Source organism: Halorubrum sp. GN12_10-3_MGM, from assembly GCF_005435235.1.
In the GTDB taxonomy this organism is placed as follows: domain Archaea; phylum Halobacteriota; class Halobacteria; order Halobacteriales; family Haloferacaceae; genus Halorubrum; species Halorubrum ezzemoulense.
The window spans coordinates 110,239-154,924 of record NZ_SGUB01000006.1 but is presented as its reverse complement, the minus strand read 5'-3'; the positions used below and the strand labels follow the sequence as shown (position 1 = coordinate 154,924).

General features: G+C 70.8%; 47 protein-coding genes, 2 tRNA genes and 1 pseudogene (1 of these 50 cut by a window edge). 31 read left to right on the top strand and 19 right to left on the bottom strand.

Annotated elements, in window-relative coordinates; genetic code table 11:
• Positions 1–168: 168 nt before the first annotated feature.
• From EXE47_RS06950 to EXE47_RS06940, 3 genes are all read right to left on the bottom strand, one after another.
• Complete coding sequence (locus tag EXE47_RS06950) at positions 169–924, bottom strand: hypothetical protein (protein ID WP_199237864.1); 756 nt, start codon at positions 922–924, stop codon at positions 169–171.
• Between the two features lie 33 nt (positions 925–957).
• A complete protein-coding gene (locus EXE47_RS06945) occupies positions 958–1,623 on the bottom strand; it encodes a thermonuclease family protein (protein WP_049932535.1) in 666 nt (221 codons plus the stop codon).
• Positions 1,624–1,761: 138 nt separating this feature from the next.
• Positions 1,762–1,835 (bottom strand) — tRNA-Tyr (locus tag EXE47_RS06940).
• A 153-nt stretch (positions 1,836–1,988) separates the two neighbouring features.
• On the opposite strand from EXE47_RS06940, the gene EXE47_RS06935 reads away from it, so the two are divergent.
• Together EXE47_RS06935 and EXE47_RS06930 are read left to right on the top strand one after the other, a co-directional pair.
• The gene (locus EXE47_RS06935; RefSeq protein WP_089308770.1) at positions 1,989–2,879 is read left to right on the top strand and encodes a hypothetical protein; all 891 of its coding nucleotides are present in this window, start codon (positions 1,989–1,991) and stop codon (positions 2,877–2,879) included.
• A 95-nt stretch (positions 2,880–2,974) separates the two neighbouring features.
• A complete protein-coding gene (locus EXE47_RS06930; protein ID WP_137703729.1) occupies positions 2,975–3,565 on the top strand; it encodes an NAD(P)/FAD-dependent oxidoreductase in 591 nt (196 codons plus the stop codon).
• A 50-nt stretch (positions 3,566–3,615) separates the two neighbouring features.
• Here EXE47_RS06930 and EXE47_RS06925 read toward each other — a convergent pair whose 3' ends face one another.
• Together EXE47_RS06925 and EXE47_RS06920 are read right to left on the bottom strand one after the other, a co-directional pair.
• Positions 3,616–5,250, bottom strand: a complete 1,635-nt coding sequence (locus EXE47_RS06925; RefSeq protein WP_086219765.1) for a succinic semialdehyde dehydrogenase — start codon at positions 5,248–5,250, stop codon at positions 3,616–3,618.
• 87 nt (positions 5,251–5,337) lie between these two features.
• On the bottom strand, positions 5,338–6,357 hold the full coding sequence (locus EXE47_RS06920) for an AI-2E family transporter (protein ID WP_049932528.1): 1,020 nt from the start codon (positions 6,355–6,357) through the stop codon (positions 5,338–5,340).
• Positions 6,358–6,495: 138 nt separating this feature from the next.
• Here EXE47_RS06920 and EXE47_RS06915 point away from each other — a divergent pair, with 138 nt between their 5' ends.
• From EXE47_RS06915 to speB, 5 genes are all read left to right on the top strand, one after another.
• Positions 6,496–7,665 (top strand): aminotransferase class I/II-fold pyridoxal phosphate-dependent enzyme, encoded by a 1,170-nt coding sequence (locus tag EXE47_RS06915; protein ID WP_089308767.1) that lies wholly within the window; start codon positions 6,496–6,498, stop codon positions 7,663–7,665.
• A complete protein-coding gene (locus EXE47_RS06910) occupies positions 7,665–7,949 on the top strand; it encodes a hypothetical protein (RefSeq protein WP_049932525.1) in 285 nt (94 codons plus the stop codon). Before EXE47_RS06915 ends, EXE47_RS06910 begins: the two co-directional genes overlap by 1 nt.
• Positions 7,950–8,120: 171 nt before the next feature.
• A complete protein-coding gene (locus tag EXE47_RS06905; RefSeq protein WP_094495395.1) occupies positions 8,121–8,315 on the top strand; it encodes a hypothetical protein in 195 nt (64 codons plus the stop codon).
• A 48-nt stretch (positions 8,316–8,363) separates the two neighbouring features.
• Positions 8,364–8,741 (top strand): translation initiation factor IF-5A, encoded by a 378-nt coding sequence (locus EXE47_RS06900; RefSeq protein ID WP_049932521.1) that lies wholly within the window; start codon positions 8,364–8,366, stop codon positions 8,739–8,741.
• A gap of 6 nt (positions 8,742–8,747) precedes the next feature.
• Positions 8,748–9,578 (top strand): agmatinase, encoded by an 831-nt coding sequence (gene speB, locus EXE47_RS06895; RefSeq protein WP_049932519.1) that lies wholly within the window; start codon positions 8,748–8,750, stop codon positions 9,576–9,578.
• An 18-nt stretch (positions 9,579–9,596) separates the two neighbouring features.
• Here the strand turns inward: speB and EXE47_RS06890 are convergent, their stop codons facing one another.
• Both EXE47_RS06890 and EXE47_RS06885 read right to left on the bottom strand, forming a co-directional pair.
• Positions 9,597–9,848 carry a hypothetical protein gene (locus EXE47_RS06890; protein ID WP_049932517.1) on the bottom strand — a complete coding sequence of 84 codons (252 nt, stop codon included), beginning with the start codon at positions 9,846–9,848 and terminating at the stop codon, positions 9,597–9,599.
• Positions 9,849–9,945: 97 nt separating this feature from the next.
• Entirely contained in the window at positions 9,946–11,544 is a 1,599-nt protein-coding gene (locus EXE47_RS06885; RefSeq protein WP_089308766.1) for an amidohydrolase, read from the bottom strand.
• Between the two features lie 81 nt (positions 11,545–11,625).
• On the opposite strand from EXE47_RS06885, the gene EXE47_RS06880 reads away from it, so the two are divergent.
• Entirely contained in the window at positions 11,626–12,075 is a 450-nt protein-coding gene (locus EXE47_RS06880) for a universal stress protein (RefSeq protein ID WP_086216017.1), read from the top strand.
• Positions 12,076–12,132: 57 nt separating this feature from the next.
• On the opposite strand, the gene EXE47_RS06875 is transcribed toward EXE47_RS06880, so the two are convergent.
• Together EXE47_RS06875 and EXE47_RS06870 are read right to left on the bottom strand one after the other, a co-directional pair.
• Positions 12,133–12,588, bottom strand: coding sequence for a cupin domain-containing protein (locus EXE47_RS06875; RefSeq protein ID WP_089308765.1), 456 nt, complete (start codon positions 12,586–12,588; stop codon positions 12,133–12,135).
• Positions 12,589–12,694: 106 nt separating this feature from the next.
• The gene (locus tag EXE47_RS06870) at positions 12,695–13,657 is read right to left on the bottom strand and encodes an alpha/beta hydrolase (RefSeq protein ID WP_089308764.1); all 963 of its coding nucleotides are present in this window, start codon (positions 13,655–13,657) and stop codon (positions 12,695–12,697) included.
• Positions 13,658–13,706: 49 nt separating this feature from the next.
• Between EXE47_RS06870 and EXE47_RS06865 the strand changes: the two genes are divergently transcribed.
• A complete protein-coding gene (locus EXE47_RS06865; RefSeq protein WP_089308763.1) occupies positions 13,707–15,089 on the top strand; it encodes a DEAD/DEAH box helicase family protein in 1,383 nt (460 codons plus the stop codon).
• Positions 15,090–15,510: 421 nt separating this feature from the next.
• Here the strand turns inward: EXE47_RS06865 and udk are convergent, their stop codons facing one another.
• Positions 15,511–16,209: a uridine kinase gene (udk, locus tag EXE47_RS06860; protein ID WP_086216020.1), complete on the bottom strand. Its 699-nt coding sequence runs from the start codon at positions 16,207–16,209 to the stop codon at positions 15,511–15,513.
• A 177-nt stretch (positions 16,210–16,386) separates the two neighbouring features.
• Between udk and EXE47_RS06855 the strand changes: the two genes are divergently transcribed.
• The 7 genes from EXE47_RS06855 to EXE47_RS06825 all read left to right on the top strand — a co-directional run bounded on the left by EXE47_RS06855 (position 16,387) and on the right by EXE47_RS06825 (position 21,745).
• Complete coding sequence (locus EXE47_RS06855) at positions 16,387–17,109, top strand: CBS domain-containing protein (RefSeq protein ID WP_086219773.1); 723 nt, start codon at positions 16,387–16,389, stop codon at positions 17,107–17,109.
• Positions 17,110–17,195: 86 nt separating this feature from the next.
• A complete protein-coding gene (locus EXE47_RS06850; protein ID WP_089308762.1) occupies positions 17,196–17,738 on the top strand; it encodes a GNAT family N-acetyltransferase in 543 nt (180 codons plus the stop codon).
• A gap of 61 nt (positions 17,739–17,799) precedes the next feature.
• Positions 17,800–17,873, top strand: a tRNA-Thr gene (locus tag EXE47_RS06845).
• A 141-nt stretch (positions 17,874–18,014) separates the two neighbouring features.
• The gene (locus EXE47_RS06840; RefSeq protein WP_049933101.1) at positions 18,015–18,782 is read left to right on the top strand and encodes a metallophosphoesterase; all 768 of its coding nucleotides are present in this window, start codon (positions 18,015–18,017) and stop codon (positions 18,780–18,782) included.
• 72 nt (positions 18,783–18,854) lie between these two features.
• The gene (locus EXE47_RS06835) at positions 18,855–21,011 is read left to right on the top strand and encodes a pentapeptide repeat-containing protein (RefSeq protein WP_049933102.1); all 2,157 of its coding nucleotides are present in this window, start codon (positions 18,855–18,857) and stop codon (positions 21,009–21,011) included.
• 31 nt (positions 21,012–21,042) lie between these two features.
• On the top strand, positions 21,043–21,432 hold the full coding sequence (locus EXE47_RS06830) for a hypothetical protein (protein ID WP_049933103.1): 390 nt from the start codon (positions 21,043–21,045) through the stop codon (positions 21,430–21,432).
• Positions 21,433–21,541: 109 nt separating this feature from the next.
• A complete protein-coding gene (locus tag EXE47_RS06825) occupies positions 21,542–21,745 on the top strand; it encodes a hypothetical protein (protein ID WP_086216023.1) in 204 nt (67 codons plus the stop codon).
• A gap of 115 nt (positions 21,746–21,860) precedes the next feature.
• Here the strand turns inward: EXE47_RS06825 and EXE47_RS06820 are convergent, their stop codons facing one another.
• Complete coding sequence (locus tag EXE47_RS06820) at positions 21,861–22,373, bottom strand: CinA family protein (RefSeq protein ID WP_049933106.1); 513 nt, start codon at positions 22,371–22,373, stop codon at positions 21,861–21,863.
• A 59-nt stretch (positions 22,374–22,432) separates the two neighbouring features.
• Here EXE47_RS06820 and EXE47_RS06815 point away from each other — a divergent pair, with 59 nt between their 5' ends.
• The 4 genes from EXE47_RS06815 to EXE47_RS06800 all read left to right on the top strand — a co-directional run bounded on the left by EXE47_RS06815 (position 22,433) and on the right by EXE47_RS06800 (position 25,329).
• Positions 22,433–23,104, top strand: coding sequence for a bifunctional 2-polyprenyl-6-hydroxyphenol methylase/3-demethylubiquinol 3-O-methyltransferase UbiG (locus EXE47_RS06815; protein ID WP_049933107.1), 672 nt, complete (start codon positions 22,433–22,435; stop codon positions 23,102–23,104).
• The gene (locus EXE47_RS06810; protein ID WP_049933123.1) at positions 23,101–23,700 is read left to right on the top strand and encodes a hypothetical protein; all 600 of its coding nucleotides are present in this window, start codon (positions 23,101–23,103) and stop codon (positions 23,698–23,700) included. The genes EXE47_RS06815 and EXE47_RS06810 overlap by 4 nt, the downstream gene beginning before the upstream one ends.
• 66 nt (positions 23,701–23,766) lie before the next feature.
• Positions 23,767–24,075 carry a hypothetical protein gene (locus EXE47_RS06805; RefSeq protein WP_089308759.1) on the top strand — a complete coding sequence of 103 codons (309 nt, stop codon included), beginning with the start codon at positions 23,767–23,769 and terminating at the stop codon, positions 24,073–24,075.
• A 72-nt stretch (positions 24,076–24,147) separates the two neighbouring features.
• The gene (locus EXE47_RS06800; protein WP_089308758.1) at positions 24,148–25,329 is read left to right on the top strand and encodes a PAS domain S-box protein; all 1,182 of its coding nucleotides are present in this window, start codon (positions 24,148–24,150) and stop codon (positions 25,327–25,329) included.
• Between the two features lie 46 nt (positions 25,330–25,375).
• On the opposite strand, the gene EXE47_RS06795 is transcribed toward EXE47_RS06800, so the two are convergent.
• The 5 genes from EXE47_RS06795 to EXE47_RS06775 form a co-directional block, all read right to left on the bottom strand.
• Positions 25,376–26,017 (bottom strand): thymidine kinase, encoded by a 642-nt coding sequence (locus EXE47_RS06795; protein WP_089308757.1) that lies wholly within the window; start codon positions 26,015–26,017, stop codon positions 25,376–25,378.
• 79 nt (positions 26,018–26,096) lie between these two features.
• Positions 26,097–26,552, bottom strand: a complete 456-nt coding sequence (locus EXE47_RS06790; RefSeq protein WP_086216028.1) for a hypothetical protein — start codon at positions 26,550–26,552, stop codon at positions 26,097–26,099.
• Positions 26,553–26,656: 104 nt separating this feature from the next.
• Positions 26,657–27,721: an amidohydrolase family protein gene (locus EXE47_RS06785; protein ID WP_089308756.1), complete on the bottom strand. Its 1,065-nt coding sequence runs from the start codon at positions 27,719–27,721 to the stop codon at positions 26,657–26,659.
• A gap of 74 nt (positions 27,722–27,795) precedes the next feature.
• Positions 27,796–28,575, bottom strand: a complete 780-nt coding sequence (locus EXE47_RS06780; RefSeq protein ID WP_049933116.1) for a class I SAM-dependent methyltransferase — start codon at positions 28,573–28,575, stop codon at positions 27,796–27,798.
• Between the two features lie 31 nt (positions 28,576–28,606).
• Positions 28,607–29,893: an HD domain-containing protein gene (locus tag EXE47_RS06775; protein ID WP_089308755.1), complete on the bottom strand. Its 1,287-nt coding sequence runs from the start codon at positions 29,891–29,893 to the stop codon at positions 28,607–28,609.
• A gap of 137 nt (positions 29,894–30,030) precedes the next feature.
• Between EXE47_RS06775 and EXE47_RS06770 the strand changes: the two genes are divergently transcribed.
• Positions 30,031–30,435, top strand: coding sequence for a universal stress protein (locus EXE47_RS06770; RefSeq protein WP_049933119.1), 405 nt, complete (start codon positions 30,031–30,033; stop codon positions 30,433–30,435).
• 105 nt (positions 30,436–30,540) lie between these two features.
• Here EXE47_RS06770 and EXE47_RS06765 read toward each other — a convergent pair whose 3' ends face one another.
• The 3 genes and pseudogenes from EXE47_RS06765 to EXE47_RS18905 form a co-directional block, all read right to left on the bottom strand.
• On the bottom strand, positions 30,541–31,773 hold the full coding sequence (locus EXE47_RS06765) for an HD domain-containing protein (protein WP_049933120.1): 1,233 nt from the start codon (positions 31,771–31,773) through the stop codon (positions 30,541–30,543).
• 19 nt (positions 31,774–31,792) lie between these two features.
• On the bottom strand, positions 31,793–32,347 hold the full coding sequence (locus EXE47_RS06760; RefSeq protein WP_049933122.1) for a transcriptional regulator: 555 nt from the start codon (positions 32,345–32,347) through the stop codon (positions 31,793–31,795).
• An 83-nt stretch (positions 32,348–32,430) separates the two neighbouring features.
• A pseudogene (locus EXE47_RS18905) lies at positions 32,431–33,740 on the bottom strand (phosphoribosylamine--glycine ligase).
• Positions 33,741–33,859: 119 nt separating this feature from the next.
• Between EXE47_RS18905 and EXE47_RS06750 the strand changes: the two are divergent.
• The 10 genes from EXE47_RS06750 to EXE47_RS06705 all read left to right on the top strand — a co-directional run.
• On the top strand, positions 33,860–34,666 hold the full coding sequence (locus EXE47_RS06750; RefSeq protein ID WP_049932954.1) for an alpha/beta fold hydrolase: 807 nt from the start codon (positions 33,860–33,862) through the stop codon (positions 34,664–34,666).
• Between the two features lies 1 nt (position 34,667).
• Positions 34,668–36,272, top strand: coding sequence for a class I adenylate-forming enzyme family protein (locus EXE47_RS06745; RefSeq protein WP_089308754.1), 1,605 nt, complete (start codon positions 34,668–34,670; stop codon positions 36,270–36,272).
• A 106-nt stretch (positions 36,273–36,378) separates the two neighbouring features.
• Positions 36,379–37,353, top strand: coding sequence for a hypothetical protein (locus EXE47_RS06740; RefSeq protein ID WP_089308753.1), 975 nt, complete (start codon positions 36,379–36,381; stop codon positions 37,351–37,353).
• Positions 37,354–37,794: 441 nt separating this feature from the next.
• Positions 37,795–38,496, top strand: a complete 702-nt coding sequence (locus EXE47_RS06735) for a helix-turn-helix domain-containing protein (protein ID WP_049932952.1) — start codon at positions 37,795–37,797, stop codon at positions 38,494–38,496.
• A gap of 167 nt (positions 38,497–38,663) precedes the next feature.
• Positions 38,664–40,088: an ABC transporter substrate-binding protein gene (locus EXE47_RS06730; RefSeq protein WP_089308752.1), complete on the top strand. Its 1,425-nt coding sequence runs from the start codon at positions 38,664–38,666 to the stop codon at positions 40,086–40,088.
• Entirely contained in the window at positions 40,088–40,999 is a 912-nt protein-coding gene (locus EXE47_RS06725) for an ABC transporter ATP-binding protein (RefSeq protein WP_049932950.1), read from the top strand. Before EXE47_RS06730 ends, EXE47_RS06725 begins: the two co-directional genes overlap by 1 nt.
• A complete protein-coding gene (locus tag EXE47_RS06720; RefSeq protein WP_049932949.1) occupies positions 40,996–41,694 on the top strand; it encodes an ABC transporter ATP-binding protein in 699 nt (232 codons plus the stop codon). The genes EXE47_RS06725 and EXE47_RS06720 overlap by 4 nt, the downstream gene beginning before the upstream one ends.
• Complete coding sequence (locus EXE47_RS06715) at positions 41,691–42,743, top strand: branched-chain amino acid ABC transporter permease (protein ID WP_137708100.1); 1,053 nt, start codon at positions 41,691–41,693, stop codon at positions 42,741–42,743. The genes EXE47_RS06720 and EXE47_RS06715 overlap by 4 nt, the downstream gene beginning before the upstream one ends.
• Before the next feature lie 199 nt (positions 42,744–42,942).
• Positions 42,943–44,127, top strand: coding sequence for a branched-chain amino acid ABC transporter permease (locus tag EXE47_RS06710; protein WP_089308751.1), 1,185 nt, complete (start codon positions 42,943–42,945; stop codon positions 44,125–44,127).
• A 151-nt stretch (positions 44,128–44,278) separates the two neighbouring features.
• Positions 44,279–44,686: the 5' end (the start) of a 3-oxoacyl-ACP synthase gene (locus tag EXE47_RS06705; protein WP_089308750.1), read on the top strand. The gene runs 645 nt beyond the window's last position; only the first 408 of its 1,053 coding nucleotides appear in the window; it begins with the start codon at positions 44,279–44,281; its stop codon lies beyond the right edge, outside the window.

The following is a 44,686-nucleotide window of genomic DNA, read 5'->3' as shown; positions in this document are numbered from 1 at the left end:
GCCCCGCGGCCTCACGCCTCCCCGGCCTCGTCGCTCCCGACGGTTGCGACTCCCTCGCACGGACTCCTCGCGCCCCGCGGGCGCTCGGAGGCGCGCGCCAGCGCAGCGACTTGGCCACTCGTGAACCGAGCGAACAGAATGGAGTTGAGTAGAAATGAGTATCGCCGACTAGCGGCCCGGCGACCGCTGCCCACACCGCCGCGAGGTGATCCCCTCCTTCGAGCGGAACCGGCAGCCGCAGTCGGTACAGCGCACGAATGGCTCGCCCGGCTCGGTTTCGAGGCGGTGTTCGCCCACCTCGAACGGGCGGGTCACGGTCCGGGGGCGGATCCGGTCCGGGATCGGCGTCGACGCCGACTCGCTCAGCGCGGCCCGCACGGCGATGGTGTCGACGTCGACCCCGTCCCACCGCGAGGCCTCCAGCGCATCTTCGCGGTCCGCGACCTCGGTCCAGCCGGTGACGACGACCGGGGAGTTCGTCTCCGTGTCGCTCACGACCACGACGAACCGGACGCCGCCCTCCACGAGGGCGAACCGCCACCCGTCGGTGCTGTTCCACCGGAGCTGCCCCTCGCGGATCGCGTCGCTCACGGTGCGCGTCGAGACGTACCGACCGGGCTGTTCGAGCCGCTCACGGAAGTGATCGGTCAGCGCGTAGCGGCCCGGGTCGCGCACGGGAGGATCCTCCGGCGTCCGGGCGGCGGCCTCGCCGCCGTGCGGGGGGTCGATCGACCGATACTCGCCGGTTCGGCCGGTCGAGCCGGATCGGCCGGCCCGAGCGCGGCGGCGCGCGGGCGACTCCGGCGGCGACCGAGGCCGGGCGTCTGCCTGCCGGCCGGCGGCGGTCGTGGAAACGGTCCGACGCTCCGTCGATCCGGGCCCGAGGGGCTCCGCGTCCCCCGACCCGCCCTGTCGGGATGCCACTACGACATCGTACCGAGCGCGCTCTTAAGTGTGTTACGCCGGCACAGGGGCGTCGACCGCGCCCGCATCGGCGGGGGAGTCGGACTCGTCGAACGCCCAGAGTCCGACCCCGCGTTCCCTCGCGTCGGCTTCGGCCGCCGCGTACGCGTCGCGTAGCGCGAACTCGGTGTCGTACAGCCGCGCATACCCCTCGGTCAGCAGGCGCTCGTTGAAATCTTCACCGTCGACGTACAGCACCGCCAGCAGCCGCCCGTAGCCGCCGCGTCGGTCCCCGCCGGCGACGACCGTGACCTCCTCGCCGGCGAGTTCGGACTCGGCGAATGCGGCCGCCTCACCGCCCCACGCTCGGAGGTGCGCGCGGCCGGCGTCGGTGTTGGGGATCCCCTCGAACTCACCCGGCGAAGTCACGTCGGCGCTCGTCTCGGGCGTGTCGACGCCGAGGAGCCTGACGGTGTCGACCTCGCCGTTCGGGAACTCGACCTCCACCGTGTCGCCGTCGACGACGCGCACGACGGTGCCGGTCCAGGCCGTGTCGTCCGGGTCGCCGGGGTCGACTCCCGCCGGATCGGTCGGCGGCGAGTTGAGGTCGCCGGTCGGTGAATCCCCGTCGGTGGCGGGGCCCGGACCCCCGGCGCAGCCGGACAGTGCGACGACCGCGACGACTCCGATGACCGCGACCAGCCTCGGTCGAACGCGCATCGATCCCGTGTTGCGCTGGTTTCAGTATAAATAGGCAGGAAAGTCGTTCAGCTTACTCGCGTGCTACTACTAACCAACTCTCTCGCTGAAAAAGAAAAGCCTCACCCGCTCGCTGTCGCTCACGAGTCAGAAATTCAGTCCGCCCTCCCCGAATTGAACGGGGGACAAGTCGATCTACAGTCGACTGCTCTACCAGGCTGAGCTAAGGGCGGTTACCGAAACATAGCCGCCGGATTCGACTTAAGAGTTCCCTTTCAGAGCAGGTGTGATCCGCCGTACCGCGGGGTGGATCGCCGGACTCGAACCCCGCTCGCGACCCACGCTCGCCGCGGGGCTGTTAAGTCTCTCGCGGCGGGAGCGGGGACATGGCCGACGGCGACGACAGACAGGCGACGTTCGGGTCCGACGGGAGCCTCGAAACCGATCGGACGCCGGACGCGACGGGCGAGAACGACTTCGGCGAGGAGAAAGAGCCGAACGAGACCGACGGCGGGTACAGCCGGTACGTCGTCTCCAGCCTGCTCCAGAAGGCGGTTCGGCGCTCCGACGAGGAGATCGCGGCGTGGGCGGCGTGGGAGCTGGCGCGCTCCGGGTACGCCTGGAACCTCTGGGACCGACTCAACCTCTACGTCGTCGAGGACCTGCGCGCGGGCGACGAGGTCGCGCTCACGATCGAGCGCTACGAAGAACTCGCGACGGAGCGCTGGGAGCCCGACGCGTGGAAGGGCCGGCTCTGCGGGATCCACGCCGCGCTCGCGGCCGCCCGCGCTCGCTCGACACGCGAGGCGTCGAACGCGGACGCCTACTTCGGCGCGGTCGCCGATCTCCGGGCCGAGGCGCGCGCCCGCGGGGAGGAGCCGGCGCACGACTTCCCCGTCGGTGACCTCGAACCGGACGGGGAGTTCGACGCGGTCTTCGACGGGCACACCGGCGAGGGATCCAAGCGCGGGCGCGGCACCCGGTTCTTCAAGACGCACGGCGCGCGCGTCGGCCCGGAGGGCGAAGACGAACAGAGCGCGCGGTGGCAGCGGCTCGCGATGGTGCTCGACGAGGAGGTCGAGTACGACGAGGCGGAGCTCGCCCGCGCCGTCGCACCGGTCGATCCCGACGACCCGTGGGGCGGATCGGCCTCCGGCGACACCGAGCCGGACACGAGCGACGGCGAGACGCACCGGAGCGACACCGAGCCGGACACGGGCGACGAGGGGAGTGGCGCGGGCGACGGGACCGGGTCCCTCTCTGACTTCGCGGAGTGAGGTGTCGGCCGCGTCGACGGGGGTCGCCGCGAGGTCCGCCGTGACCGATCCCCGCTTCCGCCAAGCCTTATGTTCGGGACTGCGTTGTAGCGACCATGACAGATGTCGCAATCGTCGGCGGTGGACCGGCCGGACTGAGCGCCGGGCTGTTCGCGAGCAAGAACGGCCTCGACACCGTCCTCTTCGACACGGACGAGACGTGGATGCACAAGGCGCACCTGTTCAACTACCTCGGCGTGGGCTCGGTCGGCGGCAGCGAGTTCATGGCGACCGCGCGCCAGCAGGCCGACGACTTCGGCGTCGACCGGCGCCAGGGCGAGGAGGTCACCGGCGTCGAGGACGGAGGCGGCGGGTTCACCGTGACGACCGAGGACGGCGAGTACGAGGCCGACTACGTCGTCCTCGCGACGGGCGCGAACCGCGACCTCGCGGAGGCGCTCGGCTGCGAGTTCGACGAGGACGACACCGTCAGCGTCGGCGTGTCGATGGAGACCAGCGTCGAGGGCGCCTACGCGACCGGCGCAATGGCCCGTGCCGAGGAGTGGCAGGCGGTCATCTCCGCCGGCGACGGCGCCGCCGCCGCGCTCAACATCCTCTCGAACGAGAAGGGCGAGCACTACCACGACTTCGACGTGCCAGACACCGCGGCGTCGGTGTTCGGCGACCTGATCGACGACGCGGAGTAACCCCGCTTTTCGCCGTCGTCGGTCGCGCGCCGTCGATTCCGCATGGTCAGTCAGCGGCGCGACAGGCGACGACGGACCTCGTCGACGCCGCGACGCATCCGTCGACCGAGCCGGGTCGCGGCGAACGCGCCCCGGACGAACCAGTCGGTCGGGATCCGGTCTGGGAACGTCAGCGGGCCGACCCGCGAGACGCCGACGGTCCGCGTCTCCGTGTACCGTCGGATCCCCTCGGGCCCGTGTCGGCGACCGAGGCCGGAGTCGCCGAACCCGCCCATCGGTGCGTCGACCGCGCCCCAGGTCGCGAGGAACGCGTCGTTGACGTTCACGGTCCCGCAGTCGATCTCGCGGGCGAGTTCGGCGCCTCGCTCGCGGTCCCCGGTCCAGACGCTCGCGTTGAGGCCGTACGGGGAGTCGTTCGCGGCGGCGACCGCCGCGTCCGCGTCCGGAACCGCCGTCACCGCGGCGACCGGACCGAACGTCTCCTCGCAGGCGACCGCGGCGTCCGGCTCGACCCCGGTGAGGACGGTCGGCTCGTAGCAGTACGGCGCGACGTCCGTCCGCGCTCGGCCCCCGGTCTCGACCGTCGCCCCGCGCTCGCGGGCGTCCTCGACGTGCGACTCGACGCGGGCCAACTGGTCGGCGTCGACGAGCGAGCCGAGGTCGGCGTCGTAGTCGTACCCCGTCCCGAGCGTGAGCGCCTCCGTCTCGCGGACGAACGCGTCGAGGAACTCGTCGCAGGCGGACTCGACGACGTAGATCCGCTCCGCGGAGAGACAGAGCTGCCCGGCGTTCGAGAAGCAGGCCTGGACCGCGCCGCGGGCGGCCTCGTCGACGTCGGCGTCCCCGAGCACGACGAGCGGGTTGTTGCCGCCGAGCTCCAGCGAACAGCCGATCAGGTTCCGGCCCGCGCGCTCCGCGATGGTCCGGCCGGTCGCGGTGCTACCGGTGAACGCGACGTAGTCGACCGCGTCGATCAGCGGCGGCCCGACCTGAGGCCCCTCGCCGGTGACGACCTGAAAGAGGCCGTCGGGGAGCCCGGCGACTTCCAGCAGCTCCGCGAGGAGCAGCGCCCCGTACGGCGTCTTCTCGTCCGGCTTGAGCACGACCGCGTTGCCCGCGGCGAGCGCGGGGATCGCGTCGGCCATCGACAGCGTCAGCGGGTAGTTCCACGGCGAGATGACGCCGACGACGCCGACCGGTTCGCGGGTGACCGTCGCGGTCGCGACGCCGGGCGCGACCCCACGGCGACGCTCCTCGGCGAGCGCGCCCGGAGCCTCGCTCGCGACGTACGAGCAGCCGGTCGGCACGTCGAACAGCTCCTCGACCGCGGTGCGCCGAGACTTCCCGGTCTCCAGCTGGAGCACGTCGAGCAGCTCCTCGCGGCGGTCCGCGACGAGGTCGCCGAACCGGTCGACGATACGGGCGCGCTCGGTCGCCGACACCTCGGCCCACGCCGTCTGCGCGTCGCGGGCGCGTTCGACCGCGGCGGACACGTCGTCGGCGTCGCAGGCCGGCACGCGCCCGATCCGCTCGTCAGTCGCCGGGGCGGAGACGTCGATCGCGCCGTCGCCGTCGTCGCCGCTTCCGTCCGGCGAGCTGAAGACGCGATCGGCGAGTCCGTCGAGACGCCGCGCCGTGAGGGTCGGCGCGGCGCCGACCGCGGTTGGGGGATCCGTCGAGGACATCAGGTGTCGGACAGAGGGTCGGGCCATGGAAAGCCGTGCCGGTGGTGCCCTGCGTCGGCGGTCACTGCGTCGGGCCCGCGTCGCCGGTCACTGTGTCGAGCCCGCGTCGCCACCGACCGAGTCCGTCGGGTCGACGTGCTCGGAGAGCATGTCGATCGCTTCGAGCAGCAGCGACACGGCGAGGGGACCGACGATGACGCCGACGGCCCCGAGGGTGAGGATGCCGCCGACGAATCCGACGAAGTAGAGACCGGGCGATATCTTCCCGGTCCAGCCGGCGAGCCGAGTGCGGATCACCGCGTCCGGCACGAAGGCGACGACGACGAGCCCGATTACCAGCACGGCGGCCGCCCGCCCGGTCGCGCCGACGAGGAAGTCCAGAGCGCCGAGCGCGACGATGAGGATGCTCGGACCGACGACGGGAATGAACTGGAGGACGCCGGCGATGACCGCGAGCAGGACGGGAGAGCCGTAGCCCAGCGTCCGGAACACCGCGACCGCGAGAACGAACGTCGCGGCGGCGGTCGCGGCTTGGAGGACGTATATCGAGTAGAGGGTCTGCCGCGTCCGCTCGTGGAGCCGTGTGGGGATGTCGTGGTACTCGGGCGGGACGACGCCGAAGACGGCCGCCTCGACCGCCCGCGGCCGGTAGAGGATGCCGTACACGAGGAAGGTGAACACGACGACCTCCAAGACGAGGACCGGCGCCGCGCCCGCGACCGCGATCGCGACCCCGCGGATCCACGTCTCCGCGGCCGCGACGTACGGCGCGATCTCGACCACCGTCTGGAACCCGCCGACGGTGATCGGGACGAGGTCGGGGACCCCTTCGAGGAGGGCTATCAGCTCCGACCGCCGCCGGTACAGCGTGTACAGCAGCGGCGCCACGAGGAGGGTCGCGCCGACGAACGCGACGCCGGTCGAGACCACGCACGCGATCCGACGCGAGAGGCCGCGGCCGACGAGCCGCTGCCGGAGCGGATACAGGACGTACGCGACGGTGACCGCGAACACGACGGTCCGCAGCACCTCCGCCAGCGCGACCGCCGTGAGCGCCGCCATGGCGACGAACAGCACGCCCAACAGCCGCTGCCGGTTGAGAACCATGCCGTCGTGTCGCAATCCCCGGCGAAATGCGTTGCGATGGCGGCCCGCAGTGCCCCCGATTCGCGGGCGGCCGCCGGAGCGGTCCGCGACGACGTCGCCAACCACAGCACCTAACCTCGCGCCCGCCCGAAGAGGGGTATGCGCATCGACCCGTTCGGCCTCGAACGCTGGTTCGCGGAGTACGAACACGAGGCCGACATCATGCTGGCCGAAAGCGGCATCCGGTCGCTCGACGCGAGCCGGTTCGACCTCGATCCGGGGGAGCTCGGCTACGTCATCCCGACGAACGGCGACCCGGAGTTCCGGGCGTCCGTCGGCGACCGCTACGACCGATCCGCCGACGAGGTGCTGTTCACCTGCGGCACCCAGGAGGCGAACTTCCTGACGTTCCTCTCGCTGCTCGGTGACGACGCCCCCGTCGACGGGGCGGGCGGCGCCTCGGACCCCGACGCGTCGGGCGTCGGCTCCGGCACGCACGCGGTCGTCGTCACGCCGACGTACCAGGCGCTCCACGCCGTCCCGGACGCGTTCGGCGACGTGACCCGCGTCGAACTGGAGCCGCCCGAGTGGGAGTTAGACCCGGAGGCCGTCGCCGACGCGGCCCGCGACGACACGGCCGTGATCGTCGTGAACAACCCGAACAACCCGACCGGGCAGTACCACGACGAGGCCGCGATGCGGGCGGTGTACGACGTCGCGGTCGAGCGCGACGCATACCTGCTCTGCGACGAGGTGTACCGCCTGCTCGCGGAGGACCCGCAGCCGCCGGTCGCGAGCTACGGCGCGCACGGCATCTCGACGACCAGCCTCACGAAGGCGTACGGGCTCGCTGGCCTCCGGTTCGGCTGGATCGCCGGTCCCGAGCCGGTCGTCGAGCGCGCGTGGCGCTGGAAGGACTACACGACCATCTCGCCGAGCCTGTTCGGCCAGCACGTCGCTAAGCAGGCGCTGGGGCGATCCGAGGAGGAGATCCTGGCGGAGAACCGCGAACTGGCCGCCGCCCACCGCGAGACGGTCGCGGCGTGGGTCGACGACCACGGCCTCGACTGGCTCGACCCGGTCGGGGTCAACGCGTTCGTGACGGTCCCCGACGGCTTCGCGGACGCGGAGGCGTTCTGCCGGACGGTCGTCGAGGAGGCGAGCGTCGTCCTCGCACCGGGGCATCTGTTCGGCTTCCCGGACCGATTCCGGATCGGGTTCGGACTCCCGACCGAGGAGTTGACAGAGGGCCTCGATCGGGTGAGCGGCGTGATCGAGGAGCACGCGCCGACGGTCGACTCGGCCGCGACGAACGGGGGTGACGCCTGATGGGCGTGTTCGGCGACCTCAAAAACGACGTAGTCGGCTTCGTCCGCAACCCCACCGACGAGCAGAAGATCTTGTTGGTGGCGTTCGTCTCCATGGCGGTCTCGGACCGGTACTTCTATTATAACGACATCCCGTTCGTCGTGCGGACGACCGCGGCCGTCGGCGTCGGCTTCATCGTCATGTTCGTCGTCAGCTACCTGTACACGGGCCAACTCGTCCCGCCGGACGGGAACGTCGACGACGACGAGGAGCCGGAGGAGTACGTGGACGAGCTCGACCCGTAGGCTCGCTTTCGGGACGAGTTCGGTCGCCGCGGTCGTCGCGGCTGCCACGTCGCCGCCGTCATGGTCGCTACGTCGCCGCGGCGGCGCCCGCCGCCCCGGAGGACCCGCCGCCGCTCGCGGAGTCACCGCGTCGCCCCAGTCGACCGGGGGAACGCCGAGGTCGCCGTCCGCGTGCGTCGCGATCTCGTGGAGGCACGCGGCCGCCGGAACGTCGGCGTCATCGCGTATCGGCGCGCCGGCGTTGCCGGAGAGGTCGTCGCCGAGGGCGTCGGTGACGCGATCGACTCGGTCGTCCGACGAGCGGAGGACGTACACGACCACGCCGCAGGCCGTCGGGGCGGTTGGACGCCGTCTCGGGCCGGGTAGCGGCGGCATTCCAAACCGTTTATACCCGCGCCGGGGAAATTGGCGGACATGCCGCGAGAGCAGAAGCAGGTTCGCGAACTCCAGGAGGGCAGCTACGTGATGATGGACGACGCGCCCTGTAAGATCAACCACTACAGCACCGCCAAACCCGGTAAACACGGCAGCGCGAAGGCCCGCGTCGAAGGGAAGGGCGTCTTCGACGACAAGAAGCGCTCGCTCTCGCAGCCTGTCGACGCGAAGGTGTGGGTCCCGATCATTCAGCGCAAGCAGGGACAGGTCGTCAACGTCAGCGGCGACGAGGTTCAGGTGATGGACTTAGACACCTACGACACGTTCACGATGCGCATTCCCGAGGGCGAAGACTTCTCCTCGGACGACAACATCGAGTACCTCGACTACGAGGGCCAACGGAAGATCATCGGGTAATCGGCGATGTTCCCCGGGGCGACGACCGACCGCGAAGCTGCTTCCTACGTGGTCGTCGGCGCTCCGCTCGACGCCACGACCACGTTTCAGCCGGGCACCCGGTTCGGACCGGACCGAGTCCGGCGATTCGCCGAGACGTACGACGACTACGACCGCCGCACCGACAGTCGCTTCTCCGCGCTGGGCGTCAACGACGCGGGCGACGTGCGCCCGTGGGACGACGTGCCGGCGTACCTCGACCACCTCGCCGCCGAACTGCGGAGCGTCGTCTACGACGAGTCGGTCCCGCTCCTCGTCGGCGGCGAACACACGGTCACGCACGCGGGGGTCGAGGCCGTCGACCCCGACGCGCTCGTCATCTGCGACGCGCACCTCGACCTCCGGGACGCATACGACGGGAACCCGCTGAACCACGCCTGCGTCACGCGCCGGTGTCTCGACGACCTCGGCGTCGACCGCGCCGTTATCGTCGGCGCGCGGACCGGGTCCGAGGCCGAGTGGGACCGGGCGGCCGACGCCGACGTGGAGGTCGTCGCGCCGGAGGACGCCCGCGAGTGGGTCGACGGTCTCGACGGCGACGCGTTCGCCGGGGAGACGGTCTACTGCTCCGTCGACATCGACGGGCTCGACCCCGCTTACGCTCCCGGTACGGGGACGATGGAACCGTTCGGGGTAGCGCCGCGGACCGTCCGTGACCTCGTCCGCGCGGTCGCGCCGCGCGCCGACGGGTTCGACGCGGTCGAGGTGAACGACCGGGACGACGGGCAGGCGGCGGCGCTGGCCGCGAAGCTCCTGCGGGAGTTCGCGTACTCGCACGCGGCCGCAACGACCGAGTAACCGGGTTTTCGAGGCGAGTTACGAGAGTTCGGAGAGGCGGCGCCGCGCGGCGGTCACCGCCTCCATCGAGTCGATCCACTCGCGGGTGTCGGTACACCAGATGCGGTCGCCCTCGACGCTGACGCAGAAGACGGACTCGCCGGAGGGCGAGAGGGTGACGCGGTCGACGTCGGGCCGGTCACCGAGGTACGCGTCGATGAGTCGTCGGGCGGTCTCGGCCTCGGAGCGGAGACGGTTTCCCGCGGCGTACTCGACGGCTATCTCTGTCATGCTCCCAGATTAGAACTACATGATTAATAACTGCTGTTTTCTGGCAGCGATTGCGGCTTTCTCGGCGTTCCGGCAGGGTCGCGCCTCGGCCGCCGATTCACCGACCGTCGAACACGATGTCGCCGTCGACGACGGTCAGCGCCACGTCGATATCGTCGATCGCGTCGTCGCGCTCCCACGGCGACGCGTCGAGCGCGACGAGGTCGGCCCGCTTCCCCACCTCGATCGTCCCGAGCCGGTCCTCGTCGAAGCCGGCGTACGCGGCGCCGCGGGTGTACGCCCGCAGCGCCTCGGTGACGGTGAGGCGCTGAGGTTCGGCCGGCGCGTTGACCGCGTGGTGAACCCCGAACAGTGGGTCCATCGGCATCCCGTCCGAGCCGAACGCGAGCCGGACCCCCGCGTCGAGCATGTCCCGGTAGCGGTTCGTCTCGGCGGTGCGCTCGGATCCCAGTCGCTCCTCGTAGAGACCGCCGGGTTGCGCCCACTTCAGGAAGTTCGGCTGGACGCTCGCGACGACGCCGGTCTCCGCGAGCCACTCGATCGCGTCGTCGTCGGCCAGTTCGGCGTGTTCGACGCGGTGACGGGCTTCCCCGGCGTCGGTCCGGGAGGCGTGCTCGTATGCGTCCAAGACGGCGTCGACGGCCTCGTCTCCGATCGCGTGGGCGGTGAACTGGAGGCCCGCCTCGGTCGCGGTTGCGACGGCCTCGTCCAGCTCGTCGGGATCGACGACCCACTGCCCGGTCTCGTCTGGCGCGTCCGCGTACGGCTTGGAGAGGCGCGCGGTCCGGCCGCCGAAGCTCCCGTCCGTGTACGACTTGATCGCTCCGGTCCGTACCATATCGCTCCCGGCGTTCGTCGCGAGGCCGACCTCCCGGACCGCGTCGAGGTGGTCGCTCCAGTAGTTGATCCGGACGCGGGCGGTGAGCGACCCGGACTCGTCGAGGTCGCGGTAGACCCGGGGCGCGTGCGAGTTGCGGACCATGTCGTGGAAGCCCGTGATACCGCGGGCGGCGCAGCCGTCGAGCGCGGCCTCGACGACCGCGCGCGTCTCGGCCGGGCCGGGCTCGACCGCTCGGTAGATCGGGTCGATGGCGGCTTCGAGCAGGACGCCGGTCGGATCGCCGTCGTCGTCCGTGGGCACCGTCTCGTCGGGAGCGTCGGCGAGCGCGTCGGCGAAGCGGCCGAGCGCGACGCCGTTGACCGCCGCGACGTGCATGTCCTCGCGGAACGCCGCCACCGGGCGCTCGGTCGAGACGCGGTCGAGGTCCGCGCGGGTCAGGTAGCGCGAGTCGTCCCACGTCGACTCGTCGTAACCGTAGCCGAGGACCCAGTCGTCGCTTTCGGGGTCCTCCACCTCGCTCGCTTCGCGTTCCACTTCCGCCGCGCGCTCGGCCAATAGGTCGACGGCCCCGTCCGGGGAGTCGGCCGCCGAGAGGTCGGCGTGGAGGAGGTAGCGGCCAACGGTGGTCAGGTGGGTGTGCGCGTCGACGAACCCGGGGAGGATGACGCGCCCGTCGAGGTCGACCACGTCCGTGTCGACGCCGGCGAGCAGTTCCACGTCGTGCGTCCGCCCGGTCCGGACGATCTCGCCGTCGCGCACGGCGACGGCCTCGCAGACCGCGTCGCCGCCCGAATCCGGGTCCGCAAGCGTGTGTACCTCCCCGTTCACGAAGATCCGGTCCGCGGCCTCGGTCATGGAACTCCGGGGGGCACACAGCGTGTTAACCGTTCGGGAAACGGCGACCGATTTATTCGGTCGCTCGACGAACCGCCGCGTATGTACGACAACGTGCTCCTCCCGACCGACGGCAGCGTCGGCGTCGACCGCGCGATCGACCACGCGATCGACGCCGCCGACCGCTACGACGCGACGCTCCACGTCCTCTACGTCGTCGACAGCGGCGTGGTGAACGCCTACTCCGGCGACGAGTTCGTCGACGGCGCCGAGGGCGCCGAGGAGACGCTCGAAGAGACCGGCCGCGAGTCGCTTGACGCGGTGGCCTCGCTCGCCCGCGACGCCGACGTGGAGGCGGTCACCGCCCTCCGCTACGGCGTCCCGCACGAGGAGATCCTCCGCTACGCCGACGAGGAGGACGTCGACCTCACGGTGATGGGGTCGAAGACGCGCTCCGGCGACTACCGCCGGATGCTCGGCTCCGTCACTGAGCGCGTCTCCCGGCAGTCGACCGCGCCCGTGAGCATCGTGAAGACGACCGTCGACGCCTGAGTCCCGACGCCGGTCCGACTCCGTTTTCTCCCGTCTCCCGCGCCCGCCTCGACGGCGTCAGCCCTCCAGTTCGGCGCCGCACTCCGGACACCGGAGATCGAACCCGTCGTCGCTCGGAACGGCCCGCATGTTCTCGTGTCCGCACTCCGGACACTCCTGCGGGATCCGCACGTCCTCGCTGTCGCGGGGCGCGCCCAGTGCGAACGCGACGACCGGCTCGTCGCCGTCGTTCTTGCCCGACTGGAACTCGCCGGGCGCGAACCGGACCGCCTCGCCCGCGCCGACGCTCACGTCCCCGTCCATCGTCTCGAACGTCGCCTCCCCCTCGACGACGACGAAGATCTCTTCCTGGTCCGTGTGAGCGTGAAGCCCGCCGGAGAACCGCTCCCCAGGATCGAGGCGGTAGCGGTTGAGCGCCACGTCGGTCGCCCCGAGCGGCTCCGACAGCCCCCGGCGGTCCACGTCGCTTCCGAGGGCGCTCGGCTCGACCTCGTCGATAGAGACTCGTTCCATACTCACGGACACGGCCTCGCGAGAGTTATGCTTTGACCTCGCGCCGCGATTTCCGCTCGCCGCCGTCCGACGGGACCGGTCGGCGGACGACGCTTCGGGCGACCGATCACAGCCGGGATCGCGCGTCGCTCGCGACCGCGGACAGGGCGGTCTCCGCGGTGGCCACCCTGTCCGCGAGGCTACAGAACCCGTGCGCCATCGCCGGGTAGTGACGGTGCTCGACCGGCGTTCCCTCGCGCTCGAACCGGTCCGCGAGCGCGACGCCGTCGTCGCGCAGGGGGTCGAACCCGGCGGTGACGACCGTCGCGGGCGCGAGGTCCCCCAAGTCCGTCGCCTCCAGCGGGACCGCGTACGGGTTCGCGGCGTCGATGGGGCTCCGCAGGTACTGCTCGTAGAACCACCGCATGTCCTCGCGCGTGAGCAGCGGGCCGTCCGCGTTCTCCCGGTACGAGTCCGTCTCGAAGTCGCGGCCGGCGATCGGGTACAGCAGGAACTGCCCGGCGGGCGTCGGCGCGTCTCCGACGTCCCGCGCGCGGAGCGACGCCGCGACCGCGAGCGCGCCGCCGGCGCTGGTGCCCGAGACGCCGGTCCGGTCGGGATCGACGCCCAGCGCGTCCGCCGTCTCGGTGACCCACTCCAGCGCCGCGGTCGCCTCGTCGACCGCGACGGGGAACGGATGCTCTGGCGCGAGCCGGTAGTCGACGGAGACGACGACCGCGTCGGCGCGGACCGCGAGCTCGCGGCAGATCCCGTCGACCGAATCGAGCGTCCCAAGCGTCCAGCCGCCGCCGTGGAAGTGGACGAGGGCGCGGGCCGGCGGGTCGCCCCCTGCGCCCATCGGATCGGGCGCCCCCGCCGGGCGGTACACCCGGACCGGCACCTCGCCGTGCGGGCCGTCGAACGCGAGGTCGCGGGCGTCGGCCACCGGCGGTTCGGGCGGTCCCGAGAACAGGTCGTCTTCGAGGCGGCGGGCGGCATCGACCGAGAGGTCGCTCCACGCGGGCAGGCCCAGCGACTCGATCTCGGCGATCGCCGCGGCGAGGTCGGGGTCGAGTTCGTCCGCGCGCATGGCGGACCGAGGCGGTGGGCCTTTGTAAGTCGGACGGGAACTCGGGACGATGGACGTCCGGTTGACCTACGAGGACGGCACGATCCGGGTCGACGCGGACGTCGACCTCGCGCCCGACGCGCTGCCGCCGCTGCCCGGGGTCGAGACGGACCCCCGAACCGGGACCGGCCGGGCGCCCGCCCACCGCTACGCCGAACTCCGGCGGGCGCTCCGGGTGGCCGGCGTCGCAGTCGACGACCGGGTCCTCGACGCGAGCGAGCGCGCCGCGAGCGAGGCCGGGCTCCCAGACGCGCTCGCCACCGACTACGACCTCCGCGAGTACCAGCGCGAGGCGTTGGACGCGTGGCGCGACGCCGGCAACCGCGGCGTCCTCGAGCTGCCGACCGGGGCCGGCAAGACCGTGATCGCGATCCGCGCGATGGTCGAACTCGGCGTTCCGACGCTCGTGGTCGTCCCCACGGTCGACCTGCTCGACCAGTGGCAACGAGAGTTGGAGCGCGAGTTCGACGCCCCGATCGGCCGGTTCGGCGGCGGCGAGCAGCGTCGGGAGGCGATCACGGTGTCGACGTACGACTCCGCGTACCTGAAGGCGGACGGCGTCGGCGACGCCTTCGAGTTCGTCGTCTTCGACGAGGTCCACCACCTCGGCGGCGAGGGGTACCGGGACGCCGCGCGCCTCCTCGCCGCGCCCGCGCGACTCGGGCTCACGGCCACCTTCGAGCGCCCGGACGGCGCCCACGAGGCGGTCGCGGAGCTGGTCGGCGACCGCGTCTACGCGCTCGACGTCGACGACCTCGCGGGCGACCACCTCGCCCCCTACGACATCCGGCGGATCGAGGTGGAGCTCACCGAGGCGGAGCGCGAGCGCTACGACGAGAAACAGGGCACCTTCGTCGAGTACGTCCGCGACGCGGGGATCACGTTTTCGAGCGGGAGCGACTACCAGGAGCTGGTCAAGCGCTCGGGAAACGACCCGGCGGCCCGCGAGGCGCTCCTCGCGAAGCAGGACGCCCGCGAGGTCATGATGAACGCCGACCGCAAGGTCGAGCGGCTCGCGGAGATCCTCGACCGCCACCGCGACGACCGCGTGATCGTGTTCACGGCCCACACCGACCTCGTCTACCGCCTCTCCGAGCGCTTCCTGCTGCCCGCGATCACGGCCGAGACGGGCGCGAAGGAGCGCCGCGAAATCTTGGAGCGCTTCCGCGACGGCACCTACGGCCGGGTCGTCGCCGCGAACGTCCTCGACGAGGGGGTCGACGTGCCGGACGCCAACGTGGCGGTCCTGCTCTCCGGGTCGGGCAGCGAGCGGGAGTTCACCCAGCGGCTCGGTCGCGTGCTCCGCCCGAAGGAGGACGGCGGCCGCGCGACGCTGTACGAGCTCGTCAGCGCCGAGACCGCCGAGGAGCGGGTGGCGAGCCGGCGGCGATGAGCCGGGACGGTCGAGATACGATGGTTAAATGCCTGTGAGCGGCTACGACGATCGCTTGTAAATGACAGTGCGGTGGCGCGTGCCTCCGAGTGGCCGCCGGAGGCGGCCGCGAGGAGCACGCGCGAGGGACGCCGCGAGCGACCGGAGGGAGCGAGCGGCGAGGCTGGGGAGGCGTGAGGTGCGGTCGCGGGACGGGACTCAAAGGGGCAGCCGCGAGGACGCCGTAGGCGACGTAAGGACCGCAGGAGCGAGCAACACGAGCGACGAGGACCGCAGCGAGCGTACGGCGTCCTCGCGGCTGGGGCTTAGGAAGTGTTCAGCGTCGATCTACGAGCAGCGGTTTATAAGCAAACGAACGGGCTTCGGCGACAGATACCGTCGCTCCGGCGTCCACGCCCAGAGACCCACCGTTTCGAACTGATTAATCGTCGCCGTCCATGTCGAGCGAGCGCTTCTCGCCCAGCTCCGATTCGAGGCTGCCGCGCTCCCAACTCCTGACCGCGTCGCCCTCGACCTCGGCGCGCAGTTTCTCTTCTAAGAGGTTCACCGCGACGCTGTTGGCGCCCTCCGGGATGATCACGTCGGCGTGTTTCTTCGAGGGCTCGATGAACTGCTCGTGCATGGGCTTCACCGTCGAGAGGTACTGGTCGATGACGCCCTCCAGGTCGCGGCCGCGGTCGATCACGTCCCGGCGGATCCGGCGCAGGATCCGCACGTCGGCGTCGGTCTCGACGAAGAGCCGCAGGTCCATCATGTCGTTTATGTCCTCGTCGTACAGCGCCAGGATGCCCTCCAGCACGATGACATCGGTGGGTTCGACAGTGATCCGCTCGTCTTTCCGATTGTGAATCTCGAAGTCGTACTGCGGCATCTCGACGGACTGGCCCTCCAGGAGGGCTTCGAGGTGCTCCCTGAGGAGTTCCCACTCGAACGCCGACGGGTGGTCGTAGTTGACCTCCTTGCGCTCCTCGAACTCGAGGTGCGAGAGGTCCTCGTAGTAGTTGTCCAGCGGGATCCGGGTGACGCTGTCGCCGAGGTCGCGGGTGACGAGCCGGGAGACCGTCGTCTTCCCGGCGCCCGTCCCCCCCGCGATCCCGATCACGAACGAGGGAATGGCCATGTCCCAGTTCGAACGTCGGAGGGTTTGAACGCTCCCTTTCGTCGGCGGGGCGCGCCCGCAGGGCGTCCGGACGCGACTCGCCCCGCCGGATATGCGAACCGATCGCAAGCGTAGGCCGGGCACGGATAAAACGCTACCGGGGGCACCTTTTAGCCGGTCGGAGCGGATCCGAGACGTATGCGAACAGACACCACGGTTCATGACGTGATGCACCGCGAGTTCCTCGGCGTCAGCGAGTCGGACGCGCTGCCGGAGGCGGCCGCGCTCTTGGTCGAAGAGGAGACGAACTGTCTGGTGGTCGTGCGCGGCGGCGAGCCGGTGGGACGGCTGGAGGCCCGCGACGCGCTCGAGGTGCTGCTGGAGGCGGGCGACGGCGGGGAGTCGCCCGAGGGGCCGCCGTCCACGGTCGGCGCGGCCATGAGTCCGCCGCTGCCGACGGTCTCGCCGGACGACTCGCTCGCGGCGCTCGAAGAGCGGCTCGTCGCCGAGGGGACGGACCGAGTCGTCGCCGTCGACGACGGGGAGGCGGTCGGCGTCGTCACGGACGGCGACGCGCTCGCCGCGGGGGCGCCGCGGACGGGCGCCGGCGCCGACGGCTTCGGTGACGAACCCGCGACGGGCGACCCCCACCCGGAGGAGACCGTGCTGTCAACCGCGGCCGCGGCGGACTCCGACGCGGAGCGGAGCGCCGCGGCGACGATGGACCCGGCCACGGCATCGGAGCCCGCCGCGGCCGCCTCGGGAGACGGCCCCTCCGGAAGCGAAGACGGCGTCGACCCGGTGACGGGTGCGCCGAGCGAGGGCTCGACGCAGGGGGTCTGCGAGAGCTGCGGCGCGCTCGTCCCCGACCTCGTCACCGCGAACGGGCAGGCCGTCTGCCCGAACTGCCGCGAGGTCTGAGTCGCTGGGCCGCCGTTCGATGCGCCAACGGCGAGGCCGAGTCATCGGCCGGCACTCTCAACACGTCGCGAGCCGAACGCGAACGTATGGCCGAGACGGACGCCCGGATCGAGCCGGCGACCGCCGACGACGTCGACCCGGTCACCGACATGTGGGTGGCGCTCGCCGCGGGGCAGCGCGAGTACGGCGCCACGCTCCGCGGCGAGGCGAACCGCGCGACCGTCCGCGAGTGGGTCGCGCAGTCGGTGGTTACCAGCGACCTGCTGGTCGCTCGCGACCCTGAAGCCGCGGCCGAAGCGGACGCCGGCGATCCGGACCCCGTCGGGTTCGTCGGCTTCTCGCTCGAACGCGGTGACTACGACCGCGACGCCGTCCGCGGAACCGTCAGCAACCTCTTCGTGCGACCGGACCGGCGCGGCGAGGGGGTCGGTGCGGCGCTGCTCGACGCGGCCGAGCGCGCGCTCGTCGAGGCGGGCGCCGAGCGCGTGGCGCTAGAGGCGCTGGCAGACAACGACCGCGCCCGTGCGTTCTACGCGGACCGCGGCTACGGCCTCCACCGCGTGGAATTGACGAAGTCACTGGACCCCCAAGACGAGGACGAGCGCGGCGGCGATCAGGAAAGCCGATGACTCCGGCCGGGTTCGCGGAAAGCGACACGCACTCATAGGAGGACCGAGTACGGCCGCACGCGCCAGGGGAGCATGGGTGGTTCATGCACTCGACTTGTAATCGAGACTTCCGGGGTTCAAATCCCTGCCCTGGCTCTGCTGGACGCCGTCGACTCTCTGAGGAGTCGGGCGGCGACTCCCCGACGCGATCTGGCGCCGAGACGGCGAGGCGTTTTCCCCGCGGCGAGCGCCGATCCGTAGTTATTTGACCGCGGTGCGTCGACTCATTGGTAACCGATGGGTCGATTCGCGCTGTTTCCCGATGTCCACATGCGGAGCGGCCACGCGGCCGAGATCGAGCGGGAGCTACGCGACGCGCTCGAGGCCGTCTCCGCCGACGCGTTCGACCGGATCTTCGTGTTGGGCGACCTGATCGAAGACGACGGCTCGGCCGAGGTCGACGAGGCGAACGTCGAACGGGTCCGCGAGATATTCGCGGACGCGCCGGTCCCGGTCACGTATCTGCTGGGGAACCACGACGTCGAGACGCTGACCCGCGCGGAGCTCACGTCGCTGCTCGGCCAGGACCGTTTCCACGGCGTGATCGAGACCGACGACGTGCCGATTGTCTACCTCGACTCGACGAAGGAGGCGACGCCGGGCGCCCGCGGCGAGCTCGGGTCCGACCAGCGCGAGTGGCTGGCGGGCGTCTGCGCGGAGTACGACGACCCGCTCTTCCTGAGCCATCACCCGCTCGGGACCTTCGACATCTCGGACAACGACTGGTTCAGACACTACCCGGAGCGCGCGTTCCTCTCCGACCGAAAGGAGACGCTTCGCGTCATCGAGGGGCTCGGGTCCGGACGCGGCACGATAAGCGGGCACATCCACCAGTCCGGGTTCGCGAACTTCCGCAACATGGCCCACGTCTCGGTCAACGCGTTCAGCAAGGAGGTGCCCGGCAAACCTCTGACCGGGACCTACGCCGACGTGACCGTCGGCGATCGGATCACCGTCGACGTGACCGTCGGGGGCGACACCGTGACGTCGTACACCATCCTCTAGCCGGACGGCGGTTGCGTCGGGCGGTGCTGTGAGGTAGTTTTACTATCCGCGCTGTCGTCGGCCCGGTACGTCGTGTCCGTCGGAACGTGTGCGTACAGCTTCGACCCGGTGGCGTGGGAGGAGGAACACGGTCGTTCGGCCGCGCTCGACGAGAGGTGGTCCTGTCCCCGAGAGGCGGAGGGAGAGACGGACCGCTGTCGGTTCCACCTCTCTCCCGCTCGGCGCGCGGAGCTCGGCATCGACGACGAGTCGGTGTGCGAATCGCTGGTGTCGGAGCTGGCGACCGGCGAGGCGTCGTCGCTCGGGTTCGTCGGGGCCGAGTTCGGAACGATCGACGTCTCACACCGAGTCCTCGACCGGGTGACCAACCACCCGATCGACCTCCGGCACGTCACCGTCTATGGGGAGTTCCTCGCGGAGCAGACCGTCCTCCGACAGCCGCTCCTGATGGACGAGATACGGGTCGAGGGTGCCGCCGACTTCACCGACGCTGAGTTCGGCGAAGACGTGTCGGCGGAGCGGGCGACGTTCCGCGGCGACGCCGTCTTCGACGGGACGGACTTCGAGGACAGCGCGCGGTTCGGCGGCTCGACGTTCGCCCGGCCGGCGAGCTTCGACCGCGTCAGGTTCGGCGACGTGGCCGACTTCTACCGGGCCCGGTTCCGCGCCCCCTGTTCGTTCGAGGAGTCGGCGTGGCGGGGCGCGTGTCTGTTCCAGCGCGCGGCGTTCCGGTCGGACGTGACCTTCACCGCCAGCCGGTTCCACGCGAGGACCGACTTCCGCACCGTCCAGTTCGGCGGGACGAGCCGGTTCAACCGGTGCGAGTTCGAGGACGCCGCGGTGTTCATGAACTGCGCGTTCGCGGCCGAGGCGTTGTTTAAAAAGGCGAGCTTCGCGCAGCCCGCGCACTACCAGAACGCCGACTTCGACTCCGAGGCGTCGTTCACCGAGACCGAGTTCGGCGACAAGGCGAAGTTCCAGTTCGCGACGTTCGACGGCGAGGCGGTGCTGTCGTACATCCGGTTCGGCGGCGCGACGTACTTCAAGGCGGTCGATTTCAACAGCTACGCGTCGTTTTACAAGTCGACGTTCGACCGGCTGGGCGACTTCCGGAATGCCACGTTCGCCGACACGGCGCGGTTCCTGAAGGCCGAGTTCACGGACGAGGCCTTCTTCGGGCGGGCGACGTTCGTCGGCGACGGCGACTTCCGGAGCGCCGCGTTCCGGGGGACGGTCCACTTCGTCGAGACGACGTTCAGATCGAGCGCGACGCTTCGGGAGTCGACGTTCGAGCGGGCGCGGTTCGAGAACGTGCGAACGGCCGGCGGCGACGTCACCATCAACCTGGAGCGCACGACGGTCGACGGCGGCCGGTTCGTCCAGGAGAACGGGGCCGCCGTGTACTACAACCTCCGACGGAGCAGGGTCGGCGACGTGGATATCGAGATGGCCGACTCGGAGGGCGTCTTCGAGCGGTTCCTCTTCTACCGGACCGAGTTCGACGGCTTCGACTTCTCCAACTACCGGTACGTGCTGGCTCCGGAGTGGGTGTTACACACGTTCCGCGGGACGGTCGACGACACGTACAGCCTCGAAGCGGACCGGTTCGCCATCGAGGACGACGCCGACGAGGCGCCCGGCGCGGACGGCGGCGCCGCCGACGAATCGGGCGGGGGTCCGGGAGAGCCGGCCGACGGAGGCGGCGTTCGAAGCCGGCTCGCGGGCTGGCTCGCCGACGGCGAGGCGTCGGACCTCGAAGTGACGTACCTGAAGGCGAAGAACGGGGCCGAGCGCGTCGGCGACAGCCAGTCCGCCTCCCGGTTTTTCATCAAGGAGATGTACTACCGGCGCCGGACGCACGTCGACCGGGCGTTCGCCCACAAGGAGTCACTTCGCAGCCGGCTCAAACTGCTGTTCTTAGTCGCGGTGAACCTCACGCTCTCGGCCACGTGCGGGTACGGCGAGAAGCCGCGCCGCACCATCGGATTCTCGCTCGTCACCGTCGTCGTCTACGCGGCGCTCTTCGCCGCGGTCGTCACAGACCCGCCGTTCGCGTCGCCGCTCGGATACGGGCTGTTGAGCGTTCAGTCGTTCACGTCGCTGATATTCGGCCCCACGGCGACCGTTCCGAACTTCGCGGGCAGTTTCCTCGCCGCCACCGAAGGATTCGTCGGCGCGTTCATGATCGGCCTGTTCATCTTCGCGCTCACCCGCAGCGTCCACCGGTGACGTTATGCGACGACGGGTCCCACGAGGCGCCATGAGCGAGTCGACGGGCGACGGGGAGTTCCGGCGGACCCTCCCGCTGTTCGACAACCGAGACCGAGACGCCGTCCAGCGACTGCTCCACCACGCGGTCGAGGACCTCAGGTACGACCACCCGGACCGGAAGGTCGCGAGGGACCTCTACCACGAGATCCGAGAAGGGGACGCGATCCGGCTCCGCGTCGGGCGGGGGATCCGCGACGAGACCCTCGTGATAACGCCGGCCGAACTCGACGCCGACGCCGGGCAGATACTCGACCGGTTCGTCGGGGCCATCCCGTCGGAGTCGGTCGAGTGGCGCCGCGTCGCGACCGAACTCGGGGAGTGGCGGACGGAGCGAGAGCTGTCGGACGACACCGAGATCGCCTTCCAGTACCTCCACTGACACCGGACGCGGCGGCGCGGGTTTTCACGCCCGCCGCCTTCTCGACGGCGCGTCGACCGCTGTCTCGCGTTCGGGATCCGTTTATATACGTCCCGCGCGGATCGCCGCCATGGACTCGTCGGACCGGGCGCTGCTCGGCGTGGCCGGAATCGTCGGCGCGCTCGTGCTGGCGGTAGCGCTCGCCGGCGGCGCCCTCTTCGGCTTCGGCGAGTCGGCCGCGCGGCCGCTCCGCCTCCTCGCGGTCGAACCGCTCACGTGGATCGTGATCGCGGCGCTGCTCGTCGCCGTCGTCGGGAACGCCTACATCGACTGACGGCGCGAACGCTTCACCGGACGACGGCCACCGGCACCGACGATCGCCGGGACACCGTCTCGACGACGAGGAGAGCGGCGTCCTCGGTCGCTCAGCCGTCGGCGTCCCCGGTCGCTCAGCCGTCGGCGTCCTCGATCGCACGGACGAGCGCGTCGAGCGCGCGCTCGGCGGCGCCCCGCTTCACCGCGTCGCGGTCGCCGTCGATGACGGCCCGCACGGTCCGGACGAACGACTCCCCGGTTCCCCACGGGGCGGCGTGCGCGACGCCGAAGTGGACGAGACCCACCGGCTTCTCGTCGGTGCCGCCCGTCGGGCCGGCGATACCGGTCGTCGCGACCGCCCAGTCCGCGTTCGCCCGGTCTCGGGCGCCCGCCGCCATCTCGCGGACGACGGGGTCGCTCACGGCGCCGTGGGCGTCGAGCGACTCGCGGGAAACGCCGAGCAGCTCGCGTTTCGCGTCGTAGGTGTACGTCACGAAGCCGCGGTCGAAGTAGGCGCTCGCGCCCGGCACGTCCGTCACCCGCGATCCGACCAGCCCGCCGGTGAGCGACTCCGCGGTCGCGAGCGTCTCGTCGCGGTCGCCGAGGAGCGCGTTCAGTCGCTCGGCGGGGGCCTCGGTCTCGTTCATACCCGCAGTCCGGGCGAGACGCCCCTGAGGTTTACGCCGCGGCGCGGCGAAGGGCGCCCGTGACCGACACCGACTGGGACGAGCGGTTCGCGTCGGGCGAGTACCCGCGCGCGCCGGAGCCGTCCCCCGTGCTTCGCGCCTACGAGCCGTCGCTCCCCGACGGTCGCGCGCTCGACGTGGCTGCGGGGACCGGCCGCAACGCCGTGTTCCTCGCGGACCGCGGACGCGAGGTGGACGCGCTCGACGCGTCGGCGGAGGGGCTCCGCGTCGTCCGCGACCGCGCCGCCGAGCGCGGGATCGGCGGGCGGATCGAGGCGGTCCGCGCCGACGTCTCGACGTACGGCTTCCCGACGGAGGCGTACGACGTGATCACGATGAGCTTCTTCCACGCGCTCGGTCGGTTCGCGGACCTCGTCGAGGCGCTCGCGCCGGGCGGCTACCTCTTCGTGGAGGGGCACCTCCGGTCGGCGGACCCGTCGCCGTCGGGACCGAGCGACGACCGATACCGGTTCGCGGCCAACGAGCTGCTCCGCGCCGGACTGGCCTTGAGCGTGCGCTACTACGACGAGACCACGGCGGAGCGCCCGGACGACCGCCGGCGCGCCACCGCGCGGCTGCTCGCGCGGAAGGCGAGCGGCGGCCGGCAGTCGTACCCGACGCGCCCGGACGCGCCGGACAGGTGGCCGGGCGGCGAGAGCGACGCGACCGCCGCGGACGAGCGAGACGCGTGAGCGACGACGGCTCCGCGTCGCCCGCGGCGGTCCTCCGGTCGATCGTAGCGCGCGCAGTCGACTGCGACCCCGCGGGCCTCGGCGATCGGACCGCGATCGTCGAACGCGCGAGCGGCTCGGCGAACGGCGCCGACGAGCCGGAAGGTTCGCCGACGCCCGTGGGCCGACTCGCCGAGCTGATCGGTGGGTCCGACAGCGTCGTCGCGGTCGTGCCGCGGTTCGACGCCGACCTCGCCGGGCGACTGAACGCGTCGCTATCGGCGGGAGACGAGGCGCACGAATCCGGCGCCGCCGCCGACGCGACCGCGCCGAGCGAGGGCCGCGTCGTGTTCACCGGTTCCGCGGCCGACCGCCTCACCGGAACGACGGGGGCGGTCGTCCGCCGCGCGCTCGCCGACCGCGGCGTCGACGCGTACCGCCACGAGGGCGAGTCCCCGATCGCGGTCGTCCTCGCCGACGACCGCGCGGCCGTCGGGCTGATCGACGGAGCGGGGGTCGCCGCCCTGCTGTGGACGAGGGACGCCGCGGTGCGGGAGTGGGCGGCCGCGACCTGTCGGCGGTATCTCGACGCCGCTGAGCCGGTAGCGGACGGCTGAGGGACCGACGCCGAACGACGCCGCAGTCCCCGGGCCGCTTTTGAGGGCCCCCGACGAAGGGGGCGTATGAAAGCGCTACTGCTGTTGGTGGCCGGACTCGGCGGACTGATCGAGGCCATCGCGCCGCGCCGCGTCGTCGCGCTCTGGACCCGCGCGCTCTACCGGAACGCCGGCGAGGCGGAGCCGCGCGAGTGGGTGTACGCGGCCGCGAAGGTCGAGGGAACGCTGATCGCGGCCGGCGCGCTCGTGGGGTTGTTCCGGCTCGCGACCGCGGACGGGGATTTCCCGGTCGACGACTCGACGGCGGCGGACGAGCGCGAATCCGACCCGGCGATCGCAGGCGGGCACGGGGACGACCAAGCGGCCGCGGAGTGAGCCGACCGCCCGCCCGAACCGTTTGATAAACGGACCCGAACGTATATTGCGCAGGTCGCGGTATGAGTGCGCATGACGGGGCCTCCAGCGGACCCCAAGTCGGACGACCCGTCGACGGTCCGCGTCCTCCACGTCGACGACGACCCGGCCTTCCTCGATCTGACCGCGACGTATCTCGAACGGATCGACGAGACGTTCGAGGTCAGCTCCGAGACGAGCGTCGAGGACGCCCTCGACGCGCTGGAGTCGGCGCCGATCGACTGCGTCGTCTCCGACTACGACATGCCCGAGACCGACGGGTTGGCCTTCCTCCAGCGCGCCCGCGACAACGGCGTCGACACCCCGTTCGTCCTGTTCACCGGGAAGGGGAGCGAGGAGATAGCGAGCGAGGCCATCTCCGTCGGCGCGACCGATTACATCCAGAAGCGCGGGGGAAACGACCAGTACGAGGTGTTGGCCAACCGCGTCCGCAACGCCGTCGACCAACACCGGTCGCGGGCCGCGCTCGCCGCGAGCCAGGAGCGGCTGTCGCGGTTCATCGGCCAGTCACCGCTGGGAACGATCGAGTACGACGACGAGTTCCGGATCGTTCGGGTGAACCCCGCCGCCGAGGAGATCCTCGGCTACGAGGAGTCCGAACTCCTCGGCGGGACGTGGCTCCCGTTCGTTCCCGAGACGGAACGCCGACACGTCGCGGTGCTCGAACGCGACCTGCTCGCGAATAAGGGCGGGTACCAGAGCGTCAACGAGAACGTCCGCAGCGACGGGGAGCGGATCCGCTGCGCGTGGCACAACCAGGTGGTGACCGACGAGGACGGAGCGGTGATCGGCGTCTTCTCACAGTTCGAGGACGTCACCGAGGCGGAGGCCCGGAAGCGCGAGATCGAGCGGACGAACGCCGTCCTGTCGACCGCGCTGGACGCGCTCCCCGTCGGGATGCTCGTCGAGGACGGGGACAGGCGCGTGATACGCGCGAACGAGCGGGTGTACGAGCTGTTCGACATCGACGGCGACCCGGAGGCCGCCGCCGGGCGCGACTGCCGGGAACTCGCCGTCCAACTGAGCAGGCGGTTCGCCGATCCGGAGGGGTTCGTCGACGGGATCGAGCGGATCGTCGACGCCCGGCAGCCGGTCGACGACGAGCGGCTGGCGCTCGCCGACGGAACCGCGCTGATTCGGACGTACCGACCGATCGATCTGCCGGGCGGCGGCGGCCACCTCTGGGCCTATCGGCTGGCGAACGGGCCCGACTGAGCCGCGGTTCGTCCCCACCGTCGAGGGGCGGCGTCGCGGGACCGGCTCAGTCGTTCGCGGAGTCCGCCTCCGGGCAGTCGAACGGTCGCTCCGCGTCGGGGCGGTCGCCGGTCAGGAGGACGTGGCAGTCGCGGCACCGCGCCTCGTAGGACTCCTCGGCGCCGACGAGTATCGTCGGGTCGTCGACGTGGGCGGGCTCCCCCTCGATGAGCCGCTGGTTCCGAGAGGCGGGCTCGCCGCAGACCGAGCAGATGGCCTGGAGCTTGTCGACGTACTCCGCGGTCGCCATGAGCTGCGGGAGCGGCTCGAACGGCTCGCCGCGGAACGTCTGGTCGGTGCCCGAGACGATCACGCGGCTGCCGCGGTCCGCGAGGGCGTTACAGACCTCGACGAGCGCGTCCGAGAAGAAGTTCGCCTCGTCGATCGCGACGACCTCGGCGGGGTCGTCGTCGAGGATGTCGAGCGGCCCGTCCCCCTCGTTGTCGACGACGGTCGCCTCCCACTGCCGGCCCGTGTGGCTCCCGATCGTCGCCTCGCCGTAGCGGTCGTCGATCGCGGGTGTGTAGACGGCGACCGACTGGCCGGCGATCTCGGACCGCCGGAGCCGGCGGAGCAGCTCCTCCGTCTTGCCCGAGAACATCGACCCCGAGATGACCTCGATCCACCCGGATCGAGTGATTGCGTGCATACCCGATCCGGCCGGAGCCAGCGACTAAACCGTTTCTCTCCCGGAACGCGGCCGCCGCGTCGCCGCCGGCGACCGCCGCTCAGATCCCGGTCGCGACCCCGACGATCGCGGCGGCGACGACGACGTACGCCGCCGCGGAGACGGCCCAGTCGCGCCGGACCCGACCGAGCCGCTGACGCGGGAGCCCCGACGCGCGCGGCAGCGGGACGAGCGCGAAGAAGCCGACCATCAGCGCGAGCTGGACGACCCCGGCGACCGCGACGGCCACGAGGGGACCGAGACCGAGCAGCGACCCGGTCGCGGCCGCCAGCCCGACGAACAGCAGGCCGGAGCCGCCGCCGGCGACGTAGTGGACCCACGTCGCCAGCCGCTCGGGCGCGTCGTCGACCGGCGTGTCCGTGAGCACGCCGGCGGCGACCTTCGGGGCCGTCGTCCCCTCGGGGAGCCGAGGCATCACCTGATCCATCGCGAGCGTCGCGACGAGACCGACGATCGGTCCAAGCGCGAGTCCGGCGAGCAACGAGAGCGTCGTCATCGCGCGGTCGTACGCTCGGAAGCCATTTCATCCCGTCGGCGCGGTGCGGAATCGGACCGGGAGCGGAGCGAGCGAGGAGTCGCGGCGGAAGGCGAGAGCGCGATTCAGTCGTCGCGGGGGACGACCTGCCTGCCGCCGATGACGACCCGCGAGACGTCTGCCTGTCCGGCCCGCCTGACGACCGCGCGGACGAGGTCGCGCGCGCCGCTGAGGTTGTCGGAGTCGCCGTCGAGGACGAGCAGGTCGGCGTCGGCACCGGGCTCTATCACGCCGCGGTCCACCCCGGCTATCTCCGCGCCGTTGGCCGTCGCCATGCGCAGTATCGCTCGGGCCGGGAGGTCGGACAGCTTCGCCGCGAACTCCATCTCGCGGAACATCGAGGGCGAGTCGGTCATCACGTTGTCCGTGCCGAGGGCGACGGTCGTTCGCTCGCTCAGCTCGCGGATCGGCGGCACGCCGACGTTGGTGACGAGGTTCGACCGGGGGCAGACGACGACCGGCGTCCCGCGGTCGTCGAGCCGTTCGAGGTGGATCGGCTCGGCGTGGACCATGTGGACGAGGAAGTCGGGCGCTAAGTCCATCGCGGCGTTGATGTCGTCGGCGTCGCGCTCCCCGGCGTGGATCCCGAAGGGCTTGCCTGCGTCCCGCGTCGCCGTCCGGACCGCGTCGAAGTCCGCGTCGCGGGCGCCGGAGGCGCCGTACCCGTCCGCGACGGAGAGCACGTCGGGGTCGTCGCGCCCGAAGACCACCGGGTCGATCGCCCGCTCGCCGAACGGAACGCCCGCTCCGGCGAGCGCGTCGCGGAGCGCGGCGACGCCGTCGACGCCCCCCTCGCGGAACTCGAGGAACGTCCCCGTGCCGGTCGACTCCATGTACCGCAACGTGCGCGCCATCGCGGCCACCTTCTGCCCGCGGTCGGCCGCCCGGAGGAGCCGGTGTTTCAGCCCGTCCGGCGGCACGACCAGCTCGTCGAGCGAGAGGCCCTCGCCCGCCTCCTTGGCGATCGAGTCGCCGATGTGGGTGTGCGCGTTGACGAACGCCGGGAGGATCACGTCGTCGCTCTCGACGGTCGCCTCCTCGACCCGGACGACCTCGCCGTCCGCGACGACGACCCGGCCCTCGACCGGCTCGAAGTCGGGGCCGACGAGGATCGTCCCTTCAAGATACATACCGGAGGCTCGTCGCGCCGCGGGGAAAACGTCGTGGGAGCGGCACCGAGCGGCGGCACCTCCGAGGAGGGGCGTCAGGGCGCGTCGAGCCGCGCCCAGAACCCGAGCGTGTCCGGGAGGAGCGCCCGTGGCTCGGCGGCCGACGCGGCGTCGCCCTCGCTCGTCGTCTCGCCGCCCGCGGGCTCCGGCTCCACGACGCGCTCGACGTCGAACCCCGCGTCAACGAGGGCGCGGTGGAGCTCGGAGACCGACCGGTCGAAGGCGACGAGGTCGGCATCGTACGACTCGTCGATCTCGATCTCCCGCCGCGGCGGCGCGTGATACCCCCTGTCGATCGTTCCGGTCTCCGGGTCGATCAGCTCCCGGAACGGGTGCATCACCGACAGGTAGAACGCGCCGCCCGGCCGGAGGACGCGACGCGCCTCGCGCACCGCGGCGTCGAGGTCCGCGACGAGTTGGAACGCCGCCTCGGAGAACGCCGCGTCGAACGCGTCGTCTGCGAGCGGGATCCGGGTCACGTCACCCTGGAGGAACCGGGCGTCGACGCCGTAGTAGTCGCGGAGCCGGCGCGCGTGATCGAGCTGCCCCTCGGCGATGTCGACGCCGACCACGCGGTCGGCGCCCGCCAGCGCCGTCCCCACGCTCCCTTGGCCGCCGCCGCAGCCGAGTTCGACGACGTCCGCGCCCGCTATCGGCGGCGGGAACTCCGAGCCGGCCGCCGCGTGGCTGTCCGGGTCGAAGGGCGTCGGGACCGGCGGAACTCCGGACTCGTCCGTGTCGGCGTTCCACAGCGCCTGGAACGCGTCGCTCCACTCGTTCCAGAGCCGGCGGTTCTCGCGGTGGTCGTCGGTCACGCCGGCGGATCGGTCGGCGACGGCATAAACCTCACTCGAACTCGTCGAGCGTCGTCGGCATCGCGCCGCGCACCTCGGTCACGAGCCCGTCCGGGTTGAGGCCGAGCACGTCCGCGGCCGCGCGGCCGACGCGGTCGGTGGCCGGTGCCGGGGCGTACACCCCGAGGCGCCACTGGTTGCGCTGGGCGGTCCGGAGCGCGGAGACGAGCGGCGACTGGCGCTCCAGCCGCCGTATCTCGCCGTTGACGGTGACGCGCGCGGTCGACTCCCGCATTGTCGGCTCGGGGGGCACGTCGAGGATCACGTGGTCGCGGGCGACGCCCGCCTCCGCGGCGATCTCGCGTTCGAGCGCCGTCTCGGCCGCGCGGTCCGCCTCGTGGACCCGCTCCGGCACGTCGTCGTACTCGGCCCACACCGCCAGCTTGTACAGGTCGCGCTCGTCGTACCGCCGGGAGAGCTCCGCGGTCCCCGGGCAGTCGCGGATCGCGGCGAGGAAGTCGTGGTCGTCCATCCGGCGCAGCTCGGCCGCCGTCGTCGCGGTCGCGTCGAGGAGTTCGCTCGCAGCCCGACGCAGCATCGCCTTCGATATCCGCGCGACGTGATGGGTGTAGACGACCGGGTTCATCAGCGCGCGGGCGAGGAGCAGGCTCTCGGCGGTCTGGACGTTCCCCTCGTCCAAGACGAGCTCCGGGGCGCGGCGGTCCGGGGTGTCGCCGTCGGTGGCGGCGCTCTCCCCGCCGTCCGCGACCTCGCCGCGCTCGACGAACGTCAGCTCACGGACGAACCGCTCGGTGTCGATCGTGCCGTACGGGACGCCGGTGTGGTAGGCGTCGCGCACGAGGTAGTCCATGCGGTCCACGTCGAGCTCGCCCGAGACGAGCCCGGCGTAGGGCCCCTCGCCGGCGACGATGTCGGCGATCCGGTCCGGGTCGAGGCCGTGGTCGCGCAGCACCTCGCCGACCGCGCCGGTCGCGAGCAGCTCGTCGACATCGTCGTGGTACTTCCCGGTCCGGCGGTGGGTGAGCGATTCGAGGTTGTGGCTGAACGGGCCGTGCCCCACGTCGTGGAGCATCGCCGCCGCCTCGATGCGGTCGGCGCGCTTCCCCTCGATCCCGAGGTGGTCGAGCGCGCGGCTCGCGAGGTGGTAGACGCCGAGGCTGTGTTCGAACCGCGTGTGGTTCGCGGAGGGGTAGACGAGCTGGACCGTGCCGAGCTGTTTGACGTGGCGGAGCCGCTGGAGGGCGGGGGTGTCGACGAGGTCCGCGGCGACACCGTCGATCTCGATGTGGTCGTGGACGGTGTCCTTGACCGTGATCATGCGTCCGGCTTCGGCGGCAACCGGTAAAAGGCTGTGAGTGTCGCTCCCGCCGCGGCGGCGCCGGAAGCCGCCGGTCGGCTCCCGTCAGCCGCGAATCCGTGGCACGGTTTATGAGGCGACCGTGCGAAGTGTCGCGTATGTACGACGTGTTGCTCGGCATCGGACTCGACGACGAGCCGCGAGCGATCGCACAGGCCGAGGCGGTGATCGACCTCCCGGGCGATCCCGACGAGGTGACCGCGCACCTCTGTCACGTGTTCCGAGACAACCCGGAAGGCGCGTCGGTCCACCAGATCGGGACCGTGCGGCGCGCCCGGGAGATTCTGGAGGACGCCGGCGTGAACTGCGTCCACTACGAGGCCAGCGGCGATCCGGGCGAGGAGATCCTCGCGGCCGCGACCGACATCGACGCAGACCTCATCTGCGTGTCCGGGCGCAAGCGGAGTCCGGCCGGCAAGGTGGTCTTCGGCAGCACGACGCAGGCGCTCGTGTTGAACGCCGACCGACCCGTGTTGGCGGTTCCGGGACCGAACGAGGAGTGACGCCCGCGGTGTGCGATCAGGGGTGGCGAAACTGAGCGCGCGGTCGCGGCGGAAGCGAGAGCACGCCGCGGCGCCCGAGCCCCGGGGCGTCGCCGTCGGCGGGGGTCAGGGAGCGGGCCGCTCCGTCGCGCGCAGTCCCAAGACTTCCCGCGCCGCAGTCGCGACCGGGTCGACGCGTTCCGCGGGACAGTAGACGCCGAGCGTCCAGCGGCGGCGCTCGGCGGCGCGGAGCCCGGTGACGAGTTCGGAGGCGTCCTCCAACCGCTGCGGGACGCCGTCGACGACGACGGCGGAGCCGGACTCCTTGAGGGTCGGTCGCGAGGGAATGTCCACGATCACCGCGTCGCGGTCGACCCCCGCGGCGTCCGCGATCTCGCGTTCGGCGGTCCGCTCCTCGGCGCGCCCCGCGTCGACCGTACCAGCCGGCACTTCGTCGATCCCCGCCCACACCGCGCGCTTGTAGAGGTCGCGCCGCTCGATGCGCTCGCCGAGCGCCGGCACGCGCTCGCGGAGTTCGACGAGGAGGTCGTGGTCCGCCATCCGGCGGAACGCCGCCGCGTCGGTGTCGGTCCGGCCGAGGTAGCGCTCGCAGGCGCGCTCCAGCATCGCGCCCGCCACGCGGGAGACGTGGTGGCGGTAGACGACGGCGTTCATCAGCGAGCGCGCGACGAGCAAACTCTCCGCGGTCGCAACGTTCCCCTCGTCCAAGACGAGGTCGACAGCGTGGCCCGGATCCGAGACGAGGTCGGCCGACCCGCCGGCCCCGTCCCCGCCGACCAGCCGGAGCTCCGTGACGAGCCGGCCGGTGTCGACGGTGCCGTACGGGACGCCCGTGTGGTGGGCGTCGCGCACGAGGTAGTCCATGCGGTCCACGTCGAGCTCGCCCGAGACGAGGGGGCCGAGCGCGCCCGCGCCGTCGATGAGGCCGGCGACGCGCTCAGGGTCGAGCCCGTTGCGTTCGAGGACCTGACAGACCTCGCGGTCGGCGTCGGTGAGCAGCCACCCCACGTCGTCGTGGTCGCGGCCGGTCGCGCGCCGGATGATCCCCTCGGTCTGGTGCCCGTACGGGCCGTGTCCCACGTCGTGGAGCATCGCCGCGGCGCGGACGTGCGCGGCGGTGTCGCCGTCGACGCCGAGTCCATCGACCGCGCGGCCCGCGAGGTGGTAGACGCCGAGGCTGTGTTCGAACCGCGTGTGGTTCGCGGAGGGGTAGACGAGCCGGACCGTGGAGAGCTGCTTGATGTGTCGCAGCCGCTGGAACGCGGGGGTGTCGACCAGCTCGGCGGCGAGGTCGCCGAGCCGGACGTGCCCGTGGACGCTGTCTTTGATCGCCTTCATCCGCGCGTCTCGGTCAGAGTCACTCGTCGACGACGTCGATCCCGAATCGCTCTTCGAGCGCGCGCACGACAGAGCCGCCGACGTTGGCGGTCGCGGCCCGGCCGTCCTCGACCGCGAGGAGGTCGTCCTCGTCGACTTCCAACTCGGCCGCGACCTCCTCGACCGTCAGCCCGGCGTCCTGCCGCGCTTCGGTGACGACGTCCCCGTAGCCGGAGACGAGGTACGGCAGCCGGTCCGACTCGTAGCTCGTCCCCTCCTCCTCCCAGCGCTTCGAGTCGCCGGTCGCGGAGTCGTACATCTTCGCCTGTTTCCGGGCGAGCTCCTTGTTCCGGCTCTCCGTCGGCTGCGACTCGGAGCCGGCGCCGCCGGGGCTCCCGCCCCGCGACCCGCCGCTCGGACCGCCGCGGTCGCTGGGGGCGTTGCCGGCGTCGTCGTGGGGGCGGCAGTTCGAACACACGAGCAGCTTGGCGCCGGCGACCGTCGCCTTGCGGAGGTCCGCGGTCTCGCGCCCGCAGAGCTCGCACGCGTCGCCGTCGTCGCCGCCGCCGCCGCCGCCCGTCGAGTACTTCGGCATACCACGTGTAGTTGCGCCGGACCGTTAAAAACTCGTGGAGCCTCGCGGCCCCGTCTCGGGTGCCGGTCGGACCGACCCGCGCGTCACGGGCCGAGGTACCCCCACGCCTGAAGCCGGTCGCCGTCGCCGTCGATCCAGCGCTCGCCGATGTCGTCGCGGTAGTACATTTCGGCATCACGACGTCGTCGATGCGCCCGTACGCCCGTTTGCGCGCCGCCCCCATCGTCTCTCCCTTCCCGGTGACGACGATCGGCATCCCGCTCTCGCCGGCGACACGCCACTGGCCGTCGACCCGCTTCGCGTCCTCGATGTGGATCCCCGCTCTGTCCGCGGCGTCGAAGACGACGGCGGCGTTCCGCGAGTTCTCGTCGTACGTCTGCTCGTCGTCGAACGGGAACGGCGGCAGCACGACTCGCACGGCGATCTGGTAGCCGTCGTGGAGGTCGGGCTCGGGCTTGTCGCCGTGCGCGAGGTCGTGGAAGAACTCGGCCGTCGACGACTCGATCGACTCCTCCTGGAGGGCGATCGTCGGGTATCCGAACCGCGGCGTGAACTCCAGCGGGTAGATCCCCGTCTCGTTGACGATACAGTTGATGTCGATGCTCCCGACGTACCCCTCGTCGGCGAGCCACCCTTCGAGCTTCCCGAACGTCTCTCGAAAGAGCCTGTTCCGTCCCGCCCAGAACATCGAGGCCCCCATCTCGTCGGTCGAGGGCCCGATGTTCCCCGGGAACAGCTTCTTGTGCTCGAAGTTGAAGTTGACGCGGTCGACAAACTCGTTCCCGTCGAAGAAGCCGCAGATCGCCACCTCGACGCCCTCGACCTTCCGCTGGAGCTAGAACCCCTACATCCGGTGCCCCCACGCCTCCTTGTACGCGCGGAGGACGTCGACCACGTCGCCCCCGTCGTCCTCGTCGCCGACGTACAGCAGGCGCTTGACGTTTTGTACCTCGCCGAGCGGTTTGATCGCGTAAGGTCCGGGGTTCCGTTGGACCTGCTGGATACCGGCGTCGAACTCGCGGAACACGTGGTGTTCGACCGTGTTGACGCCGTGGTCTTCGAGCACCTCCGTCGCGTAGCCGCGGTCCTCTTCGAGGCGGTCGGTGTTCGGCGTCCCGCCGACGACGGCCTCCCCCTGTTCGCGTCGTTCCTAGGCGGGTTCGCACGTACCGACGCCGGAACCGACCCAGATGTCGTCGAAGACGGTCACGTCGGCCCAGTCGACCTCGGCGCGCCAGTCGTCAGTCTTCGGGACGAACCCGTCGCCGATCTACTGGTCGCTTTCGGCCTCGACGTAGTACTTCACGTCGTGGCCCTCGCGGTGAACCTGCCACGCCAGATCGGCGATCAGCGCGGCGTCGGCCGAGACGAAGAGGAAGGCGGCGTCGTCCATGCGGGGCGGTCGCCCGGGAGGGACTTGAGTGTGTACCGCGTCGCTCGCGCCGGTCCGACCGGGAGACGGTTGAAACGTTAACGCCCGGGTTGATGAGGGACGGCGTGGTCGATCCGAGTATGCCAACCGTGACACGGGACGGCGTGACGATAGACTACGCCGTCGACGGGGATCCCGGGGAACCGACCGTGCTGCTGCTCGAAGGGCTCGGGTACGGCCGGTGGATGTGGCGGTGGCTCGCCGAGGCGCTGGCCGACGACTACGAGGTGCTCCGGCCGGACAACCGCGGGACCGGAGACTCGGACGTGCCGGACGGGCCGTACACCGTCGCCGAGATGGCGGCCGACGCGGCCGCGGTCCTCGACGACCGCGGCGTAGAGGCGGCCCACGTCTGCGGCGCGTCGATGGGCGGGATGATCGCGCAGGAGTTGGCCCTCTCCGACGACCGGGTCGCCTCGCTGACGCTGCTGTGTACCTCTCCCGGGGGCGACGACGCGGCACCGACCCCGCCCGAGGTGCAAGAGCACATCTTCTCCGCGCCCGAGGACGCCGACGCCCGCGAACGGATCCGCTACCTGATGGAGCCGGCGGTCTCCGACGGCTTCTACGACCGCGAGCCCGAACTCGTCGACCGGATCGTCGACTGGCGGCTGACGGGCGACGCGACCCCGACCGGCCGCGAGGCGCAGGCGGCCGCGGTGGCGGCGTTCGACGCGAGCGACCGGATCGGCGACCTGTCCGTCCCGGCGCTCGTCCTCCACGGGACGGCGGACCGCGTGCTGCCGGTCGAGAACGCGGAGCTGCTCGCCGAGCGTCTCCCGCACGCGGAGGTCGACCTGTTCGACGGCGGGCCGCACCTCTTCTTCGTCGAGGAGCGCGAGCGCGTCAACGACCGAATCCGGGCCTTCCTCGGCGGGGTCGCCTGAGATGGCGACCGGAAACGATCCGCGGGGAGACGACCGTACGGAGGAGGTCGGCGCCGAGTCCGACCCGCGACCGCACCCGCACGGCGACCGGGGGTACGACTGGGTCGGCTCGCTGTCGGCCCGCCGCGCGCGGCTCTCGCCGGACCGCGTCGCCGTCACCGACACGGCCGCGAACGCCGAGTACACCTACGCGGAGCTGGACGAGCGCGCCAACCGGACCGCGCGCTTCCTCCGCGACGCCGGCGTCGAGGCGGGCGACCGCGTCGCCGTCGTCTCCCGGAACCGCGTCGAGCTCGTCGACCTGTACTTCGCGACCGGGAAGACCGGGTCGGTGCTGGCGCCGCTCTCCCACCGCCTCGCGGAGCGCGACCTCGCCGCGGTGTTGGGCACCGTCGACCCCGAGTTGCTCCTCGTCGAGGCCCCGTTCGGCGGCGACGTCATCGACGCGTTAGAGCGGGCGGACGTCGAGCCCGCGGTCCGCTCGATCCCGACCGACGGCGACGACGCGTGGCGCCCGTACACGCGGGATCTGCCCGGGGACGGCTCGCCCGTCGAAACCGCCGACGTGTCGCTCGCGGACCCGCACCTCCTCTTACACACCGGGGGCTCGACGGGCACGCCGAAGGAGACGGTCATCAGTCACGGCGCGATCCGCTGGAACGCGTTCAACACGATCACCGCGTGGGGGCTCCGCGAGGACGACGTGACGCCGATGGTGTTCCCGATGTTCCACACCGGCGGCTGGAACGTGCTGACGGTCCCCTTCTTCCAGATGGGCGGGCGGATCCTCCTGAGCCCGGAGGTCGACCCCGGCCGCGTCCTGCGCGACGTCGAGCGCGAGTCGGCGACGACGCTCGTCGCGGTCCCGGCGGTGTTGCGGATGATGGCCCGCCACGACGAGTGGGACGCCACAGACCTCTCCTCGCTCCGCTTCGTGAAGAGCGGCGGGGGCCCTTGCCGCGAGAGCGTCATCGCCGCGTGGCGGGACCGCGGCGTCGAGATATCGCAGGGGTACGGCCTCACCGAATGCGGGCCGAACAACTTCGCGATGCCCGACGACTTCCCGCCGGAGAAGACCGGGAGCGTCGGCGTCCCGGCGCTCGCGGTCGACGCGCGCGTCGTCGACGAGGACGGTCCCGTGCCCGACGGCACCGTCGGCGAACTGGAGCTCGCCGGGCCGGCCGCCGCGGACCGATACTGGGACGAACCGGAGGAGACGGCCGAGACGTTCGGCGACTGGGTGTCGACCGGCGACCTCGCGCGCGTCGACGAGGACGGCTACTACCACATCGAGGGGCGCAAGAAGAACATGTTCGTCTCGGGCGGCGAGAACGTCTCCCCGCCCCGCGTCGAGGACGCGCTCACCGACCACCCGCGGATCGAGGAGGCGGTCGTGATCGGCGTTCCGAGCGAGCGCTGGGGGACGGTCGGGAAGGCGATACTCGTCGGCGACGAGTCGCTCTCGCTCGACGACGTGGAGTCGCACCTCGCCTCGCGGGTCGCCCGGTACGCGGTCCCGAAGGCGCTGGCGTTCGTCGACGAGATGCCGACCTCCGGCCCGTCGAAGATCGACCGCGCGGCGCTGAAAGAGCGGTTCGGCGAGTAGGCGATGCGAGGAGATCGGCTCGGAGCGGGGCTGGCGGGCGGAGAGCGCCTCGCTCGGAGTGAGCAGTAACAATTTTTTTTTGAAACTCGGAGTAGACAACCGGTGTATGTCCTCCACACGTCGTGCCCTCCTTGCGACCAGCGGACTCATCGCGACCGCGGGGTGTGTGAGACCGATATTCGGGCCCGCGCACGACAAGATCGGATCGCTGTCATTGCGCGCCCAGACCCCCTCGACCGTCGCCGAGCGGACCACCACGCCGGTGACAGTTCGTGCGCTCGGCCCGTACGGACACACCCTTGTTCGGCGTGTACTCGACGACGGATCGGCGTCCTATACCGCTGCCGACACGCTGGTTGCCGAAGGAGAGATCGTCCAGCAGGACGGAGCGTTCTACGAACTCACTCACGAAACGACGGGGCATACGCCGGCGATGGCCTATCCGATCGAATTCGAGGCGACAGTCCCGGCGACGACCTCGGTCGACGACGATGAGACGGTCTCTTTCGATGCCCTCCCGGCGGTTGATCGAAGCGCCCTCCGAACCGGTCTCATAAACGAACTCTGGCGGAGGCTCTCCCGGACCGAGGGGCGCGTCTCCGGCGATGGGGAACTGGTCTATCCGGCGACACCAAGCGGACCAACGGAGTCGCTGGTCGTTCCGACTCCCGAGTATGATACCGTCCGCTACGGAGACGGACAGGTCCGGCTCTCGGTTACCGGCGAGGCGACCGAGACGCGCTTACACAGCTACAGACTCGAAGGCTCGACGGTCGCCACCTCAGAAGAGGCCTATGTATCCGATGTCCTTACGCGGTCTCGGACGGACGCCGTAAAACTCGAAGCGTCGACGCTCACCGACCGCCAACACGATATTCTTCAGGCGGCAATCGATCAAGAGTACGGCCACGATCAGCCGATCGACGACGCGTCATCGGCGTACCGGACGCTCGTTGTGCGCCTGTTCGCCTCTGATAGCGACCCCGAATCGGTTGATCTCGTTGACCTGTCGGGTAGTGAGGCAATGGTCGTCTACGACGGGACACTGTATCGGGCGAGCTACACTGTCAGTACCCCCTGATCACGACCTACCCGGTCGTTCAGGAATCATCGTAGTACTCGCCGCGGGGCTTCTGCTCGCGATCAAGTTGACCGTCGAGCTTGTTGATCCGTGGACCGCGGCTTCGTGCGTCCCGTCGGAAGCTGATGCCAAGCGCCTCAAGGAAGGCGTTCACACCCTCGCGCATCGGTTGTGGGGCTCCGACTGTCCGTGTTCGCCCGACGTGTCTCGAAGACGATCGGTCGGTCGGCGACCCGATCGGTGACAGAGGGGTCGCGATCAAACAGCGTTTCAGGCTCCTCGGGCGCAATCTGCGTCTGCGAGGGGTCGCGCGTACGCAGTGACGAGGTCGACCGAGACACCGGGGGCGACGGCTGTTATGACGTGCCAGACAAGGTTTTGAGTCTTCACCGAGCGTTCCACAGGAACAACCGTTATATACGCGGGGGATAAGGTCGTGTCATGCTCGACGTCACGATGGATATGGAGCAGTTCGACTGCCCGTTCATCGACACCTCCGCGGACCACGACGTCTCCTTCTCCGCTATGCACTGGCAGCTGGACACCGCGGCGGAGCAGCTGGAGACGCGGCTGCTCGTCGAGTCGCCGGACCGCTACGAGCTCGGCGAGGGGCTCACCGCCCTCCGCGACCACGAGAACATGGCCGAGTACCGGCTGTTCTCGAAGCAGGACGGGACGGCGATCATCCGGACCGTCATCGAGGAGACGAACGCGATGTCGACGATAACCGACCACGGCGGCTACATCACGGGCCCGTTCCTGATCGAGGACGGGTCCGAGCGCTGGCAGGTCGGGTTCGACGACGAGGCGACGACGGAAGCGGCGCTCCACGACTTAGAGAAGGGCAACGAGTTCGTCGTCGAGGACCGGTCCGAGCTCTCGATGGAGGCGCTGTTCGACACGATGCGGAACGCGAACGCGGCCTCGACGATGCTGGACGCGTGCCGCGACCTGACCGACGTCGAGCGCGAGACCATCGAGACGGCCGCCGACGCGGGCTACTTCGAGTCGCCCCGCGAGGCGACGCTGTCGACGCTCGCGGACGAGTTCGACGTCTCGACCGCGGCCGTCTCGAAGAACATGCGCCGCGGCGAGAAGAAGTTGCTCCGCAGCGTCGTCGCCGCGCTCGACGGCCTGGAGTAGACCGGGGACGCGGCGACACGACCGAGGCGCCGCGGTCGTCGGACCGACGGCTCGTCGTTCGGAAACCGCGGTTTCGGCGCCCGTTTTCGGCGTATTCTCTCGACACCCCGCGGTCTGTTAACATCTTAACTCGGCCCTTCATGGTGGTGTCCGGTGTCGAACACTGTATGCGAGACGAACACACACGGCGAGCGTATCTGCGACGAACCGGCGCCGCGGTCGGCGCGGCCGGAATCACCGGGCTGGCCGGCTGTTCCGGCGGAGACGGGGGAGATGGCTCCGACGGCGGGGACGGCTCGGACGGGGGCGACGGCTCGGGCGGGGGCGACGGCGGAGACGGCGGCGACCTCTCCGGCGAGACGGTCCGGATCGGGGCGCTCCAGCCGACCTCCGGCGACCTCAAGTACTACGGGCAGATCAGCCTCCGCGGGTTCTACTCCGGGTTGGCGTACAAGCACGACCTCGACCCCGTCGAGGAGGCGACGCCGGGCACGTACACGGTCGAGCCCGATGGCGGCCCGACCTACGAGATCATCGTCGAGGACACCGGCTTCAGTCCGGATACGGCCCAGAGCGTCGCGACCGACCTCGTCTTGGAAGAGGAGGTCGACATCCTGTTCGGCGGGACCTCCTCCGACAGCGCGCGCCGGCTCATCAACACCGTCGTCGACGAGACGGACATCCCCTACCTGATCGGGCCGGCGGCCGACGCCGGCATCACGGTGAGCGACGAGTTCTGTCACCCGATGGCGTTCCGCGCGAGCGAGCACACCGCGATGGACGCGCGGGCGGGCGGCACGTACGTCGCCGAGAACTTCGACATCGACACGGTCGCGGTGTTCGCGTCCGACAACGCGTTCGGGCAGAGCGTCGCGGAAAACTACACTCAGGTATTGGAGAACAACGGGGTGGAGGTCTTGGAACCCCGCTTCGTCGAGGTCGGGTACTCCGAGTTCGACGGGCTCTTCGAACAGGCGATGTCGGACGGCGCGACGGGCGTCGTCGGCGGCTTCACCGCGTCCACGCTGCCGCAGTTCCTCACCTCCGCGATCTCCTACGACGTCCAGGTGTTCGGCGGGTTCGCCGCCCTGCTGACGACGCAACTCATCGGCGGGACCATCGAGTCGGCGCTGGGCGAGGGCTTCACCGAGCAGGATATCAAGGACGCCGGGCTCGGACCGTTCACCAGCCGGTACCACTGGAACCAGTACGAGAACTCGATCAACGAGGAGTTCCGGCAGCTACACATCGACGCGTACGGCATCGTGCCGGACCTGTTCAGCGCCGGGACGTTCACCGCCGCCTCGGCGCTCTCGCAGGCCGTCTCGGAGACCGGCTCCACGGACGGCGCCGACATCGCCGAGGCGCTGCGCGGCATGACCGTCGCTGAAACGCCGAAGGGCGCGGACGGGTACACCTTCCAGGAACACAACAACCAGGCCGCCTCGCAGATGACGGTCGCGTGGCCGGTCCCGACCAGCGACGAGTACGCCGACACCTGGGGCGCGCCGATCATGCCCGGCCAGCCCCTCGAACGGCTCGACGCCGAGGACGTGATGGTCCCCGAAGAGGACGCGAGCTGCTCGCTGTAATGCTGCTGGAGACCGAGGGGCTCACGAAGCGCTTCGGCGGCATCACCGCCGTCGACGGCGTCGACTTCGCGTTGGAGACCGGCGAGCTCTGCTCGATCATCGGCCCAAACGGCGCGGGGAAGACGACGTTCTTCAACCTGCTCACGGGCGTGTTGGAGCCCTCCGACGGGAGCATCCGGTTCGCCCCATCGGGCGGCAGAGACGCGGGGGCGGCCTCCGCCGGTGCCGACGGGACCGGCTCCGCGATCGACATCACGACGGCCTCGCCGGACGAGACGGCGCTCGCGGGGATCCACCGGTCGTACCAGATCACGAACCTCTTCCCGACGCTGTCGGTGCTGGAGAACGTCCGCGTCGCCGCGCAGGCGAGCCGCGGGAACGACTCGTGGAAGCTGTGGCGCAACGTGACCGACTTCGAGGACCACTACGCGGAGGCGACCGCGATCCTCGAACGGATCGGGCTGGCCGAGGAGGCCGAGACCGTCACGCAGAACCTGAGTCACGGCGAGAAGCGTAGCCTCGAGATCGGGGTCGCGCTCGCCGGCGACCCGGATCTGCTCCTGCTCGACGAGCCGACCGCCGGCGTGTCGAGCGAGGGCGTCGACGAGGTCGTCGCGCTGATCGAGGACGTGGCCGAGGATCACTCGGTGATGCTCATCGAACACAACATGGAGGTGGTGATGGACATCTCCGACCGTATCGCCGTCCTCCACCGCGGCGAGCTGATCGCCGACGGGCCGCCCGAGGACGTTCGCGGCGACGAGGACGTTCAGGAGGCGTACCTCGGCGGGTACGGCCGCGAGGGATCCGCCGACGGACGAGAGCGCTCCGCCGACGAGGGAGGGCGCTCGGACGGCGACGCGGCCGCCGACGGCGGCCGACGCGTGCGCGCCGGGGGTGAGTCGCGGTGACGACGCTCGAACTCGACGGCGTCCACACCTACTACGGCGAGAGCCACATCCTTCAGGGGTTGTCGCTGTCGGTCGAGGCGGGCGAGATCGTCGCCCTCGTCGGCCGGAACGGCGTCGGGAAGACGACCACGCTCCGCACCGCGCTCGGGCTCACGCCGCCCCGCGAGGGGACGGTCCGGTTCGACGGGACGGACGTGACGGGGATGGAGCCCCACGAGATCGCCGCCCGCGGCATGGGGTGGGTGCCGGAGGAACGACGCGTATTCTCGCATCTCACGGTCGAGGAGAACCTCCGCGTCGCCGCCCACTCGGCCGCCGATCCCGGCGCTCGGATCGCGGGGGCGTACGAGCTGTTCCCGGCGCTCGACCGCTTCGCCGACAAGGAGGCGGGCGACCTGAGCGGCGGGCAACAGCAGATGCTCGCGATCGCCCGAGGGATGCTCGGCGACAACGACCTGCTGCTCGTCGACGAGCCGAGCGAGGGGCTCGCGCCACAGATCGTCGAGGACGTGGTGGAGGCGCTGCGCGCGGCCTCCGCGGACACGACGATGGTCCTCGTCGAGCAGAACTTCCGGCTGGCGATGGATCTGGCCGACCGCTTCTACCTCATCGACCACGGCGTCGTGGTCGAGGAGGGAGAGACCGCCGGCGTCACGAGCGAGGACGAACGGATCCGGAGGTACCTGACCGCATGAGCCTCGGACCGCTCGCGGGGACCGCCGCGCAGGTCGCCCCGCTCGTCGACCCGGGCGCGCTGCTCGCGACCGGCGGCGCGGTCGACGGCCTCCAGACGGCCACTCGCGTGCTCGCCGAGGGGATCGGCAAGGGCGCGGTGTACTTCACCATCGCGGTCGGCCTGACGCTTGTCTTCGGGCTGATGGGCGTGCTCAACTTCGCGCACGGCGCGATCGCGATGGTCGGCGCGTACCTCGGCGGCTTGGTGCTCGTCCTGTTCGTCGGGGCGAACACCGGGACGGTCGCGACGATCCTCGTCTTCTTCGTCGCGCTGGCGCTCGTGTTCGCGGTCACCACCGCGGCCGGCAGCGCGATGGAGGTGACGCTCATCCGGCCGATCTACGACCGGACGCCTACCTACCAGATCCTGTTGACCTTCGGCGTCTCGCTCATCATCGAGGAGGTCGCCCGGATCGTCTTGACGCTCCGGGGGATCCAGCCGAACCCGCAGTGGCAGGCGCCGATGGGCACCGCGCCCGACGTGCTGCTCGGGCGGACCGAGCTGCTCGGCGTCGGCGTCAGGCGGCTGTACCTCTTCGAGGTCGCTATCGGCGCGGTCGTCGCCGTCGCCGTCTGGGCGTTCCTGACGAAGACGCTGTACGGCCTCTACATCCGGGCCGGCAGCGAGGACACCGAGATGGTCCAGGCGCTCGGCGTCGACGTGCGGCAGGCGTTCACCGTCGTCTTCGGCGTCGGGACCGGCCTCGCCGCGGTCGGCGGCGTCCTGCTGATGTGGGACCCGATCTGGGGCCCCAGCGTCCTCCTGAGCATCGACGTGCTGCTGTACGCGTTCGTCGTCGTGATCATCGGCGGGCTCGGGAGCTTCACCGGGACGCTCGTCGCGGCGGGCATCGTCGGGATCGCCGACTCGGTGACGACGTGGTTGTTCACCACCGGGATCGTCACTTTCCCCGGCCTCTCCGAGGTGACCATCTTCCTCCTGCTCGTGGTGATGCTGATACTCCGCCCGCAGGGGCTCTACGGCGTCGAGGAGGTGGGAGGCCATTAGCGACCCCGACTCCGGTGTCGACGCGGACGCCCCGGCGGACTCCGACGGGTCGGTCGGCGACGCGGGCGCACCGGTCGGCGGTTCCGGCGCTCACGTCGACGAATCGGACGCTCCCGTCGACGAGACGGATCCGGTTCCGCCGTCGAAGGCAACCGGCGGCCTCCGCGAGTACCTGCGAGACCACGCGGTTCACGCGGCCGTGATCGTCGGGTTCCTGCTGTATCCGCTCGGCTACGAGGCGCTGCTCGCGACGCCGGCGGCGCCGCTCGCGGAGACGTTCCTCCCCGCGATCACGTTCATGGTCGTGGTGCTGTACATGGGGCTGTTCGCGATGAGCTTCGACTTCGTCAGCGGCTACACCGGCTACCTCTCGTTCGGGCACGCCGCCTTCTTCGGGACCGGCGGCTACTTCGTCGTCCTCGCCGCGAACGGGCAGGTGCCGGGGGTCCCGGGCGGGACGCCGTTCATGATCACGCTCCTGCTCGGCGCGGTGGTGGCCGGCCTGCTCGCGCTCGTCATCGGGTCGGTGTCGTTCCGGCTCACGGGCGTCTACTTCGCGATGATCACGCTCGGGTTCGCGCAGGTGATCTACGAGCTGATCCGCTCGTGGGGGTACGTCTCGACGAACCCGACCGAGGGCGCGACGGTGAGCGGCGACGCGCTCGCCATCGGCGTCCCCTTCGTCGACGCGCTGAGCCTCGACGTGGGGCGGCTCACGGGCGAGAGCGTCGAGAACCTGCTCGGCCTCGGGATCGACCTGTCGGCGACCGTGGTCTCGTACTACGCGCTCGGGATCGTAGTGGTCGTCTGCTACTTCGCGATGCAGCGGATCATCCACTCGCCGTTCGGGCGCGTGATGATCGCGATCCGCGAGAACGAGGAGCGCGCCCGGGCCGTCGGCTACGCGACCTACCGGTTCAAGCTGGCCGCGTTCGCCATCAGCGGCTTCTTCGGCGCGGTCGCCGGCGGGATTTTCGCCGCCTACTCGCGCTCCGTCGCGCCCGACGGGACGTTCTACTTCCTCGTCACCGCCGACGCGCTGATCACGACGATCGTCGGCGGGTTCGGCACCCTCGCGGGGCCGGTGTACGGGACCCTGTTCACGCAGGGGTTAGAGGACGTGCTCTCGACCGAGAGCGGCGGGATCGCGACGCTGCTGCGCGAGGAGCTCCCGGCGAGCGTCCTCGAAGCGGATCTGTTCGGGATCAGCGTGGAGCTGTTCGTCAACACCGCGGTCGACGGGCGCGCCCCGCTGTACCTCGGGATCATCTTCGTGCTGTTCGTGCTGTTCGTCCCGAACGGCATCCTCGGGACGCTACGCGACCGGCTCGGCGGCACCGTCGGGAAGCGGCTCCCGGACCACCTGCGGCGCTACCTCCGGTAGCGTCGCGGGCCCGCGGCTCCGCGGCCTCCGTCGCACGTCCCGCGACGGACCGCGACGTAGACACACGACACATGACCGATATCACGCGATACGACGGAGCGAACCGAACGCGGCGCGGCGAACCGGACCGAACGCGGCGCGGAGGAGACGGATGACCGTCTCGATCACCGGACTGGGGACGTACGTCCCGGACGAGACGATCACCGGCGAGGCCATCGCGGCCGAGAGCGGCATCCCGGAGGAGGTCGTCGTCGAGAAGATGGGCGTCCGTGAGAAGCACGTCTGTCCGCCGGACGACGACCACGCGACCGACATGTCGGTGACGGCCGCCGAGCGCGCGCTCGCGGACGCCGACGTCGATCCGGCCGACCTCGACGTGGTCGTCTACCACGGATCCGAGTACAAGGACCACGTCGTCTGGTCGGCCGCGGCGGCGATCACCGACCGACTCGGGGCGACGAACGCGTACGCGACCGAGAGCTACACGCTGTGTGCGGGCGCGCCGATCGCGCTCCGACAGGTGACCGCCCAGCTGGAGACCGAGCCGATCGACACCGCG

What these genes read in the sequence shown, in the direction of transcription:
- EXE47_RS06945 (WP_049932535.1), bottom strand. Translation starts at nt 1,623, where the DNA reads ATGCGCGTTCGACCGAGGCTGGTCGCGGTCATCGGAGTCGTCGCGGTC.
- EXE47_RS06935 (WP_089308770.1), top strand. Translation starts at nt 1,989, where the DNA reads ATGGCCGACGGCGACGACAGACAGGCGACGTTCGGGTCCGACGGGAGC.
- EXE47_RS06930 (WP_137703729.1), top strand. Translation starts at nt 2,975, where the DNA reads ATGACAGATGTCGCAATCGTCGGCGGTGGACCGGCCGGACTGAGCGCC.
- EXE47_RS06925 (WP_086219765.1), bottom strand. Translation starts at nt 5,250, where the DNA reads ATGTCCTCGACGGATCCCCCAACCGCGGTCGGCGCCGCGCCGACCCTC.
- EXE47_RS06920 (WP_049932528.1), bottom strand. Translation starts at nt 6,357, where the DNA reads ATGGTTCTCAACCGGCAGCGGCTGTTGGGCGTGCTGTTCGTCGCCATG.
- EXE47_RS06915 (WP_089308767.1), top strand. Translation starts at nt 6,496, where the DNA reads ATGCGCATCGACCCGTTCGGCCTCGAACGCTGGTTCGCGGAGTACGAA.
- EXE47_RS06910 (WP_049932525.1), top strand. Translation starts at nt 7,665, where the DNA reads ATGGGCGTGTTCGGCGACCTCAAAAACGACGTAGTCGGCTTCGTCCGC.
- EXE47_RS06900 (WP_049932521.1), top strand. Translation starts at nt 8,364, where the DNA reads ATGCCGCGAGAGCAGAAGCAGGTTCGCGAACTCCAGGAGGGCAGCTAC.
- speB (WP_049932519.1), top strand. Translation starts at nt 8,748, where the DNA reads ATGTTCCCCGGGGCGACGACCGACCGCGAAGCTGCTTCCTACGTGGTC.
- EXE47_RS06890 (WP_049932517.1), bottom strand. Translation starts at nt 9,848, where the DNA reads ATGACAGAGATAGCCGTCGAGTACGCCGCGGGAAACCGTCTCCGCTCC.
- EXE47_RS06885 (WP_089308766.1), bottom strand. Translation starts at nt 11,544, where the DNA reads ATGACCGAGGCCGCGGACCGGATCTTCGTGAACGGGGAGGTACACACG.
- EXE47_RS06880 (WP_086216017.1), top strand. Translation starts at nt 11,626, where the DNA reads ATGTACGACAACGTGCTCCTCCCGACCGACGGCAGCGTCGGCGTCGAC.
- EXE47_RS06875 (WP_089308765.1), bottom strand. Translation starts at nt 12,588, where the DNA reads ATGGAACGAGTCTCTATCGACGAGGTCGAGCCGAGCGCCCTCGGAAGC.
- EXE47_RS06870 (WP_089308764.1), bottom strand. Translation starts at nt 13,657, where the DNA reads ATGCGCGCGGACGAACTCGACCCCGACCTCGCCGCGGCGATCGCCGAG.
- EXE47_RS06865 (WP_089308763.1), top strand. Translation starts at nt 13,707, where the DNA reads ATGGACGTCCGGTTGACCTACGAGGACGGCACGATCCGGGTCGACGCG.
- udk (WP_086216020.1), bottom strand. Translation starts at nt 16,209, where the DNA reads ATGGCCATTCCCTCGTTCGTGATCGGGATCGCGGGGGGGACGGGCGCC.
- EXE47_RS06855 (WP_086219773.1), top strand. Translation starts at nt 16,387, where the DNA reads ATGCGAACAGACACCACGGTTCATGACGTGATGCACCGCGAGTTCCTC.
- EXE47_RS06850 (WP_089308762.1), top strand. Translation starts at nt 17,196, where the DNA reads ATGGCCGAGACGGACGCCCGGATCGAGCCGGCGACCGCCGACGACGTC.
- EXE47_RS06840 (WP_049933101.1), top strand. Translation starts at nt 18,015, where the DNA reads ATGGGTCGATTCGCGCTGTTTCCCGATGTCCACATGCGGAGCGGCCAC.
- EXE47_RS06830 (WP_049933103.1), top strand. Translation starts at nt 21,043, where the DNA reads ATGAGCGAGTCGACGGGCGACGGGGAGTTCCGGCGGACCCTCCCGCTG.
- EXE47_RS06825 (WP_086216023.1), top strand. Translation starts at nt 21,542, where the DNA reads ATGGACTCGTCGGACCGGGCGCTGCTCGGCGTGGCCGGAATCGTCGGC.
- EXE47_RS06820 (WP_049933106.1), bottom strand. Translation starts at nt 22,373, where the DNA reads ATGAACGAGACCGAGGCCCCCGCCGAGCGACTGAACGCGCTCCTCGGC.
- EXE47_RS06805 (WP_089308759.1), top strand. Translation starts at nt 23,767, where the DNA reads ATGAAAGCGCTACTGCTGTTGGTGGCCGGACTCGGCGGACTGATCGAG.
- EXE47_RS06800 (WP_089308758.1), top strand. Translation starts at nt 24,148, where the DNA reads ATGACGGGGCCTCCAGCGGACCCCAAGTCGGACGACCCGTCGACGGTC.
- EXE47_RS06795 (WP_089308757.1), bottom strand. Translation starts at nt 26,017, where the DNA reads ATGCACGCAATCACTCGATCCGGGTGGATCGAGGTCATCTCGGGGTCG.
- EXE47_RS06790 (WP_086216028.1), bottom strand. Translation starts at nt 26,552, where the DNA reads ATGACGACGCTCTCGTTGCTCGCCGGACTCGCGCTTGGACCGATCGTC.
- EXE47_RS06785 (WP_089308756.1), bottom strand. Translation starts at nt 27,721, where the DNA reads ATGTATCTTGAAGGGACGATCCTCGTCGGCCCCGACTTCGAGCCGGTC.
- EXE47_RS06775 (WP_089308755.1), bottom strand. Translation starts at nt 29,893, where the DNA reads ATGATCACGGTCAAGGACACCGTCCACGACCACATCGAGATCGACGGT.
- EXE47_RS06770 (WP_049933119.1), top strand. Translation starts at nt 30,031, where the DNA reads ATGTACGACGTGTTGCTCGGCATCGGACTCGACGACGAGCCGCGAGCG.
- EXE47_RS06765 (WP_049933120.1), bottom strand. Translation starts at nt 31,773, where the DNA reads ATGAAGGCGATCAAAGACAGCGTCCACGGGCACGTCCGGCTCGGCGAC.
- EXE47_RS06760 (WP_049933122.1), bottom strand. Translation starts at nt 32,347, where the DNA reads ATGCCGAAGTACTCGACGGGCGGCGGCGGCGGCGGCGACGACGGCGAC.
- EXE47_RS06750 (WP_049932954.1), top strand. Translation starts at nt 33,860, where the DNA reads ATGCCAACCGTGACACGGGACGGCGTGACGATAGACTACGCCGTCGAC.
- EXE47_RS06745 (WP_089308754.1), top strand. Translation starts at nt 34,668, where the DNA reads ATGGCGACCGGAAACGATCCGCGGGGAGACGACCGTACGGAGGAGGTC.
- EXE47_RS06740 (WP_089308753.1), top strand. Translation starts at nt 36,379, where the DNA reads ATGTCCTCCACACGTCGTGCCCTCCTTGCGACCAGCGGACTCATCGCG.
- EXE47_RS06735 (WP_049932952.1), top strand. Translation starts at nt 37,795, where the DNA reads ATGCTCGACGTCACGATGGATATGGAGCAGTTCGACTGCCCGTTCATC.
- EXE47_RS06730 (WP_089308752.1), top strand. Translation starts at nt 38,664, where the DNA reads ATGCGAGACGAACACACACGGCGAGCGTATCTGCGACGAACCGGCGCC.
- EXE47_RS06725 (WP_049932950.1), top strand. Translation starts at nt 40,088, where the DNA reads ATGCTGCTGGAGACCGAGGGGCTCACGAAGCGCTTCGGCGGCATCACC.
- EXE47_RS06715 (WP_137708100.1), top strand. Translation starts at nt 41,691, where the DNA reads ATGAGCCTCGGACCGCTCGCGGGGACCGCCGCGCAGGTCGCCCCGCTC.